This window comes from Colwellia sp. MB02u-14 (assembly GCF_014076915.1).
Lineage (GTDB): Bacteria > Pseudomonadota > Gammaproteobacteria > Enterobacterales > Alteromonadaceae > Colwellia_A.
Genome location: NZ_JACGUX010000068.1, coordinates 1 through 45,220, shown reverse-complemented (window position 1 = coordinate 45,220; position 45,220 = coordinate 1). Strand labels below are relative to the sequence as shown.

The 45,220-nt window shown below is 36.9% G+C and carries 44 protein-coding genes and 1 pseudogene; 26 read left to right on the top strand and 19 right to left on the bottom strand.

Annotated features, from left to right (window positions below; genetic code table 11):
• From H4J52_RS08920 to H4J52_RS08905, 4 genes and pseudogenes are all read left to right on the top strand, one after another.
• Positions 1-1,077, top strand: a 1,077-nt coding sequence (locus H4J52_RS08920; RefSeq protein WP_182224541.1) for a PEGA domain-containing protein, incomplete at its 5' end; no start/stop codon positions are given.
• Positions 1,078-1,427: 350 nt separating this feature from the next.
• A complete protein-coding gene (locus H4J52_RS08915; protein WP_182224540.1) occupies positions 1,428-2,186 on the top strand; it encodes a hypothetical protein in 759 nt (252 codons plus the stop codon).
• A 16-nt stretch (positions 2,187-2,202) separates the two neighbouring features.
• Positions 2,203-2,319, top strand: a pseudogene (locus tag H4J52_RS08910) (single-stranded DNA-binding protein); the annotation flags it as partial.
• A gap of 132 nt (positions 2,320-2,451) precedes the next feature.
• Positions 2,452-4,065, top strand: coding sequence for a PKD domain-containing protein (locus tag H4J52_RS08905; RefSeq protein WP_182224539.1), 1,614 nt, complete (start codon positions 2,452-2,454; stop codon positions 4,063-4,065).
• Positions 4,066-4,682: 617 nt separating this feature from the next.
• Here H4J52_RS08905 and H4J52_RS08900 read toward each other — a convergent pair.
• Both H4J52_RS08900 and H4J52_RS08895 read right to left on the bottom strand, forming a co-directional pair.
• The gene (locus tag H4J52_RS08900) at positions 4,683-5,945 is read right to left on the bottom strand and encodes a relaxase/mobilization nuclease domain-containing protein (protein ID WP_182224538.1); all 1,263 of its coding nucleotides are present in this window, start codon (positions 5,943-5,945) and stop codon (positions 4,683-4,685) included.
• A gap of 11 nt (positions 5,946-5,956) precedes the next feature.
• The gene (locus H4J52_RS08895) at positions 5,957-6,439 is read right to left on the bottom strand and encodes a hypothetical protein (RefSeq protein WP_182224537.1); all 483 of its coding nucleotides are present in this window, start codon (positions 6,437-6,439) and stop codon (positions 5,957-5,959) included.
• 461 nt (positions 6,440-6,900) lie between these two features.
• Between H4J52_RS08895 and H4J52_RS08890 the strand changes: the two genes are divergently transcribed.
• A complete protein-coding gene (locus H4J52_RS08890; protein WP_182224536.1) occupies positions 6,901-7,812 on the top strand; it encodes a hypothetical protein in 912 nt (303 codons plus the stop codon).
• A 308-nt stretch (positions 7,813-8,120) separates the two neighbouring features.
• Here the strand turns inward: H4J52_RS08890 and H4J52_RS08885 are convergent, their stop codons facing one another.
• The 7 genes from H4J52_RS08885 to hisG form a co-directional block, all read right to left on the bottom strand.
• Complete coding sequence (locus H4J52_RS08885) at positions 8,121-9,884, bottom strand: tyrosine-type recombinase/integrase (protein WP_182224535.1); 1,764 nt, start codon at positions 9,882-9,884, stop codon at positions 8,121-8,123.
• 289 nt (positions 9,885-10,173) lie between these two features.
• Complete coding sequence (hisA, locus tag H4J52_RS08880) at positions 10,174-10,923, bottom strand: 1-(5-phosphoribosyl)-5-[(5-phosphoribosylamino)methylideneamino]imidazole-4-carboxamide isomerase (protein ID WP_182178446.1); 750 nt, start codon at positions 10,921-10,923, stop codon at positions 10,174-10,176.
• Positions 10,920-11,561 carry an imidazole glycerol phosphate synthase subunit HisH gene (hisH, locus tag H4J52_RS08875; RefSeq protein ID WP_182224534.1) on the bottom strand — a complete coding sequence of 214 codons (642 nt, stop codon included), beginning with the start codon at positions 11,559-11,561 and terminating at the stop codon, positions 10,920-10,922. Before hisH ends, hisA begins: the two co-directional genes overlap by 4 nt.
• Positions 11,561-12,643, bottom strand: a complete 1,083-nt coding sequence (gene hisB / locus H4J52_RS08870; RefSeq protein ID WP_182178450.1) for a bifunctional histidinol-phosphatase/imidazoleglycerol-phosphate dehydratase HisB — start codon at positions 12,641-12,643, stop codon at positions 11,561-11,563. The genes hisH and hisB overlap by 1 nt, the downstream gene beginning before the upstream one ends.
• Positions 12,644-12,645: 2 nt before the next feature.
• Positions 12,646-13,764 carry a histidinol-phosphate transaminase gene (gene hisC, locus H4J52_RS08865; RefSeq protein WP_182178452.1) on the bottom strand — a complete coding sequence of 373 codons (1,119 nt, stop codon included), beginning with the start codon at positions 13,762-13,764 and terminating at the stop codon, positions 12,646-12,648.
• Between the two features lie 2 nt (positions 13,765-13,766).
• Positions 13,767-15,065, bottom strand: a complete 1,299-nt coding sequence (hisD, locus tag H4J52_RS08860) for a histidinol dehydrogenase (RefSeq protein ID WP_182178454.1) — start codon at positions 15,063-15,065, stop codon at positions 13,767-13,769.
• Positions 15,066-15,114: 49 nt separating this feature from the next.
• The gene (gene hisG / locus H4J52_RS08855) at positions 15,115-16,014 is read right to left on the bottom strand and encodes an ATP phosphoribosyltransferase (protein WP_182178456.1); all 900 of its coding nucleotides are present in this window, start codon (positions 16,012-16,014) and stop codon (positions 15,115-15,117) included.
• A 472-nt stretch (positions 16,015-16,486) separates the two neighbouring features.
• Between hisG and H4J52_RS08850 the strand changes: the two genes are divergently transcribed.
• The 8 genes from H4J52_RS08850 (at position 16,487) to fadD (ending at position 24,249) form a co-directional block, all read left to right on the top strand.
• Positions 16,487-16,843, top strand: a complete 357-nt coding sequence (locus tag H4J52_RS08850) for a hypothetical protein (RefSeq protein WP_182224533.1) — start codon at positions 16,487-16,489, stop codon at positions 16,841-16,843.
• 97 nt (positions 16,844-16,940) lie between these two features.
• On the top strand, positions 16,941-18,869 hold the full coding sequence (locus H4J52_RS08845) for an ATP-dependent DNA helicase (protein WP_182224532.1): 1,929 nt from the start codon (positions 16,941-16,943) through the stop codon (positions 18,867-18,869).
• Positions 18,870-18,914: 45 nt separating this feature from the next.
• Positions 18,915-19,616, top strand: a complete 702-nt coding sequence (gene tsaB, locus H4J52_RS08840) for a tRNA (adenosine(37)-N6)-threonylcarbamoyltransferase complex dimerization subunit type 1 TsaB (RefSeq protein WP_182178462.1) — start codon at positions 18,915-18,917, stop codon at positions 19,614-19,616.
• Positions 19,617-19,682: 66 nt separating this feature from the next.
• Complete coding sequence (locus tag H4J52_RS08835; protein WP_182178464.1) at positions 19,683-20,162, top strand: hypothetical protein; 480 nt, start codon at positions 19,683-19,685, stop codon at positions 20,160-20,162.
• 64 nt (positions 20,163-20,226) lie between these two features.
• The gene (locus tag H4J52_RS08830; protein WP_182178466.1) at positions 20,227-20,889 is read left to right on the top strand and encodes a M50 family metallopeptidase; all 663 of its coding nucleotides are present in this window, start codon (positions 20,227-20,229) and stop codon (positions 20,887-20,889) included.
• A gap of 5 nt (positions 20,890-20,894) precedes the next feature.
• On the top strand, positions 20,895-21,473 hold the full coding sequence (locus H4J52_RS08825; RefSeq protein WP_182224531.1) for a Slp family lipoprotein: 579 nt from the start codon (positions 20,895-20,897) through the stop codon (positions 21,471-21,473).
• A gap of 15 nt (positions 21,474-21,488) precedes the next feature.
• Entirely contained in the window at positions 21,489-22,355 is an 867-nt protein-coding gene (locus H4J52_RS08820; RefSeq protein WP_182224530.1) for an alpha/beta fold hydrolase, read from the top strand.
• Positions 22,356-22,584: 229 nt separating this feature from the next.
• Entirely contained in the window at positions 22,585-24,249 is a 1,665-nt protein-coding gene (fadD, locus tag H4J52_RS08815) for a long-chain-fatty-acid--CoA ligase FadD (protein WP_182178472.1), read from the top strand.
• A 74-nt stretch (positions 24,250-24,323) separates the two neighbouring features.
• Here fadD and H4J52_RS08810 read toward each other — a convergent pair whose 3' ends face one another.
• The gene (locus H4J52_RS08810; RefSeq protein WP_182178474.1) at positions 24,324-25,064 is read right to left on the bottom strand and encodes a YciK family oxidoreductase; all 741 of its coding nucleotides are present in this window, start codon (positions 25,062-25,064) and stop codon (positions 24,324-24,326) included.
• Positions 25,065-25,334: 270 nt separating this feature from the next.
• Here H4J52_RS08810 and H4J52_RS08805 point away from each other — a divergent pair, with 270 nt between their 5' ends.
• Both H4J52_RS08805 and sohB read left to right on the top strand, forming a co-directional pair.
• Complete coding sequence (locus H4J52_RS08805; RefSeq protein ID WP_182178476.1) at positions 25,335-27,755, top strand: VolA/Pla-1 family phospholipase; 2,421 nt, start codon at positions 25,335-25,337, stop codon at positions 27,753-27,755.
• Positions 27,756-27,942: 187 nt separating this feature from the next.
• Positions 27,943-29,004: a protease SohB gene (gene sohB, locus H4J52_RS08800; RefSeq protein WP_182178478.1), complete on the top strand. Its 1,062-nt coding sequence runs from the start codon at positions 27,943-27,945 to the stop codon at positions 29,002-29,004.
• Positions 29,005-29,171: 167 nt separating this feature from the next.
• On the opposite strand, the gene H4J52_RS08795 is transcribed toward sohB, so the two are convergent.
• Entirely contained in the window at positions 29,172-29,441 is a 270-nt protein-coding gene (locus H4J52_RS08795) for a hypothetical protein (RefSeq protein ID WP_182224529.1), read from the bottom strand.
• A 296-nt stretch (positions 29,442-29,737) separates the two neighbouring features.
• Here H4J52_RS08795 and H4J52_RS08790 point away from each other — a divergent pair, with 296 nt between their 5' ends.
• Genes H4J52_RS08790 through rlmM form a run of 4 tightly spaced genes read left to right on the top strand, consistent with a single transcriptional unit; the run spans position 29,738 to position 32,877 of the window.
• Positions 29,738-30,652: a transcriptional regulator GcvA gene (locus H4J52_RS08790; protein WP_182224528.1), complete on the top strand. Its 915-nt coding sequence runs from the start codon at positions 29,738-29,740 to the stop codon at positions 30,650-30,652.
• Positions 30,645-31,316, top strand: a complete 672-nt coding sequence (locus H4J52_RS08785; protein WP_259367842.1) for an alpha/beta family hydrolase — start codon at positions 30,645-30,647, stop codon at positions 31,314-31,316. The genes H4J52_RS08790 and H4J52_RS08785 overlap by 8 nt, the downstream gene beginning before the upstream one ends.
• The gene (locus H4J52_RS08780) at positions 31,313-31,771 is read left to right on the top strand and encodes a DUF423 domain-containing protein (protein ID WP_182178484.1); all 459 of its coding nucleotides are present in this window, start codon (positions 31,313-31,315) and stop codon (positions 31,769-31,771) included. Before H4J52_RS08785 ends, H4J52_RS08780 begins: the two co-directional genes overlap by 4 nt.
• A gap of 11 nt (positions 31,772-31,782) precedes the next feature.
• Positions 31,783-32,877, top strand: a complete 1,095-nt coding sequence (gene rlmM, locus H4J52_RS08775; protein WP_182178486.1) for a 23S rRNA (cytidine(2498)-2'-O)-methyltransferase RlmM — start codon at positions 31,783-31,785, stop codon at positions 32,875-32,877.
• Positions 32,878-33,037: 160 nt separating this feature from the next.
• Here rlmM and H4J52_RS08770 read toward each other — a convergent pair whose 3' ends face one another.
• The 6 genes from H4J52_RS08770 to queF form a co-directional block, all read right to left on the bottom strand.
• Entirely contained in the window at positions 33,038-34,045 is a 1,008-nt protein-coding gene (locus tag H4J52_RS08770; RefSeq protein ID WP_182178488.1) for an isocitrate dehydrogenase, read from the bottom strand.
• A gap of 204 nt (positions 34,046-34,249) precedes the next feature.
• Positions 34,250-34,627, bottom strand: a complete 378-nt coding sequence (locus H4J52_RS08765) for a DUF3192 domain-containing protein (protein WP_182178490.1) — start codon at positions 34,625-34,627, stop codon at positions 34,250-34,252.
• 115 nt (positions 34,628-34,742) lie between these two features.
• On the bottom strand, positions 34,743-35,543 hold the full coding sequence (xni, locus tag H4J52_RS08760) for a flap endonuclease Xni (RefSeq protein WP_182178492.1): 801 nt from the start codon (positions 35,541-35,543) through the stop codon (positions 34,743-34,745).
• Positions 35,544-35,553: 10 nt separating this feature from the next.
• A complete protein-coding gene (gene ppnN, locus H4J52_RS08755) occupies positions 35,554-36,894 on the bottom strand; it encodes a nucleotide 5'-monophosphate nucleosidase PpnN (RefSeq protein WP_182178494.1) in 1,341 nt (446 codons plus the stop codon).
• Positions 36,895-36,998: 104 nt separating this feature from the next.
• Complete coding sequence (locus H4J52_RS08750) at positions 36,999-38,597, bottom strand: GGDEF domain-containing protein (RefSeq protein ID WP_182178501.1); 1,599 nt, start codon at positions 38,595-38,597, stop codon at positions 36,999-37,001.
• A gap of 190 nt (positions 38,598-38,787) precedes the next feature.
• A complete protein-coding gene (queF, locus tag H4J52_RS08745) occupies positions 38,788-39,651 on the bottom strand; it encodes an NADPH-dependent 7-cyano-7-deazaguanine reductase QueF (RefSeq protein WP_182178504.1) in 864 nt (287 codons plus the stop codon).
• A gap of 60 nt (positions 39,652-39,711) precedes the next feature.
• Between queF and syd the strand changes: the two genes are divergently transcribed.
• A complete protein-coding gene (gene syd, locus H4J52_RS08740) occupies positions 39,712-40,272 on the top strand; it encodes a SecY-interacting protein (protein WP_182178506.1) in 561 nt (186 codons plus the stop codon).
• Between the two features lie 9 nt (positions 40,273-40,281).
• Here syd and H4J52_RS08735 read toward each other — a convergent pair whose 3' ends face one another.
• A complete protein-coding gene (locus H4J52_RS08735; protein ID WP_182178508.1) occupies positions 40,282-40,599 on the bottom strand; it encodes a hypothetical protein in 318 nt (105 codons plus the stop codon).
• A gap of 184 nt (positions 40,600-40,783) precedes the next feature.
• Between H4J52_RS08735 and H4J52_RS08730 the strand changes: the two genes are divergently transcribed.
• The 6 genes from H4J52_RS08730 to ybaK all read left to right on the top strand — a co-directional run bounded on the left by H4J52_RS08730 (position 40,784) and on the right by ybaK (position 44,492).
• A complete protein-coding gene (locus tag H4J52_RS08730) occupies positions 40,784-41,167 on the top strand; it encodes a DUF3192 domain-containing protein (protein WP_182178510.1) in 384 nt (127 codons plus the stop codon).
• Between the two features lie 391 nt (positions 41,168-41,558).
• Positions 41,559-42,203 (top strand): GNAT family N-acetyltransferase, encoded by a 645-nt coding sequence (locus H4J52_RS08725; protein WP_182178512.1) that lies wholly within the window; start codon positions 41,559-41,561, stop codon positions 42,201-42,203.
• 252 nt (positions 42,204-42,455) lie between these two features.
• Positions 42,456-43,049 carry an HD family hydrolase gene (locus H4J52_RS08720; protein ID WP_182178514.1) on the top strand — a complete coding sequence of 198 codons (594 nt, stop codon included), beginning with the start codon at positions 42,456-42,458 and terminating at the stop codon, positions 43,047-43,049.
• 204 nt (positions 43,050-43,253) lie between these two features.
• Positions 43,254-43,532, top strand: coding sequence for a PH domain-containing protein (locus H4J52_RS20445; RefSeq protein WP_404851840.1), 279 nt, complete (start codon positions 43,254-43,256; stop codon positions 43,530-43,532).
• Positions 43,533-43,622: 90 nt separating this feature from the next.
• The gene (locus tag H4J52_RS08710) at positions 43,623-43,928 is read left to right on the top strand and encodes a DUF2007 domain-containing protein (protein WP_182178516.1); all 306 of its coding nucleotides are present in this window, start codon (positions 43,623-43,625) and stop codon (positions 43,926-43,928) included.
• Between the two features lie 96 nt (positions 43,929-44,024).
• The gene (gene ybaK / locus H4J52_RS08705; protein ID WP_182178519.1) at positions 44,025-44,492 is read left to right on the top strand and encodes a Cys-tRNA(Pro) deacylase; all 468 of its coding nucleotides are present in this window, start codon (positions 44,025-44,027) and stop codon (positions 44,490-44,492) included.
• A 401-nt stretch (positions 44,493-44,893) separates the two neighbouring features.
• Here ybaK and H4J52_RS08700 read toward each other — a convergent pair whose 3' ends face one another.
• Entirely contained in the window at positions 44,894-45,145 is a 252-nt protein-coding gene (locus tag H4J52_RS08700) for a hypothetical protein (RefSeq protein ID WP_182224527.1), read from the bottom strand.
• Positions 45,146-45,220 lie beyond the last annotated feature (75 nt).

Genomic DNA, 45,220 nt, shown 5'->3' with positions numbered 1-45,220 from the left:
AAAATAAAAATAAAAAACACAAAAATATTATCAACTCCTGATGGAGCTAAAGTTTTTATTGATAATCAGTTTTTTGGGGTCACACCTTTTCATAAATATGTACCTTTAGGAAAGCATGAATTAAAAATTGTTAAAGCAGACTATCAAGAGCTAACGAGCACCATCAATATCACCCAAGATGAAGTTCATTTATCAAGTTTCACCTTATCTATTATTGCCAAACCTAAAGTTATTGATGTTCAAACCATAAAAGAGAAAGCTAGCGGAGGAGATTTAGAATCTCAATTTCAACTAGGGGTTTTGTATTTAAAAGACAAAACAAAAATACATGATGGAATCAATTGGTTAAGACAGTCAGCAAATCAAGGTTATATGAAGGCACAACATCAATTAGCGAATGAGTATTTTGGTGGAGAAAATATTGTTCTCGATGATGAGCAAGCTTTAAAATATCACTTAATGGCAGCACATCAGAATAATTTAGGGTCACAATTTCAATTAGGGAGAATATTCTTTCATGGCTGGGGGCAAGACAAAGACCTTGAAAAGGCAATTAAGTGGTTATTAATGGCAGCAAATGGAGGCTATGTAGAGGCTTTTGGGTACTTAGGTCATATTTATGGTGGTAAAAATCATAGCGAATTTAACCAAGAAAAAGCTATTTATTGGTCTAAGCTAGGTTCAGAGTTTGGGGATGAAGCCGCATATGTGGAGCTAGGTTCCGCCTACTTATTTGGAGAAGGTGTTAATCAAGATACAAAGAATGCAGTGTTGTGGTACATGAAAGCCTTAGAGGCAAAAGATAAGGTTGTATGGTCAAATGCAGCATCTTGGTTAGGTACAATATATGAGAATGGCTTTGGGATTTCATCTGACTTTGCTAAAGCAATTTCATTTTATAATGAAGCTATTGAAATCGATGGTAATATCACAGCTGCATATAACCTAGCGAATATGTATCTACAAGGTCACGGTGTAGACGTCAGTTACCTAAAAGCCGTTGAATTAATGAAAATTGCCCATAACAAGGGTAGAAAAGATGCTACTGAATGGTTGACTCGAAACGGTGAACTATAATCTCTGCTAGCATTTACACTTGGAATAATAACTCAGGGGGAAGCTTAATCCTGAGTTCCCTCACATTACAGCTTTTCAATTACTTATAGAAAAGCTATTGAGCATTGATATCAAATTTTACTTTTATTTCTATTTATCCATTTAAATAAAACATCAGAATTGACATTGTTATACCTAGCAATATTGGATGAATAATCAGTTACCTCGTTGCCTGCGGAGTGGGGCTCAATTTAGTTAATTTAAAATCCCCTGACTTTTTTAAGTCATTAAAATATTAAAATTCAAACTTTTGTTAATTCTTACTATTTCAGCACGTTTATATAATTGAACCCAATAAAAGCGGAACAATTATGACGAACTCTGAATATTTTAATGTTGAATTAATTAGCACTACCTCACCAGCTTACAAAAGAAACAATAGAAAATATAAAAGAATAAGTGACAAAGTTCGTCAATATAAATCTGTTGATCATTATGCATCTAGCTATAACAAAGCTCTTTTGAAATGGGAGTTTGTTGTTCAAAGTATCCTTTCTTCAATATCAAATGAAAATAGAAACAGAATCCTCAAATTTACCGATAAAACATCAAATGTAAGGTTTAGAGAAATTGACTTTATAGCTGAGCCTACAGCTAATGCACTTATTTTTTGTGAATTAAAATTAAAAGAAAAATTTAATGCTGAAATAGGAAAAAAAGCATCAGGTTGGGCACAACTTAATAAATCAATATCTATAGCTGAAGAAAATTTTAATACCCTTAGTGGTCTTTCAATTTGCGTAGATATGTCACTTATATATGGTTTAGAGACTGAAGCGAATGAAGATGATTACTGTCAAATAGGCGACCTTGAAAAATCATTAACATCTCCATTATTAGAGAAACGGACTTTGTGGTTAAGCTCAATTGAAATATCAAGTCTGGCAATAAAGATGGGATTGTTAACACAGTCTGATGTTGCCGAAATGAAAAAACTTCATAAAGAATATAAAAATCCTCTATCTGTTTTGAATGACGAAACAGACCATATAAGCAATAACCCTTTTCAAAACTTATCATCATTATTTGATAACAGTGCTAATAAAAATTCACTTGAAACTCTTCATTAATAAATAAGGAAAAATCATGGCTAGCAAAGGCATTAACAAAGTAATTTTAGTCGGGAACTTAGGTCAAGAACCTGAAATACGAGTATTTCCAAGTGGCGGTTCAGTTGCCAATATCACTATTGATTGTGATGAACCACAGTTCTAAATTTGGATAATTTAAACCAGTTTGCTTTTTTGTTTATCAAACATTTTAGCTTCTTAATAGATCTAGGCTTTTTATCGTCCAGCCTAGCTCTTAATAATCACAGGACGTAGAGTATTAAAAATGAAAAATATATTTGTAACTGTTTTGCTACTGTCAACTCTTACTGCTTGCGGTGGTTCAGGAACTGATTCAGTTTCTGACTCATCACAAAATCAAGCCCCTGTAGCTAATGCAGGCATAGATCAGAATGTTGTTACAACATCAGTGGTTACACTTGATGCTAGTGCGAGTTCTGACTCTGATGGTGACACCCTGTCTTATTCATGGTCATTAACATCATTACCTGAAAATAGTGGTGCATCATTAACTAATTCAACGGGAGCTTCACCTACTTTTACTACTGATATTGATGGTTCATATGTTGCTCAACTTCTTGTTAATGATGGTACAGAAAATAGTGTTGCTGACACTGTGACTATTGTTGCAACAACACCAAACTCTGTTCCTGTTGCAGAGGCAGGTACAGATCAAAATGTTGTAACCACAACTATAGTGACACTAGATGCTAGTGCAAGTTCTGACTCTGATGGTGACACCCTGTCTTATTCATGGTCATTAACATCATTACCTGAAAATAGCAGTGCATCATTAAGTGATTCATCTAGTGCTGTACCAACATTTACGGCTGATCTTGATGGCACATATGTCGCGCAACTTATCGTTAATGATGGCACTGATGATAGTGTAGCTGATACTGTAATTATAGTGGCAGAAACAGCAAACTCTATTCCCGTAGCTAATGCAGGTAATGATCAGAATGTAGTTACCACATCAGTGGTTACACTTGATGCTAGTGCAAGTTCAGATTCTGATGGTGATACATTAACGTATACATGGTCATTAACAACTTTACCTGAAAATAGCAGTGCATCATTAAGTGATTCATTTAGTGCTGTACCAACATTTACGACAGACCTTGATGGTTCATATGTTGCACAACTGATTGTTAATGATGGCACCGAAGATAGTGTAGCTGACACTATAACTATTATTGCAGCAACAGAAAATTCTATTCCTGTAGCTAATGCAGGCATAGATAAGAACATACTCGCTGGGAATATGGTGTCACTTGATGCAAGTGGAAGTTCAGATGCTGATGGCGATCTCTTATCATATACCTGGTCTTTTGTATCAAAACCAACTGGAAGTAGTTCTGTACTTGATAATGAACAAGCCGAAACTCCAAGTTTCACACCTGATTTGGATGGTAGTTATGTTTTTAGTTTAATTGTTAATGATGGTTTGGAAGATAGTTTATCTGATAATGTTACAATTGAAGCAATACAACCTAAAGTCAGATTATATAAAGATAGTGGGAGCTTTTTTGGAGGAACCTTTAATGAGGTTTCATTACCATACTCATCAAATGGAACGGTAACTGCGAGTGTATCAGGTATTCCAACCCCTACAACGTACTCATTGGGCACTTTTAAATTGCTAGCTGAAGGGCAAAACTTTACGGTTATCAATGTTACTGTGACTGATAATACGACACAAGTTACTCCATATTTTACAGTTATATCTGATGATTATGAGTTAGTTGATGGTACGGAAGTTGAATTTGAATTAATTTCACCTTTAACTAGAGGAGCTACAGTAACGCTTCATTTTAGTTTTGAAATTCAAGAAACAGGTGATGCATTTTCTTCTAGTTATACATTTACTAGTAATTAAAACAAAGCCTACAAGTTGTTTAAATGGAAAATAACGGTTGGCTATCCAACTGTTATTTTCTGCTTGCCAAACGTACCGATACAAAAGCGAATTTGAATTCAGCACTAATCAGTTAGTGCTGTTGTCTTTAATGTAGTAAATAAGAGCCTTCAGGCATCAAATCACATCGTCCCCAATGAGTTTGCAGCGGTCATAGCTACTGTTCATATTCTATAACTGTATTTTGTTTGTTTGATAATGAAATTAGTCTCAAAACTGATTTTGTGACCGTCCGCTATGCCAATGACTTTCAACTCAGCTATCGACTTGCTTAGATCAACTAACTGATGTTCAGTTGACCGATATAAACACTCTTAATTTCAAATCCTTACTTCTTATTGGTTCACAAAGTGAACTTTTTATTAGTGGCAAACCTAATGTTATTAGGTGGTAAGAGTGAATGTCATTAGGTGGCAGTGTTGGGTGATAATGACGGGCAGTTCAGATTTGATTGGTTGGCTCAATTGATGTAATTGTTCATATAGGTCGATATCGATTCGACATACTATTAATCGAAAGTTAAATTGTTTTTTTTGTCCATTTTTGGATTATGGAACCTTTTTCATGCGGCTAATTAATCAACATAATTCAGTTTCTCCACCACCTCCACCACCTCCGTCGATCCAATTTTTATGGTCAGCTTTCAACTGATTAAACGTTTCTTCTTTTTCAACCAAATTGTAATCAACTGAATTTTGGTAAAGGTAATCGTTATGCTCTTTTTGTTCCCATTTAAACTGCTTGTCTGAGCCAAATAGAGCCTTAAGTAATTCCATTATAGTTTGACTCATAATCATTATTTGATATGCCTGTTTTGAGCTACAGAAAGTAAAACCAGCACTTAATTTTGCGTTGCTTCTTTTACGCACTTTTACCTTCGCTTTAAACACTTTAATTTTAGCAAACTGCACTTCAGTAATATCAACAGAGATGCTTAGTTTAAGTTCATTGTTGCCAATGCCAAAAGCTGCGTTATCACGCTCTGGCACGTAGCTAACGCCTTCTTTTCTCTGAAGATTTGGAAATGTCAGCCTGCTTTTTTTAATCCTGCTGGCAGCCAACCATGCACCGTCATCGGCTTTAAATGAAAGACCAATTATCTTACCCTCATCATCCAGTCTTGCTTTAACTTCAATGCCTTTATTAGCTAGAGCAAGAACAAGTTTTGTCATCGTGTTCGGTAGTTTGCCGCCATTTTCAGTTTGAATTTGATTAAATCTGGCTCTGATGATCGCACCCCAGTCACTAGATTCTGCTTCTTTGCGTGAACCGTAATGCTTTAGTTCGCCTTTGCTAAAGTGCTTGCCCCAATTTTGATCTGGGCTTTCAAGTTTTTGTAGATTGTATTTATTTTCAAGCCTTCTTATAGAGTCAAATCCAAGCATTACATCGTTTTGCGTTTTAACAAGCTCGCCATCGCCTTTTACCATACAAGTAAAAATGTGAACATGAGAATGCTCTTTATCGTCATGCTGACAAGCAATCCACTTGCAGCTGTTGTCATAGCCAAGGGCAGGTAAGTAGTCGCTATTGATGTGCTCGAACCATTGATGCGGCTCTAGTTGTTCACCTGGAGCCAAGGAAATAATGTAATGCTTAAATAGCTTTCTGCCTTTGCTTTTGTGAAGATCAGCTTGCTCTTCAAATTCTTTAGCAAGCTCTGAAACATCAATGTTTTCAGGAAGACCAAATTTATTTCGTTCGATTGGATCTTGTGTAAATACATTGCCGCCGATATGCTTGATGAGATTAACATCATGCTCGTGGCCTTCACCACGATATATATAGCTTAATGTTGGTGCAGCTTTTGCTCTTCGAGCTGTTACTTTATGAACTGTCATGTGCCTTCTCCTTAAGCTGCTCTATTTTGAATATTTGCAAGCATATCGAGAATGGTGAAGCCATCAGGTAAACAAATTTGCGTTGATTCTTTGTGGCTATTAATTTCAGCTTGGACTTCTTTTAATTCTAGAAGTGCACTTTGTAATTCAGTTCTAAAAGCCTCTAGGTGCTTCACGTTGCCAGCGGAATGAGTGAATGCTATTGCTTGATTAATATTGTTTGCAATGCCGGAAATTGAACGTTGAAGGTCTTTATTAACTTCAACTGGTACTTCGTAACTGAAACGGCCATTGTTCACTAAGCGATAAAGAACATCATAAGCAAAACGGGATAATTGCTTGTAGCCTGCTTTTTCTTGATGCTCAGCGAACCATTCTTTTTCTGCTTTAGTGACGAATAACTTGATTGTCTGATCACGTTTATCGATAGCCTTAACTTCAGGTCTGCCTTTTCTGAGCTTTTTTATTGTTTCTACGTTGTTTGAATTTGACATGATGTTCACCTTTATTATTCTTGTTTTTGGTTTAAAGCGCAGAACCCAACGGGTTTGAGCATCCACTTTTTATAGTCTTCAAATGTAGCGATAGCGTTAAAACATTTTAAAGAACTATAAAAGATAGCTGGCTACCCTTTACTACCCTTTACTCAATATAAATATTATATCATTTAATAATTGGCTGGTGGTAATACTATTTCGCTGTATAATAGAAAGTAATTTAATGTCAGTAATGTATTGTTAGTAAGTACTGACATTTTTTATAATGCATTTATATTTACCATACACCTATTAAATAAGGCTTTAAAAGTGACTGGGATGACAATGTTGATGTCACTGACGACAATGCTGATGTCTAGATATAATTGTTTTATATTTACAATTGCTTATATTTTTGATATACTTTATCGTAATTAAATTAACTAACACATTGACTTATATCGAAGAAAGGGAATTATATGGCTGGTCGCAAAAAATTATCAGAGCTAGACAAGGCTAAAAGTAAGGCTTCGCGTCTATATTGGAAACATCAAGATACTTTAACCACTGAATTCTCGGAAGAACATGTAGCTAAAGAACTTCAGTTTTCAACTTCTGAAAAGCAAATGGGTAGACCACCGTTAAAGCTATCGTTAATACAAAACAGAGCTTTGAAAGATTATAGTGAGTCATTAGCTGATTATAGAGAAATAGAGCAAAATGAAGGGGTTGAGGCTGTTTCAGACAATGAAATTATTGATTATAAAAAATCTGATCGGGCAGGTCGAAAAGCTAAAGATGAAATTCTTCATATAAAAAAATACATTAGACGTACACAAAGACAAATTAATGATATTAAAGCTCAAGATAATTCTGATTTTGCATTGGAGCACGAAGGACCTGGGAGGCCAGGGAAAAGCAAGCTTGATAAGATTGCATTATACCAACAGCGTATAGATGATGCAGAACTTGAGATTGAAAAGCTTATGATTGATAAAGCTGCTCATGAGATTGTTTATTATGAATTATTTGAGCTCAAGAATGATCGTCGAACACTGGTAGTTGAACAGAAAAAGCATAATGAAGACTCAAACGAATTTATTGGGTTTGCAAAAGATATTGGTTTGCTTGATGAGCGTATAAAGCCGATACAGGCTGAATATGATAAAGCGCTGGAGTTGGCTGGCTTAAAGCATGTTAGATCTGCTCCTTCCGCTCGTGCGCGTCCTGCGACTGAAGTTGAGGCAGGCGGTTGGTCTGCTTCAGAACAATCAAGTGTAAAAGTTAATGAGTCTTCAGAAGTTGATAAGCTGAAAGCTGAAATGCAGGAAATGAAAAAGATGATGATGGAACAAGCTGAGCTAATTAAAGCATTAACAAATAAAGATTAACTTATTGATTGGCCAGCTTCGCTGGAGGTAGGCCAGTTATCTTTTCCTTGTTTAATATACCTTTTCTGTCGAAGTGTGTCTAAGCAGTTGCTTTTTGTTAGTTTTGTTGTTGCAAGGGGAGAGAGTCAGCATAACCTGATATAAAACGATTGACTCTCATGCTTTGCTAATGAAATTTTATCATTAATGCTTCGCACTCACCTATAGTGAAAGAGCACAAAGAATAACTGGCTTAATTCGGCGTAGCCGGTAAAAAAAGAACAATCTTGAGCACAAAAAAGCAGTCAAACTAGACTGCTTAATTAATATTATTCAAAGTCGGCATCTTCAAATTTAGCGTTTTCTGTTGTTGTGCTATCAAGTGTTTTATAGATAGCAGGATGTAAAGCTTTTACAGCTAGCATCATTCGTATTAAGTCACTTACTTTGCTTTCTGCTTTGTCTTTAAACTGAGCTGTTAATTCATCATATATATCTTTATCAATTCTTATATTTGACAATGATTTGGTTTTTTTTGTGTGTTTGTATTTTTTTGGCTCAACAAAGCTTAAAATATAAGCGCATATTTCTTCACTTGTTTCTTTAAATACTTCTCTGTTTGTATGTATGTAGCCAGACGTTACATCAAAGTAATTTTGAGTGTGAAATACTAAGCGCTTAAGCGTGTAAATATTGATATTTAAACCATTTCCGTAAGTTAAAAATGTTTTGCGATAAATGCCGGTCGGATAGTGTCTGATACCTGAAATTTTTGACACAATAACTTCGTAATGATGCTGATTTGGCTTAATGTATTTACTTTCAAAAACGTTTAAAAACACATGTTCATCATCATAATTTTTTGTTGGTTTTTCATAACCATTTTTCACCGCTAACATTTTTTTCTTTTTAATCTCTCTAAGCTCATCAATTACTGCAACAGCTTGATGGTTCAGCGGTATTTTATATATTTCTTTACCTTGCTTGAGTTTTTTTTTGGCTGCTCTATCATCCCAAGAAATTGTTGTAATGCCATCTTCAATTTCAATCTGATCCCATTCGATAGTTGCTACATCCCCAGGTCTCCAACCTGTCCAAAACAGAAATCTTAAAAAATAATGAGCACGAACAGCACCAGGGATTGGTTTGTTTACATATTTTTGGGTTTTGTTATTTAAATCTGGCGTGTTTTTAAGTGTTTTTAAAGACATTATCGCATCATAATGAGCTTTTATATCTTTAGTGTCTAAACTCTCATTTCTTCTTGTGCTATGTCCACCAGGGTTATTCCAGTGCCCTTTGCCTTGGTTCATAATTTTTGTAGGATTTCTTTTTATATAATTTTCGTTGTGACGCTCATTAATAACCTCTCTCGCTATGTCATACAGATGTCCGATAAATTGAATAACTCTATCACCTTCGGTCTCTGCTTTATTATCACCATGTCCATGGCTATTAGTAATATTTATATGTATTTTTAAAATTGATTGTGAGCTTATCTCGTTTAGATTAGCATCAATTAAAGATTTTAGATTTGATGTATTTCTATTGTAAACATTAGTATTAATAATTTGAGACTCATTCTCGATATCTTTCCAATCTGATTTTTTATTGATATGAACGAAGCTAATAATTTTTTTTTGGCGTTCGTACCGCTCAATTGTTGAATCTTTTATTTTTCTATCGCTCATATATATTTTATAAGCATCTCCAACTGTGTAAACCCTACTTTTCTCAAGCTCTATTTTTAACTCAATATAAGGATCTTTTCCACTTGCCATCCACTGTATAAATCTTCCAGCTTCTTTCCTTGCCATAGCTACAGGTTTTTCACCAACTTGACAAATAATCCTTTTCTTTGCGCCTCCGGCAGCTGAACGAATTCGCTTCTCAACAAAATAGACAGCTTTGCCTGATGGATACGCACGAATTCTTAACCCGTTTGCATCTTGAGCTGTATCTCTAAATACTTTTTCAGCGAAAACTGGATGTTTAGTGTTTACAAATTTTTGGGTATTAGTAGCAGAGAAGTCGAAATCTTCAACTTGATCTTGAGGAAATATCTTAGCAAGAGAACTTATTTTGTTAGCCATAAAACACCTGTAAATTTAGTGAATAAAGCCTGCATAAATCGTGAATAAAAACGTGTTGATGGTATTTTTATCGGAGACATATAGGCTACACTCGATCGGATGTCACCCGAAAAAAGATACTTATAGGATACACTTGATATATTTTATTGCTAATATTATTTTTAAGAATATAAGCGCTAGTTAATGAATCTCTTTTAAACAAAGGGGTTAGAGGTTGTTTTTATTTGTTTCATTAACAGCTGCTTATTTAATCTTACGTCTGGTTAAGGAATAATTCTTTTTGCTAACATTAGACTTTACCCTTAGCATTTGGCCAACATGCAATTGCCTCTTCAAGTGTGAATTTACCTTCGAGTAATGAGCGGCCTAGAATAACACCACTAACACCGGTTGGAATCAGTGCTTTTATGTCTTCAAGACTGCCAATACCACCTGAAGCTTGCCACTGGATATCTGGATATTTTGCGCAAACCTCTCGATATAAATCAACATTGGTTCCTGTTAATGTCCCGTCTTTACTGATATCAGTGCAGAGCACGTGTTTAATGCCTGCATCTTGGTATTGGGCAAGCAAGTCTTCTAAATTAACGCCACTGTCTTCAATCCAGCCATGGGTAGGCAGTGTTTTATTACCGTTGGCATCAATTTTAATATCAAGGGCTAAGACAATTTTTTCACTGCCATAGGTCGTTACCCATTGAGTAACGAGTTCAGGTTGCTTAATCGCTAAGCTACCAATAACCACACGGTCGGCACCAAGTGCTAATAGTTGTTTTACGTCTTCTTCGCAGCGTATACCTCCGCCCACCTGTATGGTCATGGTTGGGTGTTTAACAACGGTTTTTAAGGTTTCAAGTTGACGTTTAGTGGAATCTTTTGCGCCATCTAAATCAACAAAGTGCATCACGGTTGCGCCTGATTTAGCATACGCTTGCTGACGCTCTTGAACCGTGTATTGGTAGTTCGTCTTTTGGTTGTAGTCGCCCTGAAATAAACGGACTACTTCGCCGTTTATTAAATCTATTGCGGGTATCATCATGATGTCAGTATCTCTGTTGAGTCGAGCTTTAAAAAATTCTTAATAATTTTACTGCCTAATTCACTTGAACGTTCAGGATGAAATTGACAACCAATAAAGTTATTTTTTGTGATGGCTGCTGAAAATTCACTGCCATATTTACAAGCTGCAGCGGTATATTCACTTATTGGTGCAGCAAAGCTATGGACAAAATAAAAATAGTCGCCGATATTAATCCCATTAAATACTGGGTGATCAGTCATAGAAGTTAGCGTGTTCCAGCCCATATGGGGCAGTCTATTGTTTTTAGCATTCAAGGGGACAATATCGGTGTTAATAATACCTAAACATTCAACTTTTTCACCCTCACTGCTTTCCAATGATGAATTACACATTAACTGCATGCCTAAACAAAAACCTAAAACAGGTTGAGTTAAGTTTTGTAATGTTTCTACTAACCCCTTAGCTCTAATATTTGCCATCGCATGTTTTGCAGTGCCAACACCGGGCAGTATCACTTTTTTAGCTTTTTTAATCGTCTCAATATCATCAGTGATGATGACTTGAAAACCTAACCGTTCTACCGCGAATTTTACTGATGATAAGTTGGCGCAGCCAGTATCAACAATAACGTTCATGGTTGCTTTTTCAGCAGACATCACAGAGTACCTTTAGTGCTAGGGAGTACATCGCCACTTACCGTAATTGCTTGGCGTAATGCTCGGCCAAACACCTTAAATAAACTTTCTACTTGGTGATGACAGTTACCTTCGGTTGTTGAAAGGTGCAGGGTAATTGCCATCGAGTCTGCAAGTGAACGGAAAAAGTGTGAAACCATTTGCGTCGACATATTGCCTACTCTGTTATCTGTAAAGTCAGCATCAAATTCAAGCCACGGACGACCTGATAAATCGATAGAGCATTCCGCGCGACATTCATCCATCGGCAGTACAAAACCAAAACGACCAATGCCACGTTTGTCACCTAATGCTTTTCTCAGTGCTTGACCAAGTGCTAGAGCGGTATCTTCAACACTATGATGTTCATCAATGTGATAATCACCATCGACGCTAACGTCTAATGAAAAACCACCATGAGCAGCGATTTGCTCAAGCATGTGATCGAAAAAGCCTAAGCCGGTATTAATTTTTACGATGCCGATTTTATCTAAATTAACGCTAACATTAATATTGGTTTCTTTGGTGGTACGAACAACTTTAGCTTCACGTTGTTGTTGGTTCAATAATTGTGCTGAGATTGCCAACCAATTTAAGTTTTCTCTGTTATATTTTATTCCCTCAATACCCATGTTAGCAGCAAGTTGTATATCGGTTTCACGATCGCCAATGACAAAAGAATTTTCGAAGTTGACTTTACCTTGCTGTAAGTAATCACTGACTAAGCCAAGTTTCGGTTTACGACAACTGCAATTTTCATTGTCAAAATGTGGGCAAAGCAGTACATCATCAAATATAACGCCTTGTGATGAAAATATATCCATCATCTTGTTGTGGGGTAAATCAAAGTCGGCTTGTGGATAACTAATCGTTCCTAAACCATCTTGGTTTGACACCATGACTAAACGAAAGCCCTTTTTTTGCAGTGCTAATAAGACAGGGATGACGTTAGGTTCAAAAACTAATTTCTCAAGGGTATCTACTTGCTTATCAGAAACTGGCTCTTCAATTAAAGTACCATCTCTGTCGATAAATAATATGTTTTGTTTTTTTGTATTGAGCATTTTTAGGTCTCTGATTTAACTTGTGAAAAGGCATTGGCGATCGTGTTTTTGAGTAGCGATAGCTCACGTTCACTACCAATACTAATACGTAAGCAATCGGCTAATTGCTGTTGCGCTGATTGGTCGCGAATTAAAATACCTTGTTGTTTAAGGCAATCGAAAATAAAGTTTTTGGTATCTGTATCTACGGCGCGAAATAAAATGAAGTTAGCATCACTATTAAAAACGTTAACACACCAGTCTTGGCCTTTCAGCCAATCGAATAGTTGGATACGTAAAATTACGGTTTCTTGAACACGGATAGTCACTTGTTCAAGCCCTTTTTTTGCCAATGCGGAGCTTGCAATATCAGCGACGGGCGCTGATATTGGGTAAGGAGCAATAACCTTGCTGAGCATTGTTATAATATCTGCGTTAGCTAAGGTAAAGCCACATCGTAGGCCTGCGAGTGCAAATGCTTTCGATAACGTTCTTAGTATAACCAACTGTGGGTAATCTTTTAACCAATTCGCCGTGCTCTTTTCAGGGCTAAATTCAATATAAGCTTCGTCAACAACAACAATCGCGGTGTCACCAAACATCTCAAGTGCTGCACGAATCGAGTTGGTTGTTAATACATTACCTGTTGGGTTGCCGGGTGAGCACAAAAAAACCACTTTTACTTTACCCACTTGAGCTTTCATTGCTTCAATATCAAGTTGGTTATCAACTAATGGTACGCGCGTAATACCTGCACCGTGATTCTCAGCGCTAATCGCATACATACCGTAGGTCGGCGGACAGATTAAAATGCTGTCTTGATAAGCTTTACTAAAGGTACGTATGATAAGTTCAATACCTTCATCAGCGCCGCGAGTAGCAAGAATATTGGTTGGCATTACCCCTGAATATTCACTATAAGCTTTGATTAAATTATCAGGTTGAAAGTCTGGATAACGGTTAATACAGCTACTATTTAAAGTATATATTCCCGGCCCAGAGGCTTCATTGGCATTAAGCCAAATCTTATGACTTGTTGTCGAAGATGAGTCACTGCCACTTGCATACAGTCGTCTTGCTGATTGATAGGGCACCATATCAACAAGTTCTTCGCGGGCAAGTTTATCGGCTATTGTTGACATAATTATTCCTCTAACCTGATCGTTACGGCTCGTTTGTGACCATCTAAACCTTCAGCATCCGTTAGCTCAGTTATGCATTCGGCAATATTCATCAAGCCTTGTTTAGTGATTTCTTGCACCGTAAATCGTCGAGAAAAATCAGCTAATGACAAACTAGAAATGACCTTTGAATAACCGTAAGTGGGTAAAACATGATTGGTACCACTGGCGTAATCACCTGCAGACTCTGGGGTATATTCACCAACAAATATTGAACCAGCATTACGTAAAGTTTTTAATAATTCTTGGGCATTATCAGTTTGAATGATTAAGTGCTCAGGCGCATAACGGTTAGAGACCTCAACCGCTGTTGATAAATTATCAACTAAAATTAATCGACTTTGAGTGAGCGCTTGTTCTGCTATTTTTTGGCGAGACAGTACGGCTACCTGAGTTAATAACTCACGTTGAACGTTAGCGATTAATTCAGCGCTGTCAGATAATAAAATAACCTGGCTATCAGGACCGTGCTCCGCTTGAGAGAGCAAGTCAGCAGCGATAAAGCTTGCTTTTGCGTTTGCATCAGCAATAACTAAAACTTCAGAAGGGCCTGCAGGCATATCAATAGCAAAACCATTTATTTGCTGAGCCAGCTGCTTTTTCGCTTCGGTAACATATTTATTGCCAGGACCAAATATTTTGTTAACGGGTTTTATTGTCTCAGTGCCAAAAGCCATTGCTGCACAACCATGTGCGCCACCGACCGTATAAATTTCATCAATTTCACATAATTTTGCGGCAACAAGAATTTCGTCAGCAAGTTTACCGTTAATGTCAGGAGGACAAACTAAAACAGTACGTGGACATTTTGCTAGCTGCGATGGAACACCAAGCATTAATACCGTTGAAGGCAATGGAGCAGAACCGGCAGGAATATATAAACCAACGCTTTCTATTGCTTCCGTTTTTAACGTACAACGTACACCAGGTGCCGTTTCTACGGTAATATCTTCAGATAATTGTGCTTGATGAAAACGCTTGATTTGCCCATAGGCGGTTTCAATGGCTTTTAATCTTTTAGCCGACAATGCTGCTCGTGCTGTTGTTATTTGTTCATCAGTAACGGTTAATGTTGTCAGCTTTACACCATCAAATTTCTCCGTTAATTCATAAAGCGCTTTGTCGCCATTTCGTTTCACGTTATTTAATATGTTTTCAACTTGCTGCGAAAGTAAGCCGCTTTCATTTATCTCTGGTCGAGCTAGCGCTGATTGCTGCTCACGTTTTGATAATGCTTGCCAATCAATCATTTTATTTTCCATTACCTTAATCCTAACCTTTATACTTTACTTGTCGTGAAGATGATGATCATTAACCCATCATTTTTTCAATGGGCATAACCAATATAGAGTTACAGCCTAGTGCATTAAGCTTTTCCATGGTTTCCCAAAAGAAAGTTTCTGTCGCAACAACATGTACCGCAACTAAATCATCTCGACCGGCCAAAGGCAAAATTGTGGGTGTTTCTTTACCTGGCATAAGGGCACTTACTTCAGCTATTTTGTCTTTTGGTGCATGTAACATAATGTACTTGCTTTCTTTTGCCTTTATGACCCCTTGAATACGTGGCAGTAGTGTATCGAGAATACTTTGCTTTTCACTACACAATGGGTCAGCTGTTTGAATAAGAGATGCTTTAGATTTAAAAATCTGTTCAACTTCAACCAAACCATTAGCTTCTAATGTTGCGCCGGTTGAGACTAAGTCACATATACCGTCAGACAAACCAACACGCGGTGCAACTTCGACGGAGCCTTTTAATAAACAAAATTCAACATTGATACCTTTGTCTTTTGCATAACGATTAAGTAGCTGCGGGTAAGTGGTTGCAAAACGCAAACCGTCTAAACTTTTGATGCCTTGATAATCAAAACCTTCAGGCATCGCAATCGATAAACGACAGCCACCAAAGTTAAGGGGTGAAGTACGAATATATTGAGACTTTTGACCCATGAGTTCGCGTTCTAACGCGGCTTCTTCTAAGGTGTTGTCACCGACAATACCTAAATCACAAACCCCGTCCATAACTAAACCTGGAATGTCAGAGCTACGAACGCGCATGATATCGATAGGCATATTAGCAACATGTGCTAACAAGCGTCGGTCAGTAACATTGAGCGTTAAACCACAACGTTTGAGTAAAGCTTGAGTGTCGTCACTTAAACGACCTGATTTTTGCATAGCGATGCGTAAGCGAGTTTCTGTTGTCATGTTTGTATTTCCTTTAATAAAATCTTTGACCAAAATTGTGGTACGTGTATATACAATTTCAAGGCCTATAAAATGCGAAAAACCCCCGAGAGAGATAGACTCTTTCGGGGGTTAGATCTGAGTTATATAACTCGCCGAAAGGTCAATGCCCCTCAGCGAATGAACCTGAGCGGCTAATCGATATGGTGATGATGGCGATGTAATGTGCTTAGGTTAATGTTCATATTGTACTCGTTATCTGTTTTTATTTACTAACAAGTTACTTAACTTGTACTGTTAATATGGTAAATAATTTAACGAAAGATTCATTTCGTTAAGATTATTCTCTAATTGGTACTTACAGTACTGATTATTTTTATAATGGGCAAGTAATAAATAAGTTGTTCTTATAAAATAATCGCATAAGGTTATAAAGAATTCTAAAAAATGGTCGATACTTAAATTAACAGGTTAATAAAAGGTTAAACAATTAATGGATATTTTTACCACCGTATTAACACGTGTTGTACAGGTGCAAATTAAACCAGAACGCTTACGTGTAAAAGCTTTAGCTAAAGAACCTTCAATTAATAAGTTAACGGATGACCCTGATCATATTGAAAGTCATGAAAACTATGTTGACTTTTCTAAAGAGAATTCAGAAAAAAAACAAGAGCACAAAAATCAGAATCAGCACCCAGAGAGTATCTTAGAGGTTGAAGACGATATTGCCGACAATCGTGTAGATGAAATATCAGGAGTGATCACCCACAAAGAAGAGCTGATTCACCCCGTAAAAAAACATGATGAACTTGATGAAGACATCCATCATTTAGATCTTTTTGTTTAAAGTTTCTATCAAACACAGACTACATTAATGGAATGTGTATTTCTCTCTGGCTTTTTATTCTTTATACTGGCGACAATATTTATTAGTAGTATTTTTCATGACACTCGTTGAACAAGCATTTTCATCCTCAGGTATTCTCGCTAAAGTGCTTTCCGGCTATTCTCCGAGGCAGGCTCAAATTGATATGGCGATAGATGTTGAACGCGCCATAGAACATAAAAGTTGCTTAATTGTTGAAGCAGGTACGGGGACCGGCAAAACCTTTGCTTATTTGATACCTTCATTGCTTTCAGAAAAAAAAGTGATTGTTTCAACGGGGACGAAAAACTTACAAGAGCAATTGTTTCATAAAGATATTCCGCTTATTCTTAATGCCATGGCGACTAATGTGCAAATTGCCTTACTAAAAGGGCGAGCAAATTACCTGTGTATTTATCGCCTTGAACTTTATGTAAAAGAGCGAGGGCAATTGGATGCAGCAATGCTGACAGATTTTGTCAAAATTCGTTCATGGGCAACATCAACCCGTAGCGGAGATATTGGCGAAATAGTTGATGTAGCCGAAGACTCCGGCATATTTCCTTTTGTTACCAGTACCACCGATAATTGTTTGGCAAAAGATTGCCCTAATTTTGACGACTGTTATTTAGTTCAAGCACGTAAAAAAGCCATTGACGCTGATGTGTTGGTGGTTAATCACCATTTGTTTTTTGCTGATATGGCGCTAAAAGATACCGGTTTTGGTGAACTTATTCCCAAGGCTGATGTGGTCATTTTTGATGAAGCTCATCAAATTCCTGATATTGCGAGTGAATACTTTGGTGAAGCTTTTTCTACTAAGCAAGTGCTTGATTTATGCTCTGATGTTATTCAAATATATAAAACAACATTGACTGATGTGAAGCAACTCGGAAAAGCGGCGGAGAAATGTCAAAAGGCTGCACAAGAGTTTAGGTTGTTATTTTACCATGATCCAGAACGAGGCAATTGGCGAGAAAAATATCGTCAACCAAGATTTGAACAGGCATTTGCTGCATTAAAAACTGATCTCGATTTTCTGTATCAAGTGATTAAATTATGTATCTCACGTAATGAAGCCATTGATAATTGTTATGAGCGTGCGGTAGATATACTTGCTAAATACGACATTATGGCGAATGTTGACATAGATGGTATGAGTTTTTGGTATGAAACGACTCGTCGGCATGTGGTCTTACACTTAACTCCCTTAAGTGTTGCTGACAAATTTAGTGACTATATTGCTAAATCAGAGGCGGGTTGGGTGTTTACTTCAGCCACTTTAGCAGTAAATGGTGGCTTTGATCATTTTTCTCAGCAATTAGGGTTGAATTTAGCCAAAACTAAAGCGGCAACGTTACTTGTTGATAGTCCGTTTGATTATCAAGCGCAGTCACAACTCGTGGTGCCACGTTACTTACCTGATGCTCAGCACCATGGTCGAGCATTAGCATTAGCTGAATTAGCAATACCTTTAATTTTGGCGAGTCAGGGCGCTTGTTTCTTATTGTTCACGAGCTATAGAATGTTAAATCAAGTGGCTGATATTTTAGCCGAAAAGATTGAATCCCCCTTATTAGTGCAGGGGCGAATGAGTAAAGGACTTTTATTAGCTGCTTTTATCGATAATCCGCAAGCGATTTTATTGGCAACGGCAAGTTTCTGGGAAGGCGTTGATGTGCGAGGCGACAAATTAACTTGTGTGATCATTGATAAATTACCGTTCGCTTCGCCTGATGACCCCATGTTGCAGGCGCGTTGTGAGGATGTTCGACGTCGTGGTGGCGATCCTTTTGCTGAAATTCAATTACCGCAAGCTGTTATAGCATTAAAACAGGGCGTTGGTCGTTTAATTCGAGATGTTACCGACCAAGGCGTCATGGTAATATGCGACGATAGGCTAGTGAATCGACCTTATGGTGAAGTCTTTTTAAAAAGCTTACCAACGATGAAACGCAGTCGAGATATTGAGCAAGCAAGCCGATTTTTGACCACGTTATCGAAATAACAGATAATTTAAAAAGCAATAACGACACATTTTAGAGAGAATAATTTGAATTTTTTGGCAATAGACGCTTCAACTGAAGCATGTTCAGTCGCATTAACCTTTAATAACCAAACGATCAGTGAGTTTGAGTTAGCCCCACAATCACACAGCTTACTCTTACTGCCGATGATTGACCGCTTACTTAAAAAAGCAGATATAAAATTAGCGCAATTAGATGGGCTTATTTTTGGACAAGGACCCGGAAGTTTTACAGGGGTACGAATTGGCGTTGGCGTTGCACAAGGTTTAGCTTTTGCGGCAGACCTAAAAGTTGTTGGCGTGTCAACGTTACAAGCGATGGCGCAAAAGGCTTATAGATTGCATCAACAAGTTGAGGTCATCGCGACTATTGATGCCCGTATGTCAGAAGTTTATGCAGGTTATTATCAGTTAAATGCACAAGGTATTATGGAAGCTGCCCTTGATGATACGGTGTTACCTCCTGCCAAATTAGCGGAGTATTTGAGTGGCTTTTTAACTGAAAATCAACAGGTTTATGGTGTCGGTACAGGATGGGACGCTTATAAAACAGAACTTGAAACCTTAAAAATTAATGCTGGAACGCCAGAAATAATTTTTCCTCATGCGGAAGAATTGTTAGATATTGGTCTGTACTACTTTTCAAAAGGAATGGCGGTAAGTGCTGAAAATGCGCAGCCTGTTTATGTACGTGATACCGTTTCATGGAAAAAACTGCCAGGCAGATAATTGATTTTATTTTAAGAAAAACACAAAAAGTTTTGTGATTTCACAAAACTTTGGTAAATTTAAAGTATGCAAATAAATAGTGCAAGTTCGTACACGCCCCAATCAAGCGGATCTTTGTCGGTTGATAACCCAAATCAGGTTGCTGAGCAACGTGACCGTTTTCGTGTACAAGAAACGCAGCAAAGCACGCAGCAAGTAGAAAAAAGTAATAAGCAAAGTGCGCAACAAACGCAAGAGCAAAGCAAACAAGCAGCCCAAGTTGAGCGTTTTGATATTGATGAGCAAGCACTTGCTCTGGTTGAACAAGCCCAATTCGAAAATCAACAAGCACAGCTCAACCAAAGTTCATCTCGAACATCTTTACAAAGTAATAATGCTTTTTCAGGCCAAAGTAACCCGCAAAGTGCTGATAAGAATGGTAGCCAAGCGAGCTATGACTCCCCATCAAAACAAAACCAAACGGCAATTGCGGCATACTCTTCAATAGACAACATTGCTCAACGTGAGAGTATTAAGCAGGTATTTGGTGTTGATTTACTCGCGTAACAACCGCGCTGAATCACTTTTTGTCATTTTATAATTTATCCTTAAATATAATGAAAAATACAATATGAATACTCAATCGTTACCTTTCTCGACAAAATATCGCTTTTGGCTGATATTGTGTGCAGCCTTGATTTTGAGTCAAATTCCGATTATTTCGATTCCTTTTAAGTGGCTTGAAAGCTATTTTCATGAAATCAGTCATGGCTTGGCGGCTTTATTTACTGGCGGTTCTATTGTACAAATTCAATTGTTTTCGAACGGAGCAGGGCTGTGTACGACTCGTGGTGGTATGAGTTTTTTGATTAGCTTTATGGGGTATGCTGGCGCGGCATTATGGGGGATGGGCATTTATTATATTGCCACTATGCACCAACGAATAGCCCAAATATTGAGTGGTATTATTGCTTTATTATTACTAACGACTCTTGTTTTTTGGGCGAGAGATTTATTAACGTTGCTTATTATCACCGCTTTATTAGCGTTAGTTGTGTTGAAGTTTAAATACAGTAAATTAAGTTACTTGCAGATAAGTTTACAAATAACAGGAGCACTTATTTTACTCAATAGTGTAAAAAGCCCTTGGTACTTGATTGATGGACGAAATATTGGTGACGGTGCCGCATTATCACAACTCACTGGCATACCTGAATTTTTATGGGTTATTGTATGGTTTAGCATTGGTGTTGGTGGTATTGTTTGGTTAGCAAGAACGTCTAAAAAAAGGTAAATATGATGAAAAAACGTAACCTACTATTAATGTTACCTTTGTGGGTAAGTGCCTTATTTATGAGTGGCTGTACATCAGTTCCAGAAGCTTTACAGGTATCTGAAGAGACAGTACTGACAAATTTTTCTGTGGTTCGTGATAATACAAATAGTGAACAGGGCAAGCTCGCTCGCTGGGGCGGTGTCATTGCTAAAGTGACTAATAATGTGAACAACAGTATGCTGGAAGTTGTTTACTTTCCACTGAAATCATCGGGTAGACCTAAGCAAAGTGATGAAACACAGGGACGTTTTCGTGTTTACTTTAATGGGTTACTTGATCCTATAATTTATAAAGAAGGTCGAAGTATAACGGCTTTAGGCAGTGTTGCAGTCTCAGAGGAAGGAAAAATTGGCGAACACGAATATAAGTATCCTGTGCTGAAATCGTCGTATATACATTTATGGAAAGACATTCAGAAAGTTGATGTAAGTATGACGCATAATCCTTTTTGGTACTCCCCTTCGTTCTGGCATTATCAGCGCCCATCGTACTATCCCAGAAGCGTAATTGTGCGTAAAGCTTCAGCGCCTGTTAAAAAATAAATAGTTAGCTTTTTTATGATAAATAAAATTGAAGAAATTAGTTTTAATTTAGGTGAACTGACCCTGACTGGTTTGGCTTTTGGCGATAAAAATGATGAGTTGTTGCTGTGCCTGCACGGCTGGTTAGATAACGCAGCTAGCTTTTTACCATTAATGCCTTACTTAAAAGGTAAGCGTGTTATCGCATTAGATTGGCCGGGACATGGCTTGTCGTCTCACAGAAGTGCGGATGCTCATTATCACTTTATAGATTATGTTTATGATTTGTTACTGCTGTGGGAGACAAATCAATGGCAAAAAATTGATATTGTTGCTCATTCAATGGGCGGTATGATCTCTTCTGCATTTTCAGCGGCTTTTCCGGAAAAAGTTAAATCATTAACCTTACTTGATTCTATTGGCTTTATAAGTAGTGACGCACAAGAAAGCACTGAGCATTTGCGTAAAGGGATGCTCAGTCGCTTAAAGAGTAATGCAGACATAACATCCTCATCTAAAAAGAAGAAAATTCATCCAAGTCTTGAATCTGCGGTTAATGCTAGGGTTCAAGTGTCTGATTTAAGTTTTGAACAGGCAAAATTACTTGTTGAACGAGGGATCATTAAAGAAAAGAACGGTTTTTTTTGGCGCTCTGATAGTCGTTTAAGAACCAGTTCTGCGTATCGTCTTACTTTAGGACAAGCGAAACAATTTATTCAAGATATTTCCATACCTGTACAATTAATTTATGGTGATAAAGGTTTGTCTTTTGTACAAAGTGGTTTAAAAGAATTTGCGCCTTTGTTTTGTCACTTTTCCAGTCATAAATTAATAGGAGGACATCATTTCCATATGGAAACCCCTGAGGCCACCAGTAGACAAATTTTAGAGTTTATTAGCTGATTTTTTCTAATATTGGCTATTTATTAAAGAGAAAGCTGTAAACCCTAACAAAAATTATAGACATCAGACCAGTAATCACGTAAAAAGAAAATTCAAACATCCGTTTTAATAATTCAAATAATTAATATAAAATAAAATGACGAGTTCGATTAAACAATAAAACTAAAAATATTAATCGAATAAAACCAATAATCGTCTAAAGTTAAGCTATTAATAGAGGAGTCGTAAAGTGCAAAAAACGCAAAAAATTTGGCTTGAAAAAAGTTATCCACCTGGTGTCCCATTTGAGATTGATGCAGATAAATACTCCTCATTATCTGATATGTTCAATAAATACGTTGATCTTTATGCTGAACGTACTGCCTTTATTAATATGGGTGCAGAGATAAATTACCGAGATTTAGAAATTCAATCAAAAGCTTTTGCTGCTTATCTGCAACATGACTTAGGACTAGTTAAGGGCGATAAGTTCGCTATTATGGTGCCAAACTGTTTGCAATACCCAATCGCATTATTTGGTGCTTTGCTTGCTGGTTTAACGGTTGTTAACGTAAACCCGTTATACACTGCTCGTGAACTTGAGCATCAATTGAAAGATTCTGGTACTAAAGCGATGCTGATCATTGAGAACTTCGCGAGTACCTTAGAAAAAGTCATTGATAATACCTCTGTTGAACATGTCATTCTTACGTCATTAGGCGATAGACTAGGTATGGTAAAAGGCGCAGTGGTTAATTGTGTTGTTAAATACGTTAAAAAAATGGTCCCCGCTTTTAAGCTAGCTAATCCTATTCGATTTAACAAAGTTATTTCACAAGGCCTGCTAAAAACGTATAAGCCTGTTGTTCTTTGCGGTGAAGATCTCGCATTCTTGCAATATACGGGTGGTACAACCGGTGTTTCAAAAGGGGCTATGCTGACCCATCGAAATATGATTGCCAATTTATTACAAGCGAAAGCTGCAATAAAACCATTAATGGAAGATGGTAAAGAACTCGTTGTAACCGCTTTACCGCTTTATCATATCTTTGCATTAACGGCCAACTGTCTAACTTTTTTGACGTTAGGTGGTACCAACTTGTTGATCACTAATCCTCGAGATATGCCAGGTTTTGTAAAAGAACTTGCTAAGTATCGCTTCACGGCAATAACAGGAGTTAATACTTTATTTAATGGTTTATTGAACACATCAGGGTTTAATGAACTTGATTTTAGTGCGTTAAAAATGTCACTAGGCGGCGGCATGGCAGTGCAACGCTCTGTAGGTGAAGAATGGGAGCGTGTTACGGGTACGCGTTTATTAGAAGGGTATGGTTTAACAGAATGTGCGCCTTTAGTGACATTATGTCCTTATAACCAAAAAAGTTACAGTGGTAACATTGGTCTGCCTGCTTCATCAACAGATATACGTATCATCAAAGATGACGGAAGTGACGCAGAAATAGGTGAACCAGGTGAAATGTGGGTTAAAGGCCCGCAAGTTATGAAAGGCTATTATCAACGTGAACAAGAAACAGCTGAAATCCTCAAAGAAGGTTGGTTAGCGACAGGTGATGTAGCGGTTATGGATGATCAAGGTTTCTTTAAAATCGTTGACCGTAAAAAGGATATGATTATTGTTTCAGGCTTTAACGTTTATCCTAATGAAATTGAAGAAGTGGTGATGATGCATGAAGGTGTATTAGAAGTTGCTGCTATCGGTATTGAACATGAAGCAACGGGTGAAGCAGTAAAAATATTTGTTGTTCTTAAAGACAAAACGCTTACAGATAAAGATCTTATTAAACATTGCAGAGAAAACTTAACCAGTTATAAAGTTCCTAAGCATGTTGAGTTTCGAGATGAATTGCCAAAAACAAATGTCGGTAAAATTTTAAGACGAGAACTAAGATAACGCGTGAATACACTGATAAAAATGTATGCATAAAAAAGGCTGCAACTGTTTAACACTTGCAGCCTTTTTTAATTTTACTTTTGTGCGTTAACACGTTGTCCGTTAACCGACAAACTATCAGTCGTCATTAAATAAACATAAGCGGGCATAATATCTTTTGGTTTTGCTGAGTCATGCTCACTTTCTCCTGGGTAAGCAATACCACGCATTGGTGTGCGCGTTGCACCAGGATTAATGACATTAACCCGTAAGGTGCTCGTTTCGTATTCATCAGCAATGACTTGCATGAGTCCTTCAGTGGCAAACTTAGACACACTATAAGCGCCCCAATAAGCTTTACCTTTGTTACCGACACCAGAAGTGGTAAACACTAATGAGGCATTGTCACTGAGTAATAATGCAGGAATTAACGCTTGTGCCATCAAATGTTGAGCCGTTACATTGACTTGCATAACGTCTTGCCAAATTTGTTCGTGCACCTGAGTGTAAGGGGTAAGTTCACCAAGTATTGAAGCATTAAGTAATGCCCCATCAAGTTGTCCAAACTGATCCACAATTGTTGAGGTCATATCAATATAGTTTTGTTTCGACGCACCTTTTAAATCGAGTGGAATAATGGCCGGTTCAGCTGAACCTTGAGCAATTATCTCGTCGTAAACTGATTCTAATTTAGCTGTGGTTTTCCCTAATAAAATAACAGTAGCGCCTAATTCTGCATACGTTAATGCGGCTTGACGGCCAATACCATCTCCTGCACCGGTGACTAATATTATTTTATTGGCTAAAGATTTTGCCGTTATTGGGTAATTAAACATAGTTTGAATACAAATTATTTGAAGGATAATATGGGCGGTAATTCTACTACCTCGACCTATTGACTGACGAGTAATATTTGAATTTTTTAGCTAAAATAGCGCTATAAGCTATAATAAAACAAAAAACCGCTAGCACTTAGGCAATTCTTGCGTTAAGTTTAACTGGTCGAACAAGTTAATTTTGTGATCGAAATATCATAAAATTAAAAATAAATAAAAAATAAAGCATAAAAAGCTAAATAATATAAAGCTCGTCTGTGGGGAGATAAAATGAAAAAGCTCGTACTTAGTGTTGCTATTGCCAGTATTCTAGGATTAACGGCATGTGATGATGAATCAATTAAAGATGTTCAAAAAGAAGTGGTTGATAACGGCAGTGCCGTAACAGCAACCGCGCGTGTCAAATTTGACCCAAGTGCTGGCGCTGCCGGACTTTCTATTCCAAATGACTTGATTTTTCAAGGCACCGTTGACGGTACGTTAGAAATTCCTGTTGTAGATCCAACTGATGGTTCAGACCCTTTAGTCGCCATTAGTGCACTAGACGGTTGGTCCATTTCTCAGCCTTTTCCTTTAGCGATTGAATTCCCTGCGGGTACCTCTTTAGATGCCGCTAGTGCTTCAGAACCTGCGTCGGTAAGAGTTTTTGAAACAATTATGGGGGGTGATGCGAATGACAGTGACTGTACTGCTGTAACACGTGGCCTTGCCTGTAAGGTTGTTGGTGAGCTTGTGTTCATGCAAGATTTTGTTACGCAAAAGTCTGGCGATAATGTTTTGTTTATCCCAATTCAGCCACTTAAGGCAGAAACGACCTATGTTATGGTAATGACGAACAACCTTCGTGATAACAATGGTAAAGCTATTGCGGGTTCAACTACCTATGAATTAGCACGTCAAGATATTAATACTTTACCACTAGGTAATGCATCGCAATTAGGTTTGCAAGCTGCAATTAATAGTTATGAAGCTGCTGTAGTCGCAGCAGGGGTTGGTAGTGATACTATTGTTTATACCGCTGCAATGACAACACAATCAACGACGCGAGTATTAAGTACGGTTAAGTCTTTGATGGCTGCGGGCGTACCTCAAATGGTTGCTAATGCTCAACAAGGAATTCCTGCAATTGGCGTAGTCGATACTGATATTTCAGTTGCAAACGTATTAGCGGGTTCAATTCCAGAAAGTTTGATCCCATTATATTCAGCAGCAAACTACATGCGTGGTTCAATTACACTTCCTTATTACTCAGGTGTACCTTCTGCCGAAAACCCATTAGCTCCTGTTAATGACTGGTGGCGTGCACGTTGTGATTCTGGCGCTACACTTGCAGGCTTAGCAGCAGCAAACCCTGCGGCGATACCTGCTGATGCGTTAGATGCTAATGATGGTTTTTGTATGAATTTTGGTTTACGTGATTTAAGCTCAAGCGCAAATCCAGTATTAGCCACTCTTGATACCGAACGTAATTTAACTAAGTTTAACCCTATCCCTGCAACAAGTGCGATGTTGCCCATTGATGTGCAAATGACTACCCCTGATTTAGTTTGGGCTAACCCAGTACGTGCAAGCATGGGCTTACCGGCATTAGAAGTACCTGAAAATGGTTGGCCAGTAGCGATTTTAGTGCATGGCATTACTTCAACCAAAGAACAAATGTTACCGATCACCGGTATATTATCGGCATTTGGTATCGCAACTATTGCGATTGATCAGCCATTACATGGTAGCCGTGGTTTTGATTTTAATGGTGACGGTATTGACGAGATTAATACCTCTACAGTGTCAACATTACACTATATTAACTTACGTAGTATGCTGAGTATGCGTGATAATACGCGTCAAAGTACCGCTGATTTATTAGGTTTGCGTTTAGGCATGAATTTCTTAGGTGGTGTTGATAGTGATGGTAATCCAATTAAAATTGATAGTTCTAAAGTACACCTTCTAGGACATTCATTAGGAGGTATATATGGTATGAATGCTGTTGGTTTAGCAAATACTGAACTAAATCCACAGATTGACGGATTATTTAAAATTGCTAGTACCTCTTTAGCGATGCCAGGTTTAATGTTAGCCAACTTCGGTATAGATTCACCAATATTTGAAGGCTTAACTAAGTCTAATTTAACTTTACGATTATCGCCTGATTTTGCTGCAGCAGTTGCAGCAACATTACCTGCTGATTATACTCAAGCTGAACTAAGTGGTTTCTATTTTGCTTTCTATGATGGTTTATCTATTGAGCAAAAAGCAACATTAAATGCTGGATTCGCGCAGTTTACGTTTGCCGCGCAAACGGTTACTGATTCTGGTGATCCTATTGCTTATGTACAAGCATTAGCAGCAACGCAAACACCTACACACTTCATTGAAGTTGTTGGTGACGGCGCAGATAACCTTCCAGACCAAACAGTGACTAACAGAGCACCGTTTACCCCTATGGGAGGCACTGAACCTGCTATTGCTTTATTAGGCTTGGAAGCTGTTAGTGAAACTACTGCTGGCTCAGGTGTGGTAAGATTTATTCATGGTCATCATACTTCAATACTTGACCCTCGTGCTACTGCCGCTTCACCTGACGCCGGGTTAAGTGCTAGAGCAACACAAGAGATGCAATCACAAGTAGCCGTATTCTTTGCGACGATGGGACAACAGATTAAAGTAACAGATACAGCTGTTGTAAAATAAAGCTAAGTTTAGCTTAACTGTTAAAAACCCTCTTCGGAGGGTTTTTTATTACCTTTTTTATAGCTTTTTAGTTTCTTAACTTTATTTATGCCGAACACGCCCCATATACCCTATAGATAAATTAATAAGTTAACCTCAAATATCATAAGTTATTGAACAGAACTGAAGTTATTATTAGGAGAAAGTATTGGAATTTTTATACGAATATGGATTATTTTTAGCTAAGGTAGTGACCTTTGTTATTGCTGTTGTAGTCATTGTTGCACTCATTGCATCGTCAGCGATGAAGCAGGGTGGGAAAAAAGGTGAATTAGAGCTTACCGACTTATCCGAAGAGTTTAGTGATGTAGAAGAAGATATTATTCACTATTTATTATCAAAAGATGAGCTTAAAGAAAAAGAGAAGAAAGATAAGAAAGCAGCAAAAGAAAAAGCTAAGGCTGATAAAAAGTTAGCTAAAACTCAAGGTGATAATGAGAATTTTAGCCCTAAAGCTGAACCTCGAATTTTTGTGCTTGATTTTGATGGCAGCATTGACGCACGAGAAGTCAGTGGGTTACGCGAAGAAATATCAGCAATACTCACCGTTGCAACCCCTGAAGATGAAGTGTTTCTTCGTTTAGAAAGTGGCGGAGGTATGGTGCATGGCTATGGCTTAGCGGCTTCACAACTCGATAGACTTCGCCAGCACCAGATACCATTAACCGCTTCGGTTGATAAAGTTGCGGCAAGTGGTGGCTATATGATGGCCTGTGTTGCTAACAAAATAATTTCTGCACCATTTGCTATCCTTGGTTCAATAGGTGTTATTGCGCAGGTGCCTAATTTTCATAAGTTACTCAAGAAAAACGATATTGATTACGAGCAGTTTACTGCAGGTGAATTTAAACGCACTGTTACCATGTTTGGTGAAAACACCGATAAAGGTCGTGAAAAGTTCTCTGAAGAATTAGAAGAGACTCATGTATTATTCAAAGACTTTGTTCGTGAACACCGCCCAAGTTTAGATATTGATAAGGTAGCAACAGGTGAGCATTGGTTTGGTAGCACGGCGAAAGCGCTTGGTTTGGTTGATGAGATACAAACAAGTGATGATTTTTTACAGTCGCGCAGTAAATCACATCAAATAATTGCTTTGAAATACGTGATTAAAAAAACCTTAGCTGAAAAGTTTTCAAAAGCGGCTTCAATGTCTGTTGATACGATTTTTAGTAAACTTTGGCAAAATAATCGTATATTCCCAAGTTAATTCGCATGTAGTGATTAAGATCTAAAAAAGGATGCTTATGGCATCCTTTTTTTTCGTTTTACACTATTATAAATCGATGTATTTAAAACACATTACTTTACGAGAAGTTCTAGAGAAACTACAGATAAAGCTTAAGAGGTAAGGTAAAAATCAAACCATACTAAACGCTATTCAGCAACCGATAGTGACTTTGTAAAGCTTTGCTTATCTGCTTGCTCTAAGTCGTTAATCTGTTCTATCTGAGCGTTAATAATAGCTTTAGCTAACGTTATTTTGCTAGTTTCAAATTTCATTGAATCAGCGAGGCTTTTTTGAGCCGCTTCAATGATTGAAAAACTTGCTACGGTTTCTACTTCTACTAATTCGATAGCCTGAACTTGTGCTACCATCATGGTTGTTACTAATGTTAATGCTGCGATTTTATTAAAAACTTTCATAGGGTCACCTTTAAATTAAACGTTATATCCATATAGATGTTTTGGGACCTTTTCTTACTTAATTCTTGAATATGGGTTGGGAATCACATTCAATAGTTAGCCCAATATTTTTGGGATAAAGATGAAGTCCTTCATCTATGAAGCGAATTCTACGTTAACACTGGCAACTTTTAAAATGACAATTTATAATGTTTCTCATTAGAAAAACTAATGAAAGATAGTTATTTATTATTGTTGGTTATTTATGCATTCTTTTTGAGTGTAATTATAAAGTAAATTATAAAAAAAGGTGAAACTTGTCTAATAGACTCCCTCCACTAAACGCTCTTAGGGCATTTGAAGCATCAGCAAGACAATTGAGTTTTACCCGTGCGGCTGAAGAATTATTCGTCACTCAAGCCGCTATTAGCCATCAAATAAAATCGCTAGAAGAATTTTTAGGCATAAAGTTATTTATGCGTAAAAATCGTGCTTTGTTGTTATCTGAAGAAGGTCAAGCATATTATCTCGATATTAAAGATGTTTTTAATGCCATAAATGATGCGACCGAACGTTTGTTAGCACGTGGTGAAAAAGGGGCAATAACGGTTAGTACCCAACCTAGCTTTGCTATTCAATGGCTTGTACCAAGGTTGAACGCTTTTTATGCTTTACACCCAGACATTGATGTTCGTATTAAAGCGGTTGATCAACCGGAGAACTCGCTTACTGAAGATGTTGATGTCGCTATCTATTATGGACGTGGCCATTGGGTAGATATACACGCAGAGCAATTACAAAAAGAATATCTTGTTCCTGTGTGTTCACCCCTACTTTTACAAGGTAAAAAACCACTCAGTAAAGTTGAAGATCTCGTTAACCATACTTTATTGCATGATACTTCTCGTCGAGATTGGAAGCGATGGTTTAAACAAGTCGGTGTTAAAGCCACTAACGTTAATCATGGGCCTATTTTTAGCCATTCCGCTATGGTTGTACAAGCGGCATTACATGGACAAGGTGTTGCGTTAGCCCATAGTTTCCTTGCCAAACCAGATATTGCTGCTGGAAGGCTTATCTGTCCCTTTGATGAGGTACTAGAAAGTAAAAGTGCTTATTATGTTGTCTGTCGAGGGCGGCAAGTAGATATTGGCAAAATCGCCGCTTTTCGCGAATGGGTCCTTGATACCGTCGCTCAAGACTTAGAAGAATTAAATGACCAATATGACTAATACAGTAGAGCATCCTATTTCAACGATTAATAATACGGTATCAACCGCCAAAGCTTTTGTTATTTTTGCTCATGGTGCGGGCGCTGATAAAAGTCATGAATTTATGGAGCAAGTCAGTCGTGCTTTAAACAAGAAAAATATAAATGTATTACGATTTAATTTTGCTTATATGGATGCTCGTTTGGCGGAAGGTAACCGTAGGCCTCCCGATAGAATGCCAAAGTTATTACACTGTTTTGAAAAGGTTATTAACGAATTAGAGACTCATTTGCCTATTTTTCTTGCGGGTAAATCAATGGGAGGCAGAGTTGCCGCTACATTGGCAAGCGATAAAGCGTTAAAGGCTTTGGGAGTGATGTGTTTAGGTTATCCGTTTCATCCTCAGAAACAGCCTGAAAAATTAAGGTTAGCGCCTTTGCAAGAAACACAAAAATCTATTTTAATTTTGCAGGGATCACGTGATGCTTTAGGTAATAAAGAAGAAATATTGGGGTATGAATATTCAGCGCATTGCCGTTGTGTATTTTTTGAAGATGGCGATCATAATTTAAAGCCACGGATAAAATCAGGCTTTACTCATATTCAGCATATAGAAAAAGCGGTTAACGAAATGGTGAACTTTATTGATGAGTCTCTTGAAGCCAATCAGGTATTGCTCGCATGAAAAATAGCAATAATAACTTTTATGCGAATTACTTAACGGTCATCATGATATTTGTTGGTATCAGTGGCTGTTTTTCTGTATTATTCGGCGCTTGGTTTGCCCATGCTGGGGTGAACATGCCAAATGAAGTACAATCACGCCTTGCTCACGCATTGCAATATCAATTTTTTCATACTTTAGCACTGTTTTCTGTGGCAATTTTTTTGCAACTGCTAACACGTAAGCATTATGCTGCTAAAGTTATTAATCTTTTATATTTATCGGCGAGTTTTTTTATTGTTGGGATTTTACTTTTTAGTGGTGTTTTGTATATAAAAACATTTTTTGATTTTACCACGATCGGAAAAGTTGTTCCTTTTGGTGGTATATCATTTGCGCTGGGTTGGTTGTGTATCAGCTGGGCGGGAATTAATAGAACTGTGCACAACTCAAGCACAGATCAAGATCGTTTGTAGGTAACATAGTTATGACCTCTATTATATTATATTGTCGCCCAGGCTTTGAAAAAGAGTGTGGTGCAGAAATTCAAGAAAAAGCCTCGTGGAATGAAATATTTGGCTATTTACAGCTGACTAAAAACGAAGGTTTAGTATATTTTCATTTAAATAACCCCGAAGACGGTGAGGTTTTAATGAAAAACATCCCATTGCGACGCTTGATCTTTGCTCGCGATTGGTTTGTTACGGTAACTGATAAAATTGATCTACCCGATTATAATCGTGTTGAAGCTATTACTGAAGTATTAGGTAATGAATGGCAATATGCCGATTTACGTATGGAAATGCTTGATACAAACGAAGGTAAAGAACTTTCAAAATTTTGTCGTAAATTGTCTGTGCCATTACGCCAAGCATTACGTAAGCATAAAATTCTTACAGAAAAAGGGAATCACGATGGCGCGATTTTACATGGCTTGTTTTTAAGTGGTAAAGAAGCCATCTTTGGTTTTTCACTTGCAGATAATAGCTCTGTTTATACGATGGGTATTCCAAGATTGAAGTTTCCTAGCGCTTCGCCAAGTCGTTCAACACTAAAATTAGATGAAGCTTTTTTACACTTTGTTCCGCGTGACGAATGGGATGAGCGTTTGACATCAGGGCTTAATGCAGTTGATTTAGGCGCTGCTCCTGGCGGCTGGACCTATCAATTAGTGCGCCGTGGCATGATGGTTACTGCTATTGATAATGGCGCTATGGCCGAGTCATTAATGGATACAGGGCAAGTTAAACACCGTATGATGGATGGCTTTAAATACATACCGATGAAAAGAAATGTTCATTGGTTAGTTTGTGACATGATTGAAAAACCACAGCGTGTTGCTAAGCTAATGGCTGAGTGGCTATTAAATGGTTATTGTAAAGAAGCTATATTTAATTTAAAGCTGCCGATGAAAGGCCGTTATCAGGAAGTCACTAATGACTTACAAATAATTAAAGATGCTTTTAGTGAACATCAAGTAAAGTATGAACTTTATGCTAAGCACCTTTATTATGACCGTGAAGAAATAACAGTACATGCAAGATTATTATCTCCTCCTCCACTAAAAGCAGAGAAAGATTAATGACAGAAACTAAGTGATCATTTTATCTGTGTTTTAAACAGATCTCTTAACAAATATAGCGAGGCTCATTTTGCTTAACAATAAAAAACCGACATGATGTCGGTTTTTTATTGTTTTTTAGAAAGCGATTGAGCGCTAACTATTAATCGGTATTGAAGCCTTATAGGCGTTCTAGTACCGCTTCAGTAAAGTCAGTTGTACCATGTGTACCACCTAAATCACGAGTAGTCCTATCACCACTGGCAATAACATCCGTAATAGCATTACGAATATTACGTGCTTTATCACCCATATCTAAATATTCTAACATTTGAATAGCGGCTAGGATCACTGATGTAGGGTTCGCTAAATTTTTGCCAGCAATATCTGGAGCACTGCCGTGAACGGCTTCGAAAATAGCACAGTCAACGCCAATATTAGCGCCAGGTGCCATACCTAAACCACCAACTAAACCTGCACATAAGTCAGATAGAATATCGCCAAATAAATTGGTAGTAACGATTACGTCGAACTGTTCAGGGTTCATGACTAATTGCATACAACAATTATCAACGATCATTTCTGTTGATTCGATTTGAGGGTAGCGTGTGGCAACTTCTCTGGCTACTTTTAAAAACAAGCCTGAGGTTGATTTTAAAATATTTGCTTTATGAACAGCGGTTACTTTTTTACGGCCTTCTTTTATTGCTGTTTCGTAGGCAAATGTAAGAATACGTTCTGCACCTTCTCGCGTGACTAAGCTTTTCGCTTCAGCAACTTCACCATCTTCAGAGATAATTTGCCCTAAGCCTGAATACATACCTTCAGTATTTTCACGTACGGTAATTATATTGATATCTTCGTAGCGGGCTTTGGTACCTTTAAACGAAATAACAGGGCGAACATTGGCGTAAAGTTGAAAGTGTTTACGTAAAGTTACATTAATAGAGGTAAAACCTTCGCCAACAGGTGTTGTAAGGGGACCTTTAAGTGCAATTCTATTTTTTTGGATGAGCGCTAATGTACTTTCAGGAATTAAGTCACCATGGTTTTGGAGAGCGGTAAGACCAGCATCTGCATATTCATACTCAAAACCACATCCGGCTTTGTCTAGAATTTTAATCGTAGCATCGATAATATCGGGACCGATGCCATCGCCAGGAATTACTGTTATGGTTTGTGTAGCCATTTTTTTGCCTTTCAAAAGAGTTTATCAAGTTAGGAAACGGGTGCTGTTATAGCACGCTGTACGTGTGTAATCTATGATAAAACCTTTCATGCCATATACATGGTAAGTTTTATCTTAGTGAATGTTATAGCAGCTAGTATAGATGATCGTTTAATAAAACGTTATTAGACTTTTGTTTTATTAAACCGGCTTTAAATTCGCCAATTATAGCTGCTGAAATTGTTCATAAGCAGTGTTGCCAATGGCAATAAGTGAGCCATTTTTAAATAACAGTGCTGTGCATTCATCTTGGGTGGTAAACCCGTCAGATTTTACGTGTTGAGTACGATAGAAGGTCACTTGAAAACTATCTTCAGCAATTTTTTTCGCTTCGGTAATATCTGGGCTGCCTAGTTCTTCTATTGCTTGTTCAAAATTAAACTTTTCTAATGTTAATTTACCAATGTACTGTTTGTTATATGATTCACGATCACCCCATTCCATATCAGAAGGACTGTCATCATAAAAGTTTACCACTAGCGCAACAAAAACACCGTAAATGGCTAATGCTATTAAGATACGAGAGACAACTTTCTTATTCATTTATTACAAATTCCATTAAATTATTTCTCAATAGCCATCGATGAAGCTTAAAAATAGCTCATTATTGTAGTCAATTTATATAAAGTTTAACACTGACTTTTATGCTGACATAACCCTAAGATGAAAGTCGAATATCTTTTAAGTTAAAACCCAGAGGTATGTCTTTTTTTAGGGTAAAAAGGTCTCGGCTCAATGCTATTTGTTCTTTGTGTTCAACGAGCTTATTAGCCAATGTTGCTTTGAGATCTGTTGCTTCAAGTATGCACTTCAATGAGCCATACTTGTTCAATAGCTGTGCTGCTGTTACTTGTCCTATACCGGCAACCCCCGGTATTTTATTGGTATTGTCACCGGTTAATGTCCATAAATCCATTAATTGCTGTGGCTTAACGTTGAATTTACTTAGCACAAAGTTAGTATCAAGATGACGACGATTAAAGTGGTCGTAAACACCAATATGCGGGCTAAGTAACGAGAGGAAACCTTTATCGGTCGAAACAATCGTCACGTTTTGATCTTTTAATGCCATCTTTATCGCTAAAGTCGCAATAATATCGTCAGCTTCATCTTCTTCAGGAATTAATGAGTCGACTTGTTGTTTCATTAATTCATCTTGAATATTAGACAGGCTTGTTGCTAAATGCTCAGCCATCTTTTTTCTGCCTTTTTTATAATCAGGGAATAACTCATAACGCCAACAAGGTTTTTCACTGTCAAATACGGCTAAGGCATGGCTCGGTTGAAGGTGGTCGAGTATTTTACTTAAAGCTTGTCCGCAAGCTTTTTGAGTATTAAACAGGACTTGTTTTTTAGTATTTTCAGCAAGCTCGTTATTAAAAAGAAAAGGACGCTCCTGAACAGCGTATATTCTTCTGATTAAATTCAACGCATCAATTAATACAAGATGTGCGGACATTCATTTACCCTTAAATTACTTTATAACACGGTACATATTTACTACCTGGTAATTTCATTCGTTGTTGTTCAACAAATGAGGTAAGTAAATTATCCATCAGTTTCATTATTATTTTATCACCTGATATTTCAAACGGACCATTATCTCTGATCGCCTTAATACCGTGTGACTTTACATTACCCGCTACTATAGCAGAAAAAATACGCCGTAAGTTTGCCGCTAACGTAGCTTTGTCTAAATCGTAGTTAATAGAGAGGTTAGCAATGTTTTTATGTGTGGGTTCAAAGGGCTGTTGAAAATCAGGTTCGATGACAAGTGACCAGTTAAAATGATAAGCATCACCGGTCTTTTTGCGGTAGGTTATGACTTCATTTAACTTATGGCGCATAGCTTTCGCAACAGCAATAGAATCGTCAACAATAATTTCATAAAGACTTTGCGCCTTTTCACCTAAAGTTGTCGCAATAAAGCGATCTATTTCTATAAAATATTCAGCACTCTCTTTGGGGCCCGTTAAAATAATAGGTAATTTTTGAGCCTGGTTTTTGCTATTTAACATAATACCTAAAATATAAAGCAATTCTTCAGCTGTTCCTGCACCACCTGGGAAAATAACAATACCATGTGACATTCTAACAAAAGCCTCTAAACGTTTTTCAATATCAGGCATGATGACGAGTTCATTCACAATTGGGTTTGGAGGCTCTGCAGCGATAATACTGGGTTCTGTTAGGCCAATATAACGTCCATTTTTGTTTCGTTGTTTCGCATGGGCAATGGTGGCTCCTTTCATCGGTCCTTTCATTGCACCAGGGCCACAACCAGTACAAATATTGAACCCCCTGAGCCCTAATTGATAACCAACCTCTTTTGTATATTTATATTCATTATCACTAATTGAATGCCCACCCCAACAAGTGACGAGATTAGGATCACTTTCAGGAATAATGACATTCGCATTGCGAAGAATATCAAACGTTAGATCGGTAATTTTTTGGGTGTGCTGAGCATCGACTTCATATCTCTTATGTGTAAAAAGGATATCACGTAAAACGGCAGACAAAAGCTCTTGAATACCCTTTATAATTTTGCCATCAACAAAGGCATCATTGGGTGGATTGGTTAAAGCAAGTTTAACACCACGTTCACGGCGTAAGACTTGAATTTGAAAATCTTGAAATTTTTGATATATCTCTTCTGCATCGTCAGTATGGCTTCCGGCATTTAATACTGCGAGTGAACAGTTTCGATAGACCTGGTATGTTTTACTGTTTGCTGATTGTTGAAGTTGCTCTATTTCTGACTGAGACAACAGGTTCATGTTGCCAACAGGATTTATTTGCGTATGCATAATTACGTTCCTTTACAAAAATTTAAAGCTTATAGCTTGAAATGAGCTAAGATCATTAGCTGTTCAGGATAAGATTGGAGAAAAAGTAAAACTTTAGACGTTGGCTATATATAAACTACGGTGTTTTTTCCTTTCTCTTTTGCTTGATAAAGTGCACCATCGGCACGCTCAAAAGCCATGTGCACATTGTCATCTTCTCGAATATGGCTAACGCCCATAGACATAGTGATTGAGACTTTAGTATTCTTAAATTTAAAGGGTAATTTCGCTACCTGTAATCGCAATATGTTTAGCCTATCTATTAATTTTTCTTGATTGAACCCTGAAAAGATTAGCACAAATTCTTCTCCGCCGTAGCGGGCAATAAAGGCTTCATTACCAATATTTTTCTTAAGCGTACTTGAAATGACTTGTAGTGTTTTATCACCAGCTGTGTGGCCATAGGTGTCATTAATGCGCTTAAAATTATCCAAATCCATGACAACAATAGCTAATTCGAATTTTTTATTATGATAACGTACAATTTCTTTAGCGAAGTATTCATCAAAGGCCGCGCGGTTATTTAGCTGGGTTAACGCGTCTTGTAAACTTCTTGCTTGCTGTTCTTGAATACGTTTTTCAAAACGTTGGCTTTGCTTTTCTAATAATTCAACTTTTTCGGTCATTGATGATAATTGGCAATGTAAAGATTCTTGTTGTTCACGTTCAAAGGTTGTTTTTTTCTCTAATGTGCCAGCAATAACGCGTAACTTTGCATTAATATCAACTTTGATGTCGGCTAGTGACGTTGCTTTGTCTAGACCATTGGCCATGTCTACTATTTGCTTTTGCAGCTGCTCATTTAATATACTATGTTGTGATTGAGTTGCTTTGCAACTGGTTACTGCCGTTTTTACTGCCGACTGAACCGTTGTTAACGTCTCACTTAATGTTGAAAGAAATATTTTTGCAGTATTTCTTTCATCGTTTAAATCTTCAATGATCACATCAAATACGGTTAATAAATTATGTAATAACTTATTGTTAGATATATCTTTATTAAGCTGAGATTTAATAACAGCTATATCTTTTGCATGGTTGTCTGAAACAGCTAACCCGGTAATGATTTTTTCAAAGCGTTCTATATATTTAAGCTCTGCAGTATCACTAGCGCCAACTGTTTTTACCATTGAATTAGGCTGTTTTAATACTTCAGCAGCAGGGGCTGTTCCCATATTTTTTGCTGATAAAGCCATATCGTAAAACTCTAACAGCTGACTTAGTAGCGGCACATATTGGACAACTGCATCTTTTGGATACTTTGACTCTGTAATTAAGCTGCGTAACTTACGTCTTAAGTCGGCGGGTAAGCCATTAATCTTTTGTAAAGCTAAACCCGCAATATGGAATCTTTCGTGTAATAGATTGAGATTAGTCGCATTCACTTGAGATTGCTGTTGCAGAATAAGCAATGTCAATGCTATATGTGCTTGAATTTCAGGAAGAGCGGCCGATTTTTTAAGTAAAAGTCGTAACTTTGCCAACTTATTATCTAACGTAATATCTATGCCTTCGCAAACAAGAGAAAGCTTTTCTATGAACTTTATTAACAGTGAGGATTGTGACTTAAGGTCTGTCTCAATATCGGCACGTGACGTAATGGCAAGTTCGAGTTTTTTCTTTAGTAAAATCATTTCTTTGCTGGCGGCTGAGTTATTGCTCATAAAAAACGGTCTTCCGTAAAGTGCTTTATTGGCTGAGTGAACTTAATACAGTATATTTTAGTATAGCGACTAAATAGGATTAATTAAAAAAAGAACGCTAAATTCTAAACAATATCAATTAATACTAAACCTTAGATAGTAAAAAGTCAGCATCCAGAATGACTTATAATTGATTTAACTCAAAAAATTGCTATTGCCTGAGTGTTCTTCCTGCTGGCGCGTGTAATTTAGCAGTAGAACGAAATGGATTTATATCTAAACCACCTCTTCTGGTATAACGGGCAAAAACAGTAAGCTCGGTAAGTTGGCAATACTTGGTTAAATCGCAATATATTCTTTCGACACATTGTTCATGAAATTCATTGTGTTGCCTAAATGATATCAAGTAAGCTAAAAGTGCTTTTTGTGAAATTTTTCGACCACTATATTGAATGTAGATACTTGCCCAGTCAGGTTGATTAGTAATTAAACAGTTAGATTTTAATAAGTGACTCACTAAACTTTCACTTTCTACTATTTTTTCTTCAATATTAGCATCAACCAATAAGGTAGGATCAAGTTGATAATTTTCAACATCTAGGTCTACATCATCTATACAGAGTGTCTTTCCAGAAAATATCTGATGATTAATATTAAGTGCAGGACAATTATCGACAGGAAAAAGCTCTGCGAAGGCAATACTACCCGATGTATTTGACAGATCTTTGACTAAGCGACTTTCAACGTCTTGCCAAGATGAAAATCGACTTTGATTAAAGCTGTTCAAATAGAGTTTAAATGATTTAGATTCAACTATGTTAGGGCTGGTGCAAGGAAAACGAAATTCAGCAACTGCTACAACCGGTTTGCCTGAGCTATTTAGCCATGAGATTTCATAAGCATACCAAACATCTTCACCGATAAAAGGTAAGTTATCTGCTGAAATAGCTAAACTGTCTCTATTCAAACTTCGTGGTACCGCTTGTAAGAGTTCTGGGTTATATTCACTACAATAACTCGTAGCTTTTCCAAGTGTTAATTGGCTTAATACTTTTGCGTTTTTATAATTTGTCATAAAAGGGCTAGTTCAGTCTATGGCTATTTGTCGTTACATTTTAAAGGATCTTTTTAGCAGATGAAATCATCACCTTGCGAGTTAATGCAATCTTTATCATTATTTTCAAAAAAATATTTATCACAATACCAAGAGCGTTACCAGCATTTACCGCTTATTGAAAAAGATAAACAATGGCCTTCTCCTTGTTTATCAAATGATTATGATGAAAATCATCAGTACTGGCAGCCATTTGATATAATTGAATCAATAAATTTTGATAATGTTGAACAAGCTTTAGAAGTTAGTATCCATGCCGATTTTAAAACTTATTTCACCACGTTATATAGCGATACCTTAGATGCTAGTTGTGATGATGGTGCATTGTCTTTACTTTTTGCTTGGAGTAAAGAGGATTTTCAACGCTTACAAGAGAATGTGATAGGGCATATTTTAATGAAGCAAAAACTAAAACAACCGCTAACGTTGTTTTTTGCACTGACTGATGATGAAAATATGATCCTAAGTGTTAACAATGACAACGGAGAAATTTGGGTTGAGAAAGTAGGGTGCGAGGCGCATAAAAAAGTTGCCGACTCTCTTACGTGTTTTATTCGTATGTTAACCCCACGAATTCCTTAACCATTATTATTATTGCTGCTTTGTTAAGTTAATCACTAAGGCTTTTAATTGTGCTAACTCTGCTTCAATAGGCTGTAATGCTTTTGCTATAGCCTGTTCTATTTCTGGAGGAATAGAAGTAGAGGTGGATTTTTTTCTTAAAGCCTCTTTAGATTCAATCTCTAATTCAACAAGCTGAGGATCATGTGTCCAATTTCTTAATGTTGTAATGATCGTAGGCAATGGCATTGGTTTTGTTAATTTCGTTTTTACTAATGCTACCGTTGGTTTTTTACCTTGGTTAGCCAGTTGATTTGCGATAAGTGTTATTTCGTCAGTTGTCGTCATAAAATTACTTTTAATTGTTAAAGAGACTATGTTTTAGTGAATATCACAGGTGATTGTTAATTTACTTTTAGTGGTTTTATATTAATCGTAACTATATCAATTGCTTGGAAAACATGGTTTGGCCCTTGCTATTAGCTGAATAGTTTAATTAACAAATGTTCAAAAAATACATAAGGGAAAACTCATGAAAAAATCTATTATAGCATTACTTATTGCTGCGCCTTTAACTTTATCACTATCAGGATGCGTGATTGCTGTTGGAGGTGGTGATGAAGGGCATTCAATGTCAACATCCTTTGGTGATCGCGAATATGAAAATCGTAAGCAAATCGCTAAAATTCAATTAAATTCTCGCTATGACGATATTAAAAGTCAATTCGCCCTTGCCGATTTTAATGAAAAATATCAGATAGATGGGAAGGAAATAAAGGTTCTTTTTTATCGTACACATCGTGTTCATAAAGATGATTTAACCACTAAAGATGAGTGTACATATTTACATTTTGTTGATGGTGTTTTAGTAGAAACTGGGAATGGTGCAGATTATAGACGTAATATTTCAGACTAATATTTTCAGTACTTATTATAAAAATACGGATTTAGTGACCGATTACTTAAACGACATGAAGGTCCATATTTGGGAATATCACCCAACCAATATCAATAATGGTTAACGAGTAAATTAATGTATATGAACAATTAATCGTTATTAACAAATGGCATGTTTTATTTGGCTTTAAAATCAACTTATTGTCATGACTTAGCGTATTATCGACAATGATTTTATGTCGTTAACCTTACTTTTTATATAGTTTTTCCAACAACAATCTGTTTTTTTTAAGATGTTTGTCTTTATAAAATTGGTGATAAAGCGTTCGAGTATTGTTTGACCTTATTCGTTTTTTACTGCTATGGTGATCAAATAAAAATAAAAATAAAAAACGCAAGGATGACAAATTATGTCAGAAGCAATACGTGATAAAACAAACCTTGATATAAGAGCTGCTTATTTGTCGGGTGAAGACTTAAAACTCGCGGCATCATTACTGTATCAAGCTTATCATGACGATCCTGTTTTTTTGGAAATATTTTCCAATGAAAACAACGATTACGAACAAAGATTACGTGCAGCGATTCGCGAAGAACTAAGTGCTTTTTGGCATGCCAAACAACCGATGGTTGGCCTGTATTTGGGGGAAGCAATGGTGGGTGTTGCTTGTTTAAATAGTCCAGATGAAAGTGTAAGTTCTGAACGTTTCTGGCACTGGCGTTTAAAGATGATGCTAGGCGCAGGTTATTTTAGTACCAAGCAAATGATTGAAAAAGAAAAAACGGTACTTGCTGCTATTCCAATGAAAAATTTTCATATGCTTTCGTTTATTGCCATTCATCCATTACATCAACACCATGGCTTTGGGCATTATCTTTTGGCTGCTGTCAATACTATATTAGAAGAGCACTCTGATAGTGAAGGGGTGGCTGTTTATGCGACAACAAATAAATATCAACAATTTTTTAAAGACGTTGATTATGAATTTGTTCAAGAGCTTTCAGTTGGAAATGTTACGGGTTCATTGATGATTCATTACAGAAGTAAAAGTTAAGTTCAATTTTATAATAACGTTTTAGAGAAATACCGAATTTTAATTCGGTATTTTGCTTTTATTATTTTGTATTTTCATTAGTGATTATAACGCAATCGAAAGGTTTGACTGTTAACATCGCTAAAGTGGCTAAACACATGTCTAGGGTTATCGATCGTTTTTTACTTCACAAATTAACTGTCATTTTCAAACGTTGAGGGTGCGATAGGTTACTAAATTAATCTTTACTTTATATGATCATCTTGGAAAAAAATGGAAGCATTAAACAAACAATTAGATTTTATTATTGAACTAGATAGGCTTAAGGGTGTTTATCGTCAAGCACTTGTGAAGTCTGATAAAAATAGATTTGAGAACAGCGCTGAGCATAGCTGGCATATTTCATTAACAGCGCAAATACTTCAAGAGTATACTGAAGAAAAAGTCGATATTTCACGTGTTATGAGTATGTTACTTATTCATGATGTTGTTGAAATAGATGCGGGTGATATGTTTGCTTTTTCTGATAAAAAAGCGCTTGCTGAGCAAAAAGATAAAGAAATAAAGGCTGCAACACGATTATTTGGCTTATTACCTGAAAAACAGTTTAAAGCTTTTAATGACTTATGGTTAGAGTTTGAATGTGCTGAAACAATAGACGCTCGATTTGCTAAAGCCATAGACAGTGTATTACCTTTATTACAAAATATGAGAAATGAAGGTGGAAGTTGGGTAAATCATAAGGTTAAAAAATCACAAGTGATAAAACGTAATAACTTTCTTGAAGGACTTGCTCCTCAATTATGGTTATATGTTTGTCAGCAAATTGATATTGCCGTAGCAAAAGGTTGGTTGCAAGATGATTAATAGCAACGATACCACATTAAATATGGTTGGTGATTTTCACTTACATTGCAACGACTACTGATGTTTATTTAATGTAGTGGAACATTATTTTAATAAGGAGTAAGTATGATAGATTTTAAGAACTCATCGGTTTTTAAGTTAAAACCTATTTACATTGAGGATGCGAAAGAGGACTTTCATAAATTTATGATTGAGTGAGAGTCAATTTTTGCTGCTTTTAAAAGTATTAGAGACCAAGTCATTTTCACAAATAAACGTATTATTGCCGCTAACGTTCAAGGCATTACTGGCTCTAAAGTAGATTATACGTCTTTACCTTACAGTAAAATTCAAGCTTTTTCAGTTGAGTCATCTGGCACATTAGATCTAGATTGTGAAATAGAGGTTTATTTAAGTGAATTGGGTATGGCTAAATTTGAAATAAAAGGTTCGTTCGATCTCATAAAATTTAATCAATGTATTAGCCAATATGTACTTGCTTAGTAAATAGACACGGAAAATAGAAAAGTTGTAGGCTTTTTGCCTATTAATACGTAAGTGACCTAAATTTGCGACCTTAATAAGGACTTAACGATGAAGCTGCTATATTCTAACGAAAATCAATTTCTTGTGAATAATGTGAAAAACATTATTGAAGCCGAAAACATCAGTTCATTTATTAAGAATGAATTTGCACAAGGTGCAGTGGGTGAAATCTCAGCCTTTGATTCTTGGCCAGAAGTTTGGGTGGCAAATGACGAAGACTATGAACGTGCGTTAGCGCTATTGGCATCATCTCAACTTGATGTTAAAGGTCATGATTGGCTCTGTAAAAACTGTAAGGAGAAAAATGCTCCTTCTTTTGAAATATGTTGGAATTGTCAGCATGATCATTTATAACCATGAAGTAGAAGCACGCTAAAATTAAAAGCGTCATTGTTTACTTTCTACTTTTCCTCCTTTGAACAACACTAAGTTTGAGCGTTAGAGATTGAAATGACACCAGGTATTAACATCGTCAAAAAGCATCAAGTTATACATAAAATACATGAGTATTCTCATGATGAATTAAGTGAATCTTATGGGCTTGAGGCCGCCGAGAAATTAAGTGTTGATGCCGGTCAAGTTTTCAAAACTTTGGTTGTGACGCTCGATAGTAAAACGTTAGTTGTAGGCGTAATACCTGTTTCATCTATGCTCAGTATGAAGCTCATCGCCAAGGCGGTAGGCGCTAAAAAAGCCACCATGGCTGATAAGTCTGATGTTGAACGCTCCACTGGATATGTACTTGGAGGGGTTAGTCCGCTTGGGCAAAAGAAAGCCCTTAAGACGATTATTGATTTATCGGCTAATCAGTTCGCTACCATCTACGTTAGCGGTGGTCGTAGAGGTTTAGAAATAGAGTTAAGCCCCGAGGACCTCATAAAACTGACAAAAGGTTTACTTGCTAAAATATGTCAATGACCGCTTTTTTAGCAGGTAAACCCAGTAAAAAATGTAGGCAACTAAGCAATAATCACGCAGAGTTTTATCAACCTTGTTCAACATGTATAAATGACTTAATCAATGATCGCTAGAGTACCATTCATTCTCATAAGCTAGGCTCCACCACAACACATGTGTTAAAGCTATTTTAGCGAGTTTATTGTTAATGGATTTAGGTATAAGTATCTTTTCTTTGAAATTATATTCAAAATTTACAGCAGGTTTTTGTGGTTGAAGTATCGTGACCTCATTACATCCCACATACGAAAATCTCTTGGCATATTACACCATTGTTCGCCCAGAAGCATCTGCCTGTTTTAAATCATGGCCAAGTATAGGCGAACGTTTGGTGATCCCTATGAATGATAATAATGTTGGAGCTAGGTCGATTTGGCTGACCATTCTTTTGTCAAAGAAAGCGGGCTTACCTGAATTAGAATTACGCCTGGAGTATGAAAGTTCTTAATGGGAACAAGCTCATTACCTAATGCTCTGGCATCATGATCGGCAACAACGCTAGAGACAGTATCCTTCCAATAGGTTTTTTCCTTATTGATAAACTTTCCAAGGGCATAGTTAGCATATTGAATGGCATTTTGGCGCAATAAAGCGATTGCAGAGGTAAAAATCATAATTAATATTTCTTATAAAACACTCTGCTACACTATCGTATTAAACTTAAACTTAAACTTAAACTTAAACTTAAA

Bases quoted from the DNA above. Each gene is read 5' to 3' on its own strand.
- hisG (WP_182178456.1), bottom strand. From the start codon at position 16,014: ATGACAACAGAAACTCGCTTACGCATCGCTATGCAAAAATCAGGTCGT.
- H4J52_RS08770 (WP_182178488.1), bottom strand. From the start codon at position 34,045: ATGGCTACACAAACCATAACAGTAATTCCTGGCGATGGCATCGGTCCC.
- H4J52_RS08725 (WP_182178512.1), top strand. From the start codon at position 41,559: ATGTCAGAAGCAATACGTGATAAAACAAACCTTGATATAAGAGCTGCT.
- H4J52_RS08830 (WP_182178466.1), top strand. From the start codon at position 20,227: ATGAATACTCAATCGTTACCTTTCTCGACAAAATATCGCTTTTGGCTG.
- xni (WP_182178492.1), bottom strand. From the start codon at position 35,543: ATGTCCGCACATCTTGTATTAATTGATGCGTTGAATTTAATCAGAAGA.
- H4J52_RS08895 (WP_182224537.1), bottom strand. From the start codon at position 6,439: ATGTCAAATTCAAACAACGTAGAAACAATAAAAAAGCTCAGAAAAGGC.
- hisD (WP_182178454.1), bottom strand. From the start codon at position 15,065: ATGGAAAATAAAATGATTGATTGGCAAGCATTATCAAAACGTGAGCAG.
- queF (WP_182178504.1), bottom strand. From the start codon at position 39,651: ATGACAAATTATAAAAACGCAAAAGTATTAAGCCAATTAACACTTGGA.
- ybaK (WP_182178519.1), top strand. From the start codon at position 44,025: ATGACACCAGGTATTAACATCGTCAAAAAGCATCAAGTTATACATAAA.
- H4J52_RS08765 (WP_182178490.1), bottom strand. From the start codon at position 34,627: ATGAATAAGAAAGTTGTCTCTCGTATCTTAATAGCATTAGCCATTTAC.
- H4J52_RS08915 (WP_182224540.1), top strand. From the start codon at position 1,428: ATGACGAACTCTGAATATTTTAATGTTGAATTAATTAGCACTACCTCA.
- H4J52_RS08805 (WP_182178476.1), top strand. From the start codon at position 25,335: ATGAAAAAGCTCGTACTTAGTGTTGCTATTGCCAGTATTCTAGGATTA.
- ppnN (WP_182178494.1), bottom strand. From the start codon at position 36,894: ATGCATACGCAAATAAATCCTGTTGGCAACATGAACCTGTTGTCTCAG.
- H4J52_RS08890 (WP_182224536.1), top strand. From the start codon at position 6,901: ATGGCTGGTCGCAAAAAATTATCAGAGCTAGACAAGGCTAAAAGTAAG.
- H4J52_RS08735 (WP_182178508.1), bottom strand. From the start codon at position 40,599: ATGACGACAACTGACGAAATAACACTTATCGCAAATCAACTGGCTAAC.
- hisH (WP_182224534.1), bottom strand. From the start codon at position 11,561: ATGTCTGCTGAAAAAGCAACCATGAACGTTATTGTTGATACTGGCTGC.
- H4J52_RS08730 (WP_182178510.1), top strand. From the start codon at position 40,784: ATGAAAAAATCTATTATAGCATTACTTATTGCTGCGCCTTTAACTTTA.
- hisB (WP_182178450.1), bottom strand. From the start codon at position 12,643: ATGCTCAATACAAAAAAACAAAACATATTATTTATCGACAGAGATGGT.
- H4J52_RS08750 (WP_182178501.1), bottom strand. From the start codon at position 38,597: ATGAGCAATAACTCAGCCGCCAGCAAAGAAATGATTTTACTAAAGAAA.
- H4J52_RS08700 (WP_182224527.1), bottom strand. From the start codon at position 45,145: ATGATTTTTACCTCTGCAATCGCTTTATTGCGCCAAAATGCCATTCAA.
- H4J52_RS08820 (WP_182224530.1), top strand. From the start codon at position 21,489: ATGATAAATAAAATTGAAGAAATTAGTTTTAATTTAGGTGAACTGACC.
- H4J52_RS08810 (WP_182178474.1), bottom strand. From the start codon at position 25,064: ATGTTTAATTACCCAATAACGGCAAAATCTTTAGCCAATAAAATAATA.
- H4J52_RS08835 (WP_182178464.1), top strand. From the start codon at position 19,683: ATGCAAATAAATAGTGCAAGTTCGTACACGCCCCAATCAAGCGGATCT.
- H4J52_RS08825 (WP_182224531.1), top strand. From the start codon at position 20,895: ATGAAAAAACGTAACCTACTATTAATGTTACCTTTGTGGGTAAGTGCC.
- H4J52_RS08780 (WP_182178484.1), top strand. From the start codon at position 31,313: ATGAAAAATAGCAATAATAACTTTTATGCGAATTACTTAACGGTCATC.
- syd (WP_182178506.1), top strand. From the start codon at position 39,712: ATGAAATCATCACCTTGCGAGTTAATGCAATCTTTATCATTATTTTCA.
- H4J52_RS08885 (WP_182224535.1), bottom strand. From the start codon at position 9,884: ATGGCTAACAAAATAAGTTCTCTTGCTAAGATATTTCCTCAAGATCAA.
- rlmM (WP_182178486.1), top strand. From the start codon at position 31,783: ATGACCTCTATTATATTATATTGTCGCCCAGGCTTTGAAAAAGAGTGT.
- H4J52_RS08845 (WP_182224532.1), top strand. From the start codon at position 16,941: ATGACACTCGTTGAACAAGCATTTTCATCCTCAGGTATTCTCGCTAAA.
- H4J52_RS08900 (WP_182224538.1), bottom strand. From the start codon at position 5,945: ATGACAGTTCATAAAGTAACAGCTCGAAGAGCAAAAGCTGCACCAACA.
- hisA (WP_182178446.1), bottom strand. From the start codon at position 10,923: ATGATGATACCCGCAATAGATTTAATAAACGGCGAAGTAGTCCGTTTA.
- H4J52_RS08795 (WP_182224529.1), bottom strand. From the start codon at position 29,441: ATGAAAGTTTTTAATAAAATCGCAGCATTAACATTAGTAACAACCATG.
- H4J52_RS08710 (WP_182178516.1), top strand. From the start codon at position 43,623: ATGAAGCTGCTATATTCTAACGAAAATCAATTTCTTGTGAATAATGTG.
- H4J52_RS08905 (WP_182224539.1), top strand. From the start codon at position 2,452: ATGAAAAATATATTTGTAACTGTTTTGCTACTGTCAACTCTTACTGCT.
- H4J52_RS08785 (WP_259367842.1), top strand. From the start codon at position 30,645: ATGACTAATACAGTAGAGCATCCTATTTCAACGATTAATAATACGGTA.
- H4J52_RS08850 (WP_182224533.1), top strand. From the start codon at position 16,487: ATGGATATTTTTACCACCGTATTAACACGTGTTGTACAGGTGCAAATT.
- H4J52_RS08720 (WP_182178514.1), top strand. From the start codon at position 42,456: ATGGAAGCATTAAACAAACAATTAGATTTTATTATTGAACTAGATAGG.
- hisC (WP_182178452.1), bottom strand. From the start codon at position 13,764: ATGTCAACAATAGCCGATAAACTTGCCCGCGAAGAACTTGTTGATATG.